The sequence below is a fragment of the Allobosea sp. NPDC055594 genome (assembly GCF_053618995.1).
Window position 1 is genome coordinate 54,423 of sequence record NZ_JBSHIO010000001.1, and the last position, 54,985, is coordinate 109,407.

Below are 54,985 nucleotides of genomic sequence, written 5' to 3' on the forward strand. Positions count from 1 at the left end.
ATAGGCCTCGGCCCAGCTATGGTCGAAGACGTATTCGCCCTGGCTGTGGCCCTTCACGAAGGAGGGCGCGGCGGCGATCAGTCGGCCGGCCCCGTCCTCGACCAGCAGATAGGCCGGCGACCAGCCGCTGTGCCCGCCGACGCAGCCGCTCTCTTCGAGCGCGCGCAGAAAAGCGTGGGAAATGAAGGGGTTGTGAGGGTCTTCCTGAGAAAACGAATCCGCCGCCTGAGAGGTTGATTCAAGCGTCGCGGCGGCGTCGGGATTGGCACAGGCATCCCAGGCCGCGGCCGGGACGCCTTTCAGCGAGGTCGTGACGCGGACCGTGAGGCCCCCGTGCAGACCGGTTTCGCTCAAGGGCGGAAGCCTTCGAAGACCATCTGGTCGGCATGCTCGGCGGCGCGGAGCCGATCTTCCGGCGTGCGCACGGTCCAGCTCATCAGCGGCAGGCCGAGCGCCTTGCGGCAGAGGAAGGGTGCGGCGGTCGGCAGGTCGGCAACTTTCCAGGAGACGAAGTCCGGCTGGCTCTCCCCGAAATGCAGGAGGTTGGCGAGAGCGTGCTTCTGGGCGGGCGTGAGATGGACATAGTCGCCATATTCATAGGCATTCATCGCGACGATGCCGCGGGCGAAGTCCGGTGCCAGCTCGCGCAACGCCGCGACGATCACCGGATCGAAGGATTTCAGCACGATCGGCCGGTCCTTGTGCCCGGCGACGATCTCGGCAGTGCGCTTCGCCAGGCGCAGATCGCCGTCGAAGCGGCTCTTGATCTCGATCACCAGCGGCGTCCTGCCGCTGATCGCATCGAGGAAGCCGGTGAGTGTCGGGATCCTGTCGTCCGAGCCCTTCAGTCTAATGCCGGAAAGCTCGGCCGCCTTGCGGGCATCGACACGCCCGGTCTCGCCGGTCAGCCGGTCCAGGGTGAAGTCGTGGAAGACCAGCGCTTCCTCGTCGGCGCTGAGCTGGACATCGCATTCAATGGCGAAGCCGCCCGCGATGGCGGCCTGCGCCGCCGACAGGGAGTTCTCGATCACGCCGCTCGCGAGATCGTGCAGTCCGCGATGGGCGATCGGACGGGCGGTCAGCCAGGGCTCTGCGCGCATCAGGCGATCTCGAACATCGCTTCGACCTCGACGGCGGCATCGGCCGGCAGGTTGGCGACGCCGACGGTCGAGCGGGCATGGCGACCGGCATCGCCGAGCACTTCGACCATCAGGTCGGAGGCGCCGTTCATGATCGCGGGCAGGGCGGAGAAATGCGGGGTGGCGTTGATGAAACCGCCGAGGCGGACGCAGCGCCTGATCTTTCCGAGATCGCCGCCGAGCGCGGCCTTGGCCTGGGCCAGGACGTTGATGGCGCAGAGCCTGGCCGCCTCGAGTCCGGCCTCGTTGAAGATCTCGGCGCCGAGCTTGCCCTTGTGCGCGTCGGAGAGCTTGCCGTCGAGCCCGAAGCAGAGCTGGCCGGAGATCACCAGCAGATTGCCGGTGATGACATAGGGCACATAGTTGGCGACCGGCGCGGCCGGCGCCGGCAGGGTGATGCCGAGGGCGGCGAGCTTGGTGTCGATGGCGTTCATCGCGGTTCTCTCGGGTTGGCCGGCAAAGGCAGGCTCTCCTTCATGGCCGATGGTCGCAAGCCGGGCAAGCGTGCCCGTCGCGTGCCGGGCCGAGCCTCGCGCCATGTTTGCGCCATCGCCGCAGTGCACCTAATTTGTAGTGATGGCGGCTCTGGCCGCTGCGGCGAGAATCGGGATCGAGGTTCGGCATGGAACGTTGCGGCTATGGGATCGCGGGCGCGGCGCTGGCCGTCATGCTGGCGCCTGCGGTGCAGGCGCAGGCTCCGGCCGAGCGTGTCGTGCTGGTGCCGCATCGCGCGATCTACGATCTTACCCTAGACAGCACCAAGCCCTCCCGCGACATCACCACGGCGCGTGGCCGCATCGCCTTCGACTTCTCCGGAGATGCCTGCGACGGTTATGCGCTTTCCTTCCGCCAGGTTACCGAGCTGACCAGCGAGATCGGTCCGCGCATCATCGATGCCCGCACCACGAGCTTCGAGGAGGGCGACGCCAAGAGCTACCGCTTCAAGACCGAGAGCTCGACAGCCGGCGCGCCGCCCGACGTGGTCGACGGCACCGCGAAGAAGGGCGATGCCGGCTATGAGGTGAGCCTGCGCGCGCCCAAGGCCGAGACGCACCGCGAAGCCGCGATGGCGATGTTCCCGAACGAGCAGATGAAGGCGGTGATCAAGGCGGCGCGGGCGGGCCAGACCACCTTCAATGTCCGCCTCTATGACGGTGCCAACAGCGGCAAGGACGTCTACGACACGCTGTCGGTGATCGGCCGCAAGATCGAGACGAAGCCCGGCGAGGCGCCGCTGCAGCGCCCGGAGTTCGAGAAGCTGGCACGCTGGCCGGTGACGATCTCCTATTTCAAGGTCGGCTCTGGCGAGACCACGCCGGCCTATACCGTCGCCTTCGAGCTCTACGAGAACGGCGTCACCGGCGCGATCCGGCTGGATTATGGGTCCTTCGCGCTGCGCGGCACGCTCACGCGTCTGGATCTTCTGCCGGGGAGCGACTGCTCGAAATAGTCTGGCCGGAAGCAGGCCTGCGCCGGTCGCGCAGCGACAGGCCCTTGCCGATCGCGGTATCGCCGAAGCGGGCGCGGACCGCATCGAGCGCGCTCTCGACGGCTTTCAGGCGCGGCGTCTGCGTGTCGGCGAGGTCGCCGCGGTCGGCATCGGCCGGATCGGAGAAGTCGCTCGCACCGATGCCGATCAGCCGGTAGTGCGGGCCGGTGCATTCACGCCTCAGGAGGTCGCGGCCGGCCGCGAACAGGCGGGCGGCGAGCTGCGTCGGCTCGGGCAGCCGCGAGGCGCGGGTGACGATGTGGAAATCCTGGGTCTTCAGCTTGAGCGTGATCGTGCGCCCGGCGAGACCCTGCGCCTTCAACCGCTTCGAGGTCTTCTCGCAGAGCCGCCAGAGGATCGGCTCCAGCTCCTCGAAGCTGGCGAGGTCGACATCGAGCGTCGTCTCGGTCGAGACCGTCTTGGCCTCGTGCTCGACCGTGACCTGGCGCGGATCGATGCCACGGGCGAGATTGCGCAGGCGCGGCCCGTCCTTGCCGATGGTGCGGTAGAGGGTTTCGACCTCGGCGGCGGCGAGGTCGCCGATACGACGGAAGCCGGCCTGCGCCAGCCGCGCCACGCCGGCCTGGCCGATGCCGGGAATCATCCCGACCGGTTTCGGAGCCAGGAAAGCCACAGCTTCCGCCCGGCCGATGATCGAGAAGCCGCGCGGCTTGTCGAGGTCGGAGGCGACCTTGGCGAGGAATTTGGCGTAGGACAGGCCGACCGAGACGGTGATGCCGATCTCGCCCTCGACACGGCGCTGGAAGCGGGCGAGCACCAGTGCCGGGCTGGCGTGGTGCAGGCGCTCGGTGCCGCCGAGATCGAGAAAGGCCTCGTCGATCGAGAGCGGTTCGACCAGCGGGGTCAGCTCCTGCATCAGCCGGCGTACCTGCCGGCCGACGCCGACATATTTCGCCATGTCCGGCTTGATGACCACGGCTTCCGGGCAGGCCTGCAGGGCCTTGAACATCGGCATGGCCGAGCGCACGCCGGACATGCGGGCGATGTAGCAGCAGGTCGAGACGACGCCGCGCTTGCCGCCGCCGACGATCACCGGCTTGTCGAGCAGGGACGGATCGTCGCGCTTTTCGATCGCAGCGTAGAAGGCGTCGCAATCGATATGGGCGAGATGGAGCTCGTCCCGCTCGGGATGCCGCAGCAGCCGGGGCGAGCCGCAGGCCGCGCAACGCCGCAGCGGTGCGGCGGGCGCCGCCTCGCCATGGTCGCGCAGGCAATCGCGGCAGAGTACGCGCGCCGCGCCGGTCGCGGCGGGCGCGCTGCTCACGGCTCGAAGACTTCGGGCGGGCCGGCGAGAATCTCGCGAGCCTGGCCGACAATGTCCGGATTCAGGCCTAAATTGGCGGCAAACTCGAGCAGCAGCGATTCGCTGGCACAGAGATGGTCGATGACGCCGAGGAGGAATCCAGGTTCTTGCGCTGCAGAGCGCAGGGTCGCCGGGCCGAGGCCGGTGGCTGCGAGAAATGGCTCCAGGCGCTCCGGTTCGCCGGCCAGGAAGGTGAGGGCGCGCAATGCGAGCGTCTCGGCTTCCGGCAATGTGATGGGGCGGGGCATGATGTTTTGCTCGGTGTGTCTGCTAATGGGTTTGCGTTTCGTCAACGGCTCGCGTGCTAGCTTCATCATCGAACGGGGCTGCCGACTTGGGAAGTCCGGAACATCGGATACCCGTGCTGCGGCGGACTGGGGGCGGAATGACAAAGACGGTACTGATCGTCGAGGACAATGAGCTCAACATGAAGCTCTTCAACGACCTGTTGGAGGCGCATGGCTATGCGACGCTCAAGACGGCCGACGGCATCGAGGCGATCGAACTCGCCCGGGCGCATCATCCCGACCTGATCCTGATGGACATCCAGCTGCCGGAGGTTTCGGGGCTGGAGGTGACGAAATGGATCAAGGAGGATGATACCCTGAAGAGCATCCCGGTTATCGCCGTCACGGCCTTCGCGATGAAGGGCGACGAGGAGCGGATTCGCGACGGCGGCTGCGAGGCCTACATCTCCAAGCCGATCTCGGTGGGCAAGTTCCTGGAGACCGTTCGCGCCTATCTCGGCGCGGCCTGAGCGGGAAGGCACTGCCGATGTCCGCCCGGGTCCTGGTCGTCGACGACGTCGCAGCCAATGTGAAGCTGCTCGACGCCAAGCTGTCGGCCGAGTATTTCGACGTGGTGACCGCGACGAACGGCATCGACGCTCTGGCGATCTGCGAGCGCGGCGAAGCCGACATCGTGCTGCTCGACGTGATGATGCCGGGCATGAACGGATTCGAGGTCTGCCGGCGCCTGAAGACCGGGCCGACCACCGCCCATATCCCGGTGGTGATGGTGACCGCGCTCGACCAGCCCAGCGATCGGCTCAAGGGGCTCGATGCCGGCGCCGACGACTTCCTGACCAAGCCGATCGACGACACCGCCCTGTTCGCGCGCGTGCGCAGCCTGGTCCGGCTGAAGTCGGTGACCGACGAGTTGCGGCAGCGCGCGCTGGCCTCGCGCCGGCTCGGCATCGCCGACCCGCTGGCCGCTGCGGCGGCGGAAACCGGGCTCAACGGCCGCATCCTCCTGATCGAGGATCGGCCGCTGATCGCCGAGCGGCTGACGCAGGCGCTTTCGACCTTTCATTCGATCGAGACCGAACCCGATGCGCACGCCGCCCTGGCGCGCGCGGCCGAAGGTGATTTCGAGATCGTTCTCGTCAGTCTCGACCTGCAATCCTATGACGGGCTGCGCCTGTGCAGCCAGTTGCGCTCGCTCGAGAGCACCCGCAATCTCTCGGTTCTGGTGCTCGGCGAGGCGGATGATCGGCGCCGCGTCCTGCGCGGCCTCGAGATCGGCGCCCATGATTTCCTGGTCAGGCCGATCGACCGGAACGAGTTGCTGGCCCGCGCGCGCACGCTGGTCCGCCGCAAGCGCTTCGCCGAGCGTTTGCGCGACAGCGTCCAGTCCTCGATGGAAATGGCGGTGATGGATCAGCTCACCGGCCTCTACAACCGGCGCTATCTCGACGGCCGGATCGCGGTTCTGTTCGACGAGTCCCTGCTGCGGGCGCGGTCGCTCTCGGTCCTCATGCTCGATGTCGACCGCTTCAAATCGATCAATGACAGCTGGGGGCACGACGCCGGCGACGAGGTTCTGCGCGAGTTCGCCGACCGGGTGCGCGCCTGCACGCGCGGTATCGATCTGGTGGCGCGGATGGGCGGAGAGGAGATCGTGGTCGTCCTGCCCGACACGACGCTCGAGGCGGCACGTGCCGTCGCCGAGCGTATCCGCGAGCGGGTCGAGGGCGAAGCCTTCGAAATCCAGGGCGGTGCGCGGAAAATCCCGGTCACCGTGTCGATCGGCGTCGCCTGCCGGCGCGCCGGAGACCCATCCGCCAATGAAATGGTGAAGCGAGCCGACGAGGCGGTCTATCTCGCCAAGGCCGCCGGCCGCAATCGCGTGATCGTCGCCGCGGCTGCCTGAAGCCGAGAGGCATGGGAAGCTCGGGGCCGGCATGAACCGCCGCTGCCCGGCGATGGTGATCATCGGTTCGACCGAAGTCGGCTTCATTGCGCCGCAGCCGTGCTGATCGGGCGGGCGCCTCATTGCCGGATGGATGGTCGACGACGAACCGATTGCGGACATCGCCAGTGCGACGGCTCCCAGCCTTCGGCAAGATTTCTTGCGGTTAAATCAGGTAAATCCATGAATGTATTGAGTATTTTGTATTTACTATAGTTTTTACAGTAAATATCGAGGGTTATCCGGTAAGGTTAAAAAACACTGAAGAATGGTGAATCAACCCTAAACGATTGATCCGCGGTCGCTTCGGCGTAGGGTCGTTTCCAGACAGGCGCCAGCCACAGGCTGTCGCCGCGAAATGCCCCCGGGACCTCGGGTTCCGCCGCATCTCCTGAGGAACCGGTGGGCTCGGCCGGTCGGTAGCGGGATATCTGGCCTCATCAGATCCGCCGCCGGCCGGCCACTATCGGCACCGCCATAGCATCGGACCGAAAAGTGGACTCCGTTCTTCGGAAAACTCCGATGCGATAACAATGAGATAGATCATCGGGATCGCGTCTGAACGGAGGCGCGGCGATCCAGCCAGCAGTCAGCGCAAGGCGCGCTCGAGCAGAGTCGGCAGCCAGTACCCGAGCAGGCCGAAGGCGGTCAGCAGTCCGATCAGCAGTAGCGCCGCCCGGATGCGGTGCAGCCGGGTGGGCGATTCATCGACCTCGACGATCAGGCGTAGGACGCGGCGCAGCGGCCCGATGGCCGGCTGGCGTGTCTTGGCGGGCGGGCCGTGCAAGGCTGGGCTCCAGGCGAGAGAGCAGGGCGATGGACGCTCCGCGACATTAGGAAAGATGCCGCGGATGCGCCAGAGGACATGTCACGCTTGCGAATAGCTGAGTTCTTTTCGCAGATGCGCCTGCCGTAAAAGCAAAAAGCCGCCTGGTTCGAGAGGGCTTGCAGGAGCAGGCAAGTCTAGTGTCTACCGCAGGGAATTGGAATCCAAGGATTCCTTTAGGGCATAGTCTGTGGTCAGCCGCTTTGGCGATGGATCACGGGGCGCAGCCATTCGGATGATGCGGACCTGCCGAGTTGCGTTCCAGCGTATCGTTTATGCATCGGATTCGTCCGGAAAAGTGGATTCCACCTTTTGGTCCGAGACGCCGCGGCTAGAGGCGCCGCGGCTAGAGACGCGGCGGATGGTTACGGGCGATGGCAGGGATCGTCACCATGCGCCCGGAACTTGCAGATTGCTCCGATGGTGAAGCCAATGCCGCCCTTGATGCCGGCGCCCATGACGTTGCCGATGGTCGGATCGTCTTCCCGATGGCGGCGGATCAATGGCTTCGGCTGTCCTCCGAAATAGATGCTGAGGCCTGCCAGAGCGGTCACGTCACCGCCCTGATGCAGAGCGGCCCGTGCAAAAAGGCTGGGCTGGGCCGAACTGGTGCTCGTGAGCGCCCATTCGACGCCAATACCTGCCACCACATGCCCACCCGAGACTGCTCCTGACGCCGTCAGCGCCAAGTTGTCGTCGGGATACCAGGTAAGGCTGGCGCCTGCCACGAAATGCGTGCTGAGATCATGGCGCAGCGCTGTGGCATAGGTCGCGCCACTGGCATCGGTGAGGCCGACCAGGCCTGCCAGCGTGATCGCGTTCCAGTAGCGCTCAGCCTCGATGCCGAGGGAATAAGTGTTGATCCCACCGCCCGCATCGAGGCGCGCATAGCCGGCTTCGACGCCAACCATTCCCGTCGACGGATCGCGCCAGAACAGATGCGCCCCCGTACCATAGAACGCCGATTTCCCCAGAGAGCCGTCCAGGCCGCCGGCCGCACCATCCAGCTGCAGGCCGAAACGCTGTCCGAGCGGCAGGGTTACAGCGCCTTCCAGGCCGGTCCAGTTGTCGCCGCCTGTGCCGCCATGGATGAACATCATCTTGCCGCTGGGCCCGTCCACCGCCGGCAGCGTCTGTTGAGCAGCGGCAGGCGAAGCGACCAGCAAGGCCATGGTCAGGAGGGCATGGAACGGCCGGGGACGAATGGTAACCTCCATCGCTAAGCGACGGAACATTGCCCGTCGGGATCCCGATCGTCTACAGGCGCGCGCCTGTCGCGGGCTCGTCCTGACGATGAAGCCGTCTCGTTCGCAGTGGTGAAAGACGCCACAAGCGCTTCCAGCGGTTTGACCTCGTTCGTAGGGGGCTTTGCGCGCTCCGAGGGGCCGCATGGCCGTGCGGAAGCACAGGTGAAAAATCCTTGCAGCCGTGGAGCTTGGAAATGAAGCGGCCTGAAAAAAGGAAGTCATAGCGCGGGGCGGGGAGCATTCCGGCGCGAGCCCTGACGATGCCCCCAAACGAAAAAACCGCCCCAAATCAGGGCGGTTTTTATCGCTAAGATCGATATGTCATGCCTAATGGCATCACTTGATCTTGGTTTCCTTGAACTCGACGTGCTTGCGCGCGACGGGGTCGTACTTCTTCTTCGACATCTTTTCGGTCATCGTGCGCGAGTTCTTCTTGGTCACATAGAAGAACCCGGTGTCGGCCGTCGAGACGAGCTTGATCTTGATGGTCACGGCCTTGGCCATGGCGAAGCCCTCGAACTGATGGGGCCGTCCTCGACCCGCGCATGAAAAAGAAAAGGGCCGGGCGAGCCCGGCAATCCGATGGCGCCGGAATGCCGTATCGGCGCCTGCAAGTCAAGGAATATCGGGCGTGTATCTGCTCGCCCGCGAAATGGCCGGCGTTTTCCGCTCCTGCGGCTCAGATTTGCTCGCGCACGAAGCTGCCGCGCTTCTCCCAATAGAACGGTACCGGCAGATGCGCGCCGAATCCCGCCTTCAGCCGCTCCTCGACCTCGGCGATGATCACCTTGGTGATGGTCGGCAGGTCGAGCTCGCGGGCCTCGTCGAAGGTCACAGAGACGAGGTCGACCAGCTCGGAATCGGGGCCGATGATGCCTTCGACCTTGCCGGCGACGGCGCTGGCGTCGACGGTGAAGAAGCGGGTGTCGAAACGCTTCGGCCGGCGCGGCGGCGTGATCGCCCGGGCGACGAATGTCACGGCGCCGAGATCGGGGAAGATGCCCTTCGCCGCGAATTCCGACCAGACGCCGGGCGGCGGGTTCTCGGGCGCGCCGTATTCGGCGCTGCCGAAGAGCAGCCCGGTCTCCTCGAAGGTCTCGCGGATCGCCGCCAGCGCCAGCGCCCGCCCGCGCTGGGCGCTCGGGCGCACGCAGCGCGCCGCGAGGCGCTGCTCGCAGGGGCCGGGAAGGGCGCCGGCCGCGATCATGCGGCGATCCTCGGGATCGATCCGCCCGCCGGGGAAGACATATTTCCCGGGCATGAACTTGTGGCTCGGATGGCGCTTGCCCATCAGCACGCGCGGCTTGCGCCCGGAATGATCGAGAATCAGCATGGTCGCGGCGTCGACCGGGCGCAGATTGGTTGCGGTGCGGGCGCGCTCGGCCTGGGTCAGGGTGACGGTGTGATCGCTCATCGGCGGCTCATCTCGTTCGATGCCGGTTGACGTTCGGGCTCCGGCGCGGCGCCGCCGAAGCCATGCATGCGTAGCGCCCATTGCAGGCCGACCACTGCGCCCTTCGTCGGCTGCATCAGACCGAGGCACAGCACCACCGTCAGCAGCGGCCAGACCCACATATGCATCTGCATCGACCAGTCGCCGAATTTCTCGACCAGAACGAGACCGCCGACGACGATATGGCCGACGATCGTGATCACGATATAGGGCGGCAGATCGTCGGCACGCTGGTGATGCAGTTCCTCGCCGCAGATTTCGCAGCTGGCGACCGGCTTCAGGAAGGCGCGGAACAGCCGGCCCTCGCCGCAACTCGGGCAGCGCCCCCTCAAGCCGCGTCCGATCGCCTGGCGCCAATTGCGCTCCGCGGGCGGGGCCGCCAGCTCGTGATAGTGGACGGACATGGCTCTCATCACCCCCGAGGCGCTGGCCTCAGCGCTTCCGGCCGGGCTTGGCTCGGCCGGGCCGGGCCATACTGCGCCTTGCAGCTAGGGGACGCGCGGCTTTTTTGAAAGAGCGGTTCGATGTCACAGTCCGCCCCTCGCTCAGCAATTCGAAGCGCAGGGCGCCGGCGACGGGGGCGGCCTCGACAAGGCGGACATGGACGCGGTCACCGAGGCGCCAGCTCTCGCCGCTGCGTTCGCCGATCAGCGCATGGGCCGCCTCGTCATAGCGGTAATAGTCGGCGCCCAGCGTCGAGGCGGGAACGAAGCCGTCCGCGCCGGTGCCGTCGAGCTTGACGAAGAGCCCGGCACGGTTGAGCCCGGCGATGCGGCCATCGAAGCTCGCGCCGATCTGGTCGGCGAGGAAATGCGCGATCAGCCGGTCGGTGGTCTCGCGTTCGGCCGCCATGGCGCGGCGTTCGGCCGCCGAGATCCGGGTCGCGACCTCGCGCAGTTCGGCCAGCGTCGTCGATTTAGGCAGTCCGTCGTCGCCACGCTTCATCGTCGCGATCAGGGCGCGATGGACGACGAGGTCGGCATAGCGCCGGATCGGCGAGGTGAAATGGGCGTAACGGCGCAGGTTGAGGCCGAAATGCCCGTAGTTCTCGGCGACATATTCGGCCTGGGCCTGGGTGCGCAGCACGACCTCGTTGATGAAGAGCTCGTTCTCCGAGCCTTTGATCATCTTGAGGATGCGGTTGAACAGCACCGGCCGCAGCGCGGCGTCCTTGGGCAGCTTGATGCCGATCGAGGCCAGGACCTCGCCGAGCGCGCGCATCTTCTCGAGCGAGGGCTCGTCATGGCAGCGATAGATCAGCAGGCTACCGGCCTTCTCCAGCGTCTCCGCCGCGGCGACGTTGGCGAGGATCATGAACTCCTCGATCAGCTTGTGGGTCGCCAGCCGGTCGGGGACGATGACGCGGTCGACCGAGCCGTCCGCCTTCAGGATCAGCTTGCGCTCGGGCAGATCGAGATCGAGCGGCTGGCGCGCGTCGCGCGCCCGTGCCGCGACGCCATAGGCGGCCCAGAGCGGCATCAGGATGCTCTCGCGGATCGCGGCGGTCGCCTCGTCCGGCTGGCCGTCGATCGCGGCTTGCGCCTGCTGGTAGGAGAGTTTTGCGGCCGAGCGCATCAGGATGCGGTGGAAGGAATGGCCCTTCTTCGAGCCGTCGGCCTTGAGCACGAGGCGGACGGCGAGCGCCGGCCGGTCCTCGCCGCCGCGCAGCGAGCAGAGGTCGTTCGAGATCCGCTCCGGCAGCATCGGCACGACGCGGTCGGGGAAATAGACCGAATTTCCGCGCTCCAGCGCCTCGCGGTCGAGCGCCGAGCCCGGCCGGACATAGGAAGCGACATCGGCGATGGCGACGGTGACGACATAACCGCCGGGATTGTCGGAGTCCTCGTCCGGCGCGGCGTGGACCGCATCGTCATGGTCCTTGGCGTCGGCCGGGTCGATGGTGATCAGCGGCAGGTCGCGCCAGTCCTCGCGACCGGCCAGCGTCGCCTTCGGCGCAGCCTCGGCCTCGGCGAGCGCTGCCGGCGAGAATTCGTTGGGGATGCCATGGGCGTGGATCGCGATCAGCGACACGGCCCGTTCCGACTTCAGCGAGCCGAGCCGCTCGCGCACCCGCGCCTCCGGCGGGCCGAAGCGACCCTCGCGCCGGAGCGAGACCGAAACGAGGTCGCCGTCCTGGGCGTCGCCGGTCTGGCCCTTCGGGATCAGCGCCTCGCGGCCCTGCGCCTTCTTGTCGACAGGGATGAGCCGGCCGGAGCCGTCGGGCAGGGCGCGGAAGATGCCGAGCACCTGCGCCTTGCCTTTGCCCATGATCTTCAGGACGCGGCCGGACCAGGAAATGCCGGTCGTGCCACGCAGGCGCGAGAGCTTGAGCAGGACCTGGTCGCCGATGCCGGGCGCGGCGACCGCGGGGCCGGCTCGGCGCGAGCGCGACGGGCGGCCGGTCTCGATCAGGATCTTCGGCGCCTCGCCCTGGTCGGTCTCGTTCCATTCGAGCGGCACCGCGACGAGGTCGCCCTCGCGGTCGCGGCTCTTGATCTCGCAGAGCAGCACGGCGGGCAGCGCGCTGTGCTTGCGCACCGGCGAGCCATCCTCCGCCGCATCGACATGCGCTTCGTCCTCGAGCTCGCGCAGCAGCCGCTTCAGCCAGATCTTGCCGCCGGCATCGAGGCCGAAAGCCTTGGCGATGTCGCGCCGGCCGGGCTCACGGCCGGCGGCCCGCTCCTCCTCGATGAAGGCGAGGATGGCCTGGCGGGGAAGGTCAGGGGCTGGCGCTGGCAAGCGGCGGCCTCATCAGGATATGGCGCTGCAATAAATCACGCCTCTCTCTGGCATGTCCTGCCGCGGCGCGCCAGAAGCGGCTGCGCAGGGCCGATCGCGCAAAAGAGAAGGGCCGCCCTTGCGGGCAGCCCTTCCATTGCCGAACCGCAGCCCCGGTAACCGGGCCTGACGTCGCGAAAACTCAAACGGAACCGAACCCCTCATGGGACGAGTCCAGGCCATGCAGTCCCCGCGACAGCGGTTGATGACAATGAGACACTGGATCACCTCCTTTCAGTTGTTACCGACAAGGTGAGGCTAGGGTGATTCCAGCGCGCCCGTAAACGACAAAGATTCAGCGCCGATTTTGCTGTCCACTGCCGAATTCGACGGCGCTTTTGTTGCGCTGCACAGGCGCTGCCCAAATATTCACCGGCCGATCTGCCCGCGCCTTATGCAGATGCGCTCGCATTGTCGCGCCGGGTCCACTGTTTCGGAGAAATCTGCCCGGAATGTCACCGGAACCGCGCAGTTTCCCGCATTTGCCGCGCTTGCGAACGCGACCGGGGCGGTTGGCACGTCGCTTGCGATCCCCCTGTCGCCAGCCAGCAAGGCTGCGCCGTGCCCGGCAGGGGCGCGGTCAACAGAATATCGGGGGACATCTCGATGAAGCTCACACGTCGCGTTGTATTGGGTGCCGCCTTCCTCAGTGCCACGGCTCTCTCCACGGTGATGCCCGCAGCCGCGCAGCAGGAGACCATCAAGATCGGCATCCTGCACTCGCTCTCGGGCACGATGGCGATCTCGGAGACGACGCTGAAGGACGTCATGCTCATGCTCATCGAGGAGCAGAACAAGAAGGGCGGCGTGCTCGGCAAGAAGCTCGAGGCCGTCGTCGTCGATCCCGCCTCGAACTGGCCGCTCTTCGCCGAGAAGGCGCGCGAGCTGATCGTCAAGGACAAGGTCGCGGCCGTGTTCGGCTGCTGGACCTCGGTCTCGCGCAAATCGGTGCTGCCGGTGTTCAAGGAGCTGAACTCGATCCTGTTCTACCCCGTGCAGTACGAGGGCGAGGAGAGCGAACGCAACGTCTTCTATACCGGGGCCGCGCCGAACCAGCAGGCGATCCCGGCCGTCGACTATCTCGCCAAGGAGGAGAAGGTCGAGCGCTGGGTGCTCGCCGGCACCGACTATGTCTACCCGCGCACCACCAACAAGATCCTGGAGGCCTACCTTCTCGCCAAGGGCGTGAAGAAGGAGGACATCCTGATCAACTACACGCCCTTCGGTCATTCCGACTGGCAGACCATCGTCTCCGACATCAAGAAGTTCGGCTCGGCCGGCAAGAAGACCGCCGTGGTCTCGACCATCAACGGCGACGCCAACGTGCCGTTCTACAAGGAGCTCGGCAACCAGGGCATCAAGGCGACTGACATCCCGGTCGTGGCCTTCTCGGTCGGCGAGGAGGAGCTCGCCGGCATCGACACCAAGCCGCTGGTCGGCCATCTCGCCGCCTGGAACTACTTCCAGTCGGTCAAGACGCCGGAGAACGAGGCCTTCATCAAGCAGTGGAAGGCCTTCAAGAAGAACGACAAGGCCGTCACCAACGACCCGATGGAAGCCCATGTCATCGGCTTCGCCATGTGGGTGAAGGCGGTCGAGAAGGCCGGCTCTACCGATCCCGACAAGGTGATCGACGCGCTGCCCGGCATCGAGGCGCCGAACCTGACCGGCGGGATCTCGAAGATGCTGCCGAACCACCACATCACCAAGCCGGTGCTGATCGGCGAGATCAAGGCCGATGGCCAGTTCGACGTCGTGTCGAAGACCGGTCTCGTCGCCGGCGACGCCTGGTCGAAGGAGCTCGACGGCTCGAAGGATCTGGTCGGCGACTGGGTTGATAAGAAGTGCGGCAACTTCAACGTCAAGACCGGCAAATGCGGCGGCGGCGCCTGAGCTGAAGAGGGGGAGGGGCGGCACGGTCGGAAAGCCCGGCCGCCCCTCGCAAATTTCAGCCAGAGCTGGTCAACCAGACGGATAAGCGCGGGGAACCCCTCTCCCGGATGGGAGAGGGGCAGGGGTGAGGGACTGCCGTTGCCGCTGTGGGCGAGCGCTGGCCGATGTCTCCGTGGTGAGTGGGACTGAGCCCTTTCGTTTTCGGGCGGGCCCTCACCCCTACCCCTCTCCCACACGGGAGAGAGGATCCCGCGCCTCACCGTGCCTCCCGAGCAGCCACACAGAAACGAGCCGATGCGCCTCCTTTCACCCTTCCTGCGAGCCCTGACGTTAGCCCTGGCGCTTCTCGCCGCGCCGGCCGTCGCCTTCGCGCAGACTGCCGAAGAAGCCTTCGCGCGCTTCAACGCCGACAGCTTCTCGGACACGGCGCGCGCCATCGATATCCTCGTCCAGAGCGCGCATCCGAATGCGGGCGTCATCATCGAGGCGCTGGCCGATGGGCGCTTGTTCGCCGGGAGCGGTGCCGTCGCGGTGAAGACCAAGGATGGCGGCCTCCTCGACGCACGCACCGGGCAGGCGCTTTCCGCCGAGCCGGCCGGTGTCAGCGCCGTCAGGCTGAACAACAATGTCCGGCGGGCGATCCAGGGCGCGCTCGGCAGCCTCGGCCTGATCAATCCCGACCCTGCCAAGCGCGTCGCCGCCGCCGAGGCGGTCTTCCGGGCGCGCGACGTCTCGGCGCTGCCGGTGCTCGAAGCCGCCATCGCCAAGGAAAGCAACGACAGGGCCCGCCGTGCCTTGCGCGAGGCGCAGGCCGCGATCCTGATCGTCAAGACCGATGCGCCGCCCTTCGACCGGATCGCCGCCGTCGACGTGCTGCGCGAGCGCGGCGACCAGGATGCGCTGGCGACGCTGCGCGCCCTGCCGGGCGATGCCTCGCCGGCGCTGAAGGAGGTGCAGGCCCGGGCTATCTCCGAGATCGAGGGCAAGCTCGCTCTGTGGCAGGCCGGGCAGAACCTCTGGTACGGGCTCTCGCTCGGCTCGGTGCTGCTGCTCGCCGCGATCGGCCTCGCCATCACCTTCGGCGTGATGGGCGTGATCAACATGGCCCATGGCGAGATGGTGATGCTCGGCGCCTACACCACCTTCGTGGTGCAGGAGCTGATCCGCACCAACGCGCCCTACCTGTTCGACTGGTCGCTGGCCTTCGCGCTGCCGGCCGCCTTCATCGTCGCCGGCGCCGTCGGCATCGCGATCGAGCGCGGCGTGATCCGCTTCCTCTATGGAAGGCCGCTGGAGACGCTGCTGGCGACCTGGGGTATCAGCCTGATCCTGCAGCAGGCGGTGCGGACCGCCTTCGGGCCGACCAATCGCGAGGTCGGCGCGCCCAGCTTCATGTCGGGAGCCTTCGAACTCGGCGGCCTCGCCATCACCTGGAACCGGCTCTGGATCATCGTCTTCGCGGCGCTGGTCTTTCTCGCTTTGCTCGCCATCCTGAAACTGACGCCGATGGGCCTGCAGATGCGTGCCGTGACGCAGAACCGGCGGATGGCTGCGGCGATGGGCATCCGTACCGGCCGGATCGACGCGCTGACCTTCGGGCTCGGCTCGGGCGTCGCCGGGCTTGCCGGCGTCGCGCTCTCGCAGATCGACAATGTCAGCCCCAATCTCGGCCAGAGCTACATCATCGACAGTTTCATGGTCGTGGTCTTCGGCGGGGTTGGCAATCTCTGGGGCACGCTGATCAGCGCCATGACGCTCGGCGTCGCCAACAAGCTGCTCGAGCCCTATGCCGGCGCCGTGCTCGGCAAGATCGCGCTGCTCGTCTTCATCATCCTGTTCATCCAGAAGCGCCCGCGCGGCCTGTTCGCGCTGAAGGGCAGGGCGGTGGAAGCATGATCAGCCGCTTCCTGCTCTCGAACATGGATGCGCGGGGCTATGTCTTCCTCGCGCTCGTCGCCGCCATCGGCCTGCTGGTGCCGCTGGCGAACCTGCTGGTGCCGGCCGGCTCGCCCTTCCATGTCTCGACCGCGACAATGTCGCTCTGGGGCAAGTATCTCTGCTACGCGCTGCTCGCGCTCTCGCTCGACCTGGTCTGGGGCTATTGCGGCATCCTCTCGCTCGGCCACGGCGCCTTCTTCGCGCTCGGCGGCTATGCGATGGGCATGTACCTGATGCGCCAGATCGGCTCGCGCGGCGTCTACGGCAATCCGGTGCTGCCCGACTTCATGGTGTTCCTGAACTGGCAGGAGCTGCCCTGGTACTGGTGGGGCTTCTCCTCCTTTCCCTTCGCCATGCTGATGGTGCTGGCCGTTCCCGGCCTGCTCGCCTTCGTCTTCGGCTGGTTCGCCTTCCGCAGCCGCGTCACCGGCGTCTATCTCTCGATCATCACCCAGGCTCTGACCTACGCGCTACTGCTCGCCTTCTTTCGCAACGACATGGGTTTTGGCGGCAATAACGGGCTGACCGATTTCAAGGACATTCTCGGCTTCAGCGTCCAGGCACAGACGACGCGCGCCGCGCTCTTTGCGATGACCTGCACGATGCTCGCCGCCGGCTTCCTGATCGCCCGCGGCATCGTCTCGTCGAAGCTCGGCAAGGTGGTGATCGCGATCCGCGATGCTGAATCCCGCACGCGCTTCCTCGGCTACCGGGTCGACCGCTTCAAGCTCTTCGTCTTCACGGTCTCGGCCTGCATGGCCGGCGTCGCGGGCGCGCTCTACGTGCCGCAGGTCGGCATCATCAATCCCGGCGAGTTCGCCCCGGCGAATTCGATCGAGACGGTGATCTGGGTCGCGGTCGGCGGGCGCGGCACGCTGGTCGGCGCGGCGCTCGGCGCCGTCGTCGTCAACTGGGCGAAGACGATGTTCACCTCCGGCTTCATGGCGCCGTACTGGCTGTTCGCGCTCGGCGCGCTCTTCGTCTTCGTCACCCTGTTCATGCCGAAGGGCATTCTCGGCACCGCTCAGGGCTGGTGGGAGAAGCGGCGAAGGCCCGCGGCCCTGCCGGCGGCCGAGCCGGCTCCGGCGGAGTAGCTGCGATGAACGCACCCGTGCCCGGCGCTCTCACCTCCTCGCTGCTCTATCTCGACGGCGTCAGCGTCTCCTTCGACGGCTTCAAGGCGATCCGCGGCCTGTCGCTGACCATCGCGCCCGGCGAGATGCGCGCCATCATCGGCCCGAACGGGGCCGGTAAGACGACGATGATGGACATCATCACCGGCAAGACCCGGCCCGACGAAGGCACGGTGATGTTCGGCGGCTCGGTCGACCTGACCCGGCTCGACGAGGCGGCGATCGCCAATCTCGGCATCGGCCGGAAATTCCAGAAACCGACCGTGTTCGACTTCCACACGATCGAGGACAACATCCTGCTGGCGCTGAAATCGCAGCGCACCGTGCTGAAGACGCTGTTCTGGCAGACGGGCGCCGCCCAGCAGAAGCGGATCGACGAGATCCTCGGCATCATCAAGCTCGCCGACAAGCGCGAGCGGCTCGCGGGCTCGCTCTCGCACGGCCAGAAGCAGTGGCTCGAGATCGGCATGCTGCTCGCCCAGGATCCAAAACTCCTGCTCGTCGACGAGCCGGCCGCCGGCATGACCGATGGCGAGACGGCGCAGACCGCGGAGCTGCTTAAGGAGATCGCCAGGGATCACTCGGTGATCGTGGTCGAGCACGACATGGGCTTCATCCGCGAGCTCGGCGTGAAGGTGACGGTGCTGCACGAGGGCTCGGTGCTGGCCGAGGGGCCGCTCGACCAGGTCAGCGCCAATGAGCGCGTCGTCGAAGTCTACTTGGGGCGGTGATGATCATGGTCGCGACTCTCTCCCTCCGTCATCCCGGACAAGCCGCGAAGCGGCGCCGATCCGGGATCCATTCCGGAGCGCTGCCGATAGAGGTTCAGGAATGGATCCCGGGTCTGCGCTTCGCTCCGCCCGGTATGACCCGTGGTGTTTCCCGCAACACCGTGGCCGAGGCGATTAAATGCTGAGCGTCGAAGCCATCGACCTGCACTACGGTGCCGCCCGGGCGCTGCGCCGCGTCTCGCTCACCGCCGAGATCGGCAAGGTGACCTGCGTGATGGGCCGCAACGGCGTCGGCAAGACCTCGCTGATGCGCGCGATCGTTGGCCAGCAGCCGATCTCCGGCGGCCATGTCCGCCTCGACGGCCAGGATATCTCGAGCCTGCGCAGCGAGGCGAGGGCCCGCGCCGGCATCGCCTTCGTGCCGCAGGGCCGCGAGGTCTTTCCGCTCCTGACGGTGAAGGAGAACCTCGAAACCGGCTTTGCGCCCTTGCCTCGCAAGGAACGCTACATCCCGAACGAACTGTTCGACCTATTCCCCGTGCTGAAGTCGATGCTCGGCCGGCGCGGCGGAGACCTCTCGGGTGGCCAGCAGCAGCAGCTCGCGATTGCGCGGGCGCTGGTCACCCGACCCAGGCTGCTGGTGCTGGACGAGCCGACCGAGGGCATCCAGCCCTCGATCATCAAGGATATCGGCCGTGCCATCGACTATCTCCGCCAGAAGGGTGGCATGGCGATCGTTCTGGTCGAGCAGTATTTCGACTTCGCCCGCGACCTCGCCGACACGATGTTCGTGATGGACCGCGGCGAGATCGTGCTGGCCGGAGCGATGGCGGAGCTCGACGGAGCCCAGGTCCAGAGGTTGATTCAGGTGTGAGGCCCAAGGCGTTGAGGCGGAATCGCTTTCCGTCATGGTTGGGCTTGTCCCGGCCATCCACGTCTTGCCCGGCTGATAGAATGCCGTGTTCAAGACGTGGATGCTCGCCACAAGGGCGAGCATGACGGAGACCTGCCCCGCTGATTCAGAGTCAGCTGCTCGGCAGTGCGCCCCCCTCAAAATTCCAGCGGCGCGTTGTCGACCACTTCCTTCATCACGAAGAAGGTGCGGGTTTGGCGCACGCCGGGCAGCGCCAGCAGCGTCTTCGCGTGCAGCTTGTTGAAGTCGGCGAGGTCGCGCACGCGGATCTTGAGGAAATAGTCGAAATCGCCGGCGACGATGTGGCAGTCGAGCACGACGGGGAGCTGCTTCACCGCCTCCTCGAACAGGCCGAAGCTTTCCGGCGTCGAGCGGTCGAGCACCACGCCGACGATGGCGAGCGTGCCCTTCTCGACCTTGTGCGGATCGATCTGCGCGCGCACGCCGGTGACGTATCCTTCCGCGAACAGGCGCTGGATGCGGCGATGGCAGGTGGCTGCGCTGGTGTTCACGCGCTTGGCGATCTCGGCATTGCCCATGCGCCCGTCGGCCTGCAGCAGGCGCAGGATTCTGAGGTCGGTTTTGTCGAGTTCGGCCTCCATGAACGATTCTTCCGTTTTTTCGGCTGCTAATAGCGTTCGAGACTATCAAATTGCCGAAACTATGAAAGCAGCAGAAGAATCAGGCGCGAAGTTCGGGAGCACCTTTCAAGGGCGTTTTGCTAGCGTTTGCGGGCCATTTCAGAAGGGAAACCCGCCATGCTCGCCAAATTCGAACGCTATCCCCTGACCTTCGGGCCGTCGCCGATCGAGAAGCTGTCGCGGCTCTCCGCGCATCTCGGCGGCGGGGTCGAGCTCTATGCCAAGCGCGAGGACTGCAATTCCGGCCTCGCCTTCGGCGGTAACAAATTGCGCAAGCTCGAATACATCGTCCCCGATGCGATCGCGTCCGGCGCCGACACGCTGGTCTCGATCGGCGGCGTGCAGTCGAACCACACCCGCATGGTCGCGGCGACCGCCGCTAAGATCGGCATGAAGTGCCGGCTGGTGCAGGAGAGCTGGGTGCCGCATGAGGATGCGGTCTATGACCGGGTTGGCAACATCCTGATGTCGCGGGTGATGGGCGCCCATGTCGAGCTGGTCGACGAAGGCTTCGACATCGGCATCCGGGCGAGCTGGGAAAACGCGCTCGAGGATGTGAAGGCCAAGGGCGGCAAGCCCTATGCGATCCCGGCCGGCGCCTCCGTGCACAAGCTCGGCGGGCTCGGCTATGTCGGCTTCGCCGAGGAGGTGAGGGCGCAGGAGGCCGAATTCGGCTTCAAGTTCGACTATATCGTCGTCTGCACCGTCACCGGCTCGACCCATGCCGGCATGGTCGTCGGTTTCGCGAGGGATGGCCGCCAGCGCAAGGTCGTCGGCATCGACGCATCGGCGACACCGGCGCAGACCAGGGCGCAGGTGCTCGACATCGCACAGAAGACCTCCGAGCTCGTCGGCGGCAAGCAGATCACGGCCGACGATATCGTGCTGAACGAGGACTACGCCTATCCGGTCTATGGCGTACCCTCGCAGGAGACGCTTCAAGCGATCCGCCTCTCGGCCCGGCTCGAAGGCATGATGACCGACCCCGTCTATGAGGGGAAATCGATGCAGGGCATGATCGATCTCGTGAAGAAGGGCTTCTTCCCGGCGGGATCGAAGGTGCTCTACGCCCATCTCGGCGGCGTGCCGGCGATCAACGGCTACAGCTACACCTTCCGCAATGGTTGAGCGTCATGGAGGCGCTCGTCCTCTGTGAGATTGCGGCAGGCCGCGACGACCTGCGCGAGGCGCTGCTGGCGCGCATCGGTCGGCTCGGGCTCCGCGAGCGGGCGAAGCTCAGCTTCGTCGCCCGCGACCGCGTGTCACCCGCCAGCGTCGTGCTGGCGGTCGGCTTCCCCGATGCGGGCGAGGCGGAACGTTTTGCCGCCGAGGCTGCTGGCGAAGGGGGCGCTTCGACGGCCATCAGGCTGCTTGCGCTCGACGCGACCTGGCAGACCGAGCCGCTGCCACTGATGTTTCCGTGACCGGGGCGGTGCCGGGTCCTGTGATCCGGTGCCGGTTCAGAGTTTGATTCAGGCTTGGCGGCCAAGGCGTTGAGGTGGAATCAACTTTTGCTCGGTGAAGGTCGCCGTCATGGTCGGGCTTGTCCCGACCATCCACGTCTGCCTTCGGCCCGCACGGTGTTCAAGACGTGGATGCTCGCCACAAGGGCGAGCATGACGGTGTGATCCGCTGATCAAGAATCAGCTGCCCGGTATCCCCCTTCAAGCCCCAAGGCCGCATTGCTGGAGGCCTTCCTCCCTTACGGCGACGGCGGCCGCGCGGCGGCGATGCCGGCGATGGCCACGTCCGGCAGGTCGCCGATGACCGTGCCGACCGTCTTCGGCTTGGTCAGCGGGGTGGGCACCGGCTGGTTGCCGTGGAGCAGGTCCTGGCCGGCATGGATGTCGCTCGCGACCTGGAGGTCGAGCCGCTCGGCGTCGCGGCGGCGGACATCCTCTACGATCTCGACGACCTCGTCCTCCGGCACGCCGAGCGCACGCAACACCTCGCCGCCGAAGACCATGGCGGATTCGAAGGTCTCGCGGATCTGGTACTCCACCCCGGCGCGGATCAGGTCCATGGAATGGCCGCGGTCGAAGGAGCGGACGAAGAGCTTCGCATGCGGGAACTCGGCCTGCGCCACCCGCACGATCGCGTTGGCCGTGTCGCGGTTCTCGACGCAGACCAGGATCGCCTCGGCATGATGGGCGCCCGAGGCGTGCAGGATGTCGGCGCGCCGGCCGTCGCCGTAATAGACCTTGAAGCCGAAGCTCGCCGCGGCCTGGATCATCTCGACATCGGTCTCGATCAGCGAGACGCTGAAGCCGCGTGCGAGCAGGCCCTGGCTCGCCACCTGTCCGAAGCGGCCGAAGCCGACGACGAGCACGCGCCCTTCCAGCCCCTCGGCGTGGTCGATGCCGTCGAGCGATTCCCGCTCGGCCGGCATGAAACGGTCGATCAGCAGCACGACAAGCGGGGTGAGCGCCATGGACAGGATCACGACGGCGCTGGTGATGGCGTTGACCTTCGCATCGAAGATGCCCGCTGCGGTCGCGGCGCTGTAGAGCACGAAGGCGAACTCGCCGCCCTGCGAGAACAAGGCGACGCGGGTGATCGCATCGCGCGTGCGGGTGCGGAACAGCTTGGCGACGATGAAGATGCCGGCCGCCTTGACCAGCATGAAGGAGGCGACGCCGAGCGCGACGACCCGCCATTCCTGGGCGATCAGCTTGAGATCGAGCGACATGCCGACCGCCAGGAAGAACATGCCGAGCAGCAGGCCACGGAACGGCTCGATATCGGCCTCGAGCTGGTGGCGGAAGGTCGATTCCGAGAGCAGCACGCCGGCGAGGAAGGCGCCCATCGCCATGGACAGCCCGCCGAGCTGCATGGCGAGCGCCGAGCCGAGCACGACAAGCAGCGCCGCGCCGGTCATGACCTCGCGGGCCTGGGCATTGGCGAGCAGGCGGAACATCGGGTTGAGCAGGTATTTGCCGGCGAGGACGAGGCCGACGAGCGAGCCGGCGCCGATCAGAAGAGGCATCAGCCCGCCGCTGCCGGCCGCCTTGGCCGGCGCCAGCACCGCGACGATGGCGAGCAGCGGCACGATGGCGAGGTCCTCGAGCAGCAGGATCGAGACGGCCTGCTGGCCATGCGGCGTCGAGGCTTCGCCGCGCTCGTTCAGCATCTGCATCACGACGGCGGTGGAGGAGAGCACGAAGCCCATGCCGGCGATGAAGGCCGCCACCGGCGCAAGGCCGGCGAGAATTCCGACGCCGGTCAGCAGCGCGCCGCAGAGCCCGACCTGCGCGACACCGAGGCCGAAGATCTCGCCGCGCAGATTCCAGAGCCGCGCCGGCTGCATCTCCAGCCCGATGATGAAGAGGAACATCACGACACCGAACTCGGCGAGATGCAGCACGCTTTCCGGATGCGGGAACAGCCCGATCCCGGAGGGGCCGATCAGGACGCCGCCGGCGAAATAGCCGAGGACCGAACCGAGCCTGAGCCGTCGGAAGATCGGGACCGCGATGACGCCCGCGCCGAGAAGCCCGACGGCCTGGACCAGCTCCGGAGAAAAGCCCTGCGCTGCCATGAAGCTCCTGCTGTCGCTGCCGACGCGGAGGTGCGCCTGCTCGAAAATGCAGGCGCCTTGGGTGTTTAGGCAAGCGCGCGATGGCGTGTCGGATCGCTCAAAAGCTGGTGAACGCATGTCGTCGCGCCGCCGGGGCGGCGTCTTGCGGCGTCATTGGCCGGCGTCGCAGCGATCTCGCCCGGCTTGCCCGCAGCCCTGCATCGGGGCATGAAGCGTCCCCAAGCCGGCTCGTTCCGGCAGCAGGAGCGCTTGCGATGCAGCTTGGAGTGGTCGGCCTCGGCCGGATGGGAGCCAATATCGTCCGGCGGCTGCACCGCGCCGGGCATGATTGCGTCGTCTATGACCGCGATCCGAAGCCGGGCGCGGCGCTTGCCAAGGACGGCGCCGTCAATGTCGGCGATCTCAGGGAGATGGTGGGCAAGCTTCAGGCGCCGCGGGCGATCTGGGTGATGCTGCCGGCCGGCGAGATCACCGAGGGCACGCTCGCCGAGCTCGCCGGCATGCTGGAGCCGGGTGATACGCTGATCGACGGCGGCAACGCCTTCTGGAAGGACGATGTCCGGCGCGGGCGCGAGCTCGCGGCCAAGGGGCTGCACTATCTCGACATCGGTACCTCCGGCGGCGTGCACGGGCTCGAGCGCGGCTACTGCCTGATGATCGGCGGCGACAAGGGCATCTTCGACCGGCTGGAGCCGATCTTCCAGGCGCTGGCGCCGGGCAAGGGCGAGATCGAGCCGACCCGCCATCGCGAAGGCCGCAATCCGACGGCCGAGCAGGGCTATCTGCATTGCGGCCCGGCCGGGGCCGGGCATTTCGTCAAGATGGTCCATAACGGCATCGAGTACGGGATGATGCAGGCCTTCGCCGAGGGGTTCGACCTCATGCGCAACGCCTCCGCCAAGGAGGGCCTGCCCGAGGAATACGGCTTCGATTTCGATGTCGCGGAGATCGCCGAGGTCTGGCGGCGCGGTTCGGTGGTGACCTCCTGGCTGCTCGACCTGACCGCCGAGGCGCTGGCGGCGGATGAAGAGCTCGGTGCCTATTCCGGCCATGTCTCGGATTCCGGCGAGGGGCGCTGGACGGTGCAGGCGGCGGTCGAGACCGCGACCCCGGCCGAGGTGCTGACCTCCTCGCTCTACACCCGCTTCCGCTCGCGCAAGGACCATACCTTCGCCGAGAAGATCCTCTCCGCCATGCGGGCCGGCTTCGGCGGCCATGTCGAGCCGAAGAAGCAGGGCTGAGCGAATGAGCGTCTCGGACAGCGCCGGCAAGCCTGCCGTCATCGTCGTCATGGGTGTCGCGAGCTCCGGCAAGACCTCGCTCGGCGAGCGCCTGGCGGAGCGGCTCGGCTGGTCCTTCCGCGACGCCGACTCGTTCCATCCGCCTGAGAACGTCGCCAAGATGTCGAGCGGAACGCCGCTGACCGACGAGGACCGCAAGCCCTGGCTGGCGGCGATCGCGGCCTGGATCGACGATCTGCGGACCAACGGCGGCAACGGCATCGTCACCTGCTCGGCGCTGAAGAGAGCCTATCGCGAGGTGATCGTCGGCGACCGGCCCGACGTCACGCTGGTCTATCTCAGGGGCTCGCGCGAGCTGATCGGCCAGCGCATGGCGGCGCGGCAGCACCATTTCATGCCGCCGGCCCTGCTCGACAGCCAGTTCGCGACGCTGGAGGAGCCGGGCGCGGACGAGAAGCCGCTCGTGGTCCAGGTCGAGGCCAGCAAGGAGGCGATCGTCGCGCAGGTGGTGCGGGAGTTGAGGCTCGGGTGACGCTTGCCCCGGGACCCGGCTAGCCACCCGGCGGTGCGCTGTCCAGCGCGGTCAGCGCCGCTATGTCCCTGGCGCGGTGGCGCGGCCTGAGCGAGGCGGCGAGCAGCGCGAGCCTGTGCCGGAGATAGGCCAGGATCAGCGCCAGCAGCGGCGCCGGCGAACGATCGATGCTGTGCACGGAAGCCTCCGCCACCATCGGACGGGCATATCCCGCCCGAAGGGCAGCTTGCGCTCGTCCGGCGCGCGCTGCAAGGCGGCTCCTAGTTTCAACCGATTGAAAACTGACGCCTTCGGCGCGATGCTTGGGCAAGATAAAAAAGCCGCCAGCCCAAGGTCCAGAGATCATGCTCGACAAAGCCATTCCGCCGCGCACGCTCAAGCTCAACGCCGCCGACAATGTCGCGGTCGCCGTCGATCCGATCGATGCGGGCGTCAGCGCCGCCGGGGTCACGGCGCTGAAACGCATCCCGCGCGGCCACAAGATCGCGCTGGTGCCGATCGCCAAGGACGAGCCGATCCGCAAGTTCGGCCAGATCATCGGCTTCGCCACCCTCGACATTCCGCCGGGCGAATGGGTGCACGAGCACAATACCGGCTTCCACGCCTTCGAGCGCGACTATGCCTATGCCGCCGAGGCGAAGAAGGAATTCGTGCTGCCGGTCGAGCAGCAGGCGACCTTCCAGGGCTTCCGTCGCAAGGATGGGCGCGCCGGCACGCGCAATTATGTCGGCATCCTCACTTCGGTGAACTGCTCGGCTTCGGCCGCGCGCTTCATGGCCGAGGAGGTCAAGCGCTCCGGCATCCTCGCCGACTATCCGAATGTCGACGGCGTGATCGCGCTGACCCACGGCACCGGCTGCGGCATCGACTATAACGGCGAGAGCTTCGAGGTCTTGAAGCGCACCACCTGGGGCTACGCCTGCAACCCGAACATGGCGGCAGTTCTGGTCGTCGGCCTCGGCTGCGAGGGCTTCCAGATCAAGCGCATGAAGGAGGCCTATGGCGTCGAAGAAAGCGACATCTTCCGCACCATGACGATCCAGGAGACCGGGGGCACGAAGAAGTCGGTCGCCGCCGGCGTCGAGGCGCTGAAGACCATGCTGCCGATCGCCAACCAGGCGGTGCGCGAGACCGTCCCGGCTTCCGAGCTGATGCTGGCCCTGCAATGCGGCGGCTCTGACGGCTATTCCGGCATCACCGCCAATCCGGCGCTGGGCGCCGCCGTCGACATCCTGGTCGAGCATGGCGGTACCGCGATCCTCTCCGAGACGCCGGAGATCTATGGCGCCGAGCATCTGCTCACCCGCCGCGCCGCCACTCGCGAGGTCGGCGAGAAGCTCGTCGGCATCATCAAATGGTGGGAGGACTACACCGAGCGCGCCCGGATGAGCATGAACAACAACCCCTCGCCGGGGAACAAGGCGGGCGGGTTGACCACCATCCTGGAGAAGTCGCTGGGCGCCGCGGCCAAGGGCGGCACCAAGACGCTCTCGGCGGTCTACCACTATGCCGAGCCGGTCCGGACCAAGGGCTTTGTCTACATGGACACGCCCGGCTACGACCCGGTGGCGGCGACCGGGCAGGTCGCCGGCGGTGCCAACATCCTCGCCTTCACCACCGGCCGCGGTTCGGCCTATGGCTGCAAGCCGACGCCTTCGGTGAAGCTCGCCACCAACACGCCGATCTACGAGAAGATGATCGACGACATGGACATCAATTGCGGCGACGTGCTCGACGGCGTGACGCTCGAGGAAAAGGGCCGCGAGATTTTCGACAGGCTGCTGAAGATCGCCTCGGGCGAGCGCTCCAAATCCGAGCAGCTCGGCTATGGCGACGCCGAATTCGTGCCCTGGCAGATCGGCGCGACGATGTGAGCGGGCGGCCCTCGGCCGCGGCTGACACCTCGCTCGTCATGGTCGGGCTTGTCCCGACCATCTACGTCTTCGCTGGTCGAAGGCTCTGTTCAAGACGTGGATGCTCGCCACAAGGGCGAGCATGACGGTTCAGGCTAAACCCACCAGCCTGAGCCGCGTCCCCCAGGGATCGGTACTCTCGAAGCCGCGATCGATATTCGACGGCGTGAAGCCGGCGCTGGCCATGCGCTCGCGCTGCGCTGCGAGCAGAGCAGGATCGGCGACCTCCAGCGAGAACCAGTCGAGGCCGGTCGTCGCCCGGTCGCGGCTACCGGCGCCGGCGCTGTTCCAGGTGTTGAGCGCGACATGGTGGTGATAGCGCCCTGAGGAGAGGAAGCTCGCCGTGTCGCGCCGCGATGTCGAATCGAGGCCGATGGCGTCGCGGTAGAAGCTCTCGGACTGCTGGATGTCGCCGACGCGCAGATGCATATGGCCGATGCGCAGCCCGGCGGGCGCTGCCTCATAGTCGCTGCGGCTGGTCTCGGTCAGGCTGAGGATGCCGTCGACGTCGAGCCGGTGCGTGCCCATGACGACGCGCTCGCCCTCCCAGCGCCAGAGGCGCGGATCGCGATCGGCATAGACCTCGATGCCGTTGCCTTCGGGATCGTCGAGATAGACGGCTTCGCTGACGCTGTGGTCGGCGAAACCGGTAAGAGGCGTCTGGTTGCGGGCGACATGCACGAGCCAGCGCGCGAGATCGCGGCGCGACGGCATCAGGAAGGCGGTGTGGAACAGGCCGGCGGCGTTGCGCGACTCATACTGCGCCTGCGGCCGCGCCTCCATCGAGACGAGGGGGACGCCGCCCGCCCCGAGCGTGACGCCATCCGCACTGGCCGAGATGACGGCGAGGCCGAGCACGGACTGGTAGTAGCGGCTCATGCGGTCGAGATCGCGTACGCGCAGGCCGATGGCGCCGCAGCGGATCGGCGTGCTGCCGGCAAAGCCCGGGGCGGTGGCCGCGATCGTGCCCGTGCCGGCTGCCGGCGTAGCTTCCGCCCGTGCCGCCGCGACGGCGGCCATGGCGAGCGAGGCCGTTCCGGCCAGTCGCAACAATTTCCGCCGGGTCAGTTCAATCGTCATCGTCATCCATTCCGCTCGCGGCGCATCGCCGCTGCGGCCGTGCAGAGCATTCTTCGCGGCGGAATGCATGTCACAAGCACGAGAGAGGGGCAAAATCCGCTCAGGCGGTCGCAATGCAGCCGGGCCGGCATTGGTCCGGCGCATCACAACGGACACAGACCCCCGACAATGCGCAATTTTCTGATGGTCACTCTGCCCCGGACCGCCCTTGGCCTGCTCTTCCTGGTCAGCGCCGCCGACGGCTTCTGGTATCTGGCGACCGGCAACCACCTGATCCATCCGCCGGTGACGGAAATCGGCCTCGCCTGGGAACGCTCGCTGGAGCAGGCGAAATTCTTCCTGCCGCTGCTGAAGAGCGTGAATCTGGTCGGCGGGCTCCTGCTGCTGCTCAACATCGCGCCGGCGCTCGGGCTGGCGCTGATCGCGCCGGTGATGACGGTGATCGTGCTGTTCCATGCCGAGCTCAACCCGCAGGGCATGCCGGTCGCGGCGATCGTCGCCATCTGCGGCGCGCTGCTCGTCTTCGCCTATCGCGGGCGCTATGCGGCGCTGCTGCGCTGACGACGTCCGAGGCTTTGCCTCCGGTCAGAGATCGGAGGCGGAGCCCCATTCCGGGACATGGGTCGCGAGCTTGTCGAGCAGCTTGCCGAGCTGCGCCCGTTCGCCGGGATCGAGGCAGGCGAGCATTGCCGCCTCCCGCGCCTGCAGCATCGGGATGTAGCGCTCGTAGAGCGCCCGGCCCTCGGGCGTGAGATAGAGCAGCTGGCGGCGGTTGTCGGCCGGATCGGGCTCCCGGCGGATCAGCTTCTTCTTGTCGAGCAGGATCACGGCGCGGCTGACGCTCGCCTTGAGATGGCCGGAGAACTCGCAGAACTCGCTCGCGCTCGCGCCGTCGCGCACGGTCAGGAAGATCAGGATGACGATCTCCGGCCGGGTCAGCCCGAACTCCGTCTCGATCATGCGGAAGGAGGGCTCGCGATAGAAGTTCAGGACGTAGCCGATCTTGTAGGCGGTCGGGATCGCGGTCCCGTCCAGGATGGCGCGCCGCTGCGCGGCGTCCAGCCCGATGGACTCGTCCTGTTGAATTAGTCTCACATTGGACTTTTTTGTTGCGCGCGCCATGAGCCGGTCCTAGCATCCTCGGCAACAGATGGCACGGCCTTGCCGCGCCGGGAGGAGGCGATGGACCAGGCTGGTGCCACAGGGCGGCAGGCGCTTTCGCGCGCGCTGCAACGGCAATGCTTCTATTCGGGTAGTGATGCCCATCCGATCTATGTCGACCGGCTCGGTGCGGCCGGGGCCGGGCGCCTGCCCATCGTGCTCGTCCATGGCGGCGGCCATACCGGCGCCTGTTACCTTACGACCCCCGATGGTCGGCCCGGCTGGGCGCATGCCTTCGCGTCTTACGGCCGCGAGGTCTTCGTGCCGGATTGGCCGGGCCATGGTCGCTCGCCGATGCGGCCGGACTTCGCCACCCTGTCGAGCGTCGAGATCGCGACCAGCCTGCAGCGCCTGCTGGAGGAGATCGGCCCCGCGGTGCTGCTGGTGCATTCGGCGAGCGGGCCGATGGCCTGGTGGATCGCCGAGAAGGCGCCGGGGGCGGTCGCGGGAATCGTCGGCGTCGCGCCGGGCGGGCCTGCAAATCTCCTGCCGGAGCTACCCGATGATGCCGAGGCGGTGGCGAAGCTCAGGGACGATGAGAGTCTGGGCTGCCCGGTCCGCGTCGAGGAGGACAAGCCGCTCTTCATCCCACCCGAATTCATGCGGGCCTATTGGGCGAATTCCGAACGTTTCCCGAAACAGGCCTTCGAGGCCTATCGGCGTTCGATCGTGCCCGAGAGCGCCCGACTGATGAACGAGCGCTTCAATATCGGTGGTAAGGGCTTGCGGATCGGGAATCCCGCGGCACTTTCGGCCCATCCGATCCTGATCGTCACCGGCGATACGGACCCGCGCCATCCGCGCGCGGTCGACGAAGCGACGGCCCGCTATCTCGGCGCCGAATTCGTCTGGCTGCCGGAGCGCGGCATCACCGGCAACGGCCATATGCCGATGTGCGAGGACAACAGCGACGAGATCGCGGCCCTGATCGTCGCCTGGCTGGAGGCCAAGGGTCTTTGACGCGAAGAGCGCCGGCGCACGTCGCAGCCGGCCGGACAACGAGATCGGGAGGAATGTGATGCGGTCGCTACTGTTGGGCGGCGCCATGCTGGCGCTTGCCACTCTGCCGGCGCTGGCGCAGGTCAGCGACGATGTCGTGAAGATCGGCGTGCTGACGGATATGGGCGGTGTGACCGCCGACATCGGCGGCAAGGGCTCGGTGATCGCGGCCGAGCTGGCGCTGAAGGAATTCGGCGCGACCGTGCTCGGCAAGCCGATCCAGATCGTCGCCGCCGACCATCAGCACAAGGCCGATGTCGGCACCTCGATCGCCCGGCAATGGTTCGACGTCGACAAGGTCGACGCCGTCGTCGACGTTCCCAATTCGGCGGTGGCGCTGGCGCTGCAGTCGCTTGCCCGCGAGAAGAAGCGGATCGTGATGTATTCCGGCGCCGGCACGACGGCGCTGACCAATGAGCAGTGCTCGCCCTATGGCTTCCACTGGACCTACGACACCTATGGCGTGGCGCGCGGCACCGCCTCGGCCGTGGTCAAGGCGGGCGGCACCTCCTGGTTCATGCTGGCCTCCGACTATGCCTTCGGCCATCAGCTGCAGAAGGACGCGACCGATGTCGTCGAGGCCAATGGCGGCAAGGTCGTCGGCTCGGTGCGGCACCCGCTGAACAATGCCGATTTCTCCTCCTTCCTGCTGCGGGCGCAGTCCTCCGGCGCCAAGGTCGTCGGTATCGCCAATGCCGGTAACGACACCGTCAACGCGATCAAGCAGGCCGGCGAGTTCGGCCTGGTAGAGCAGGGCCAGAACCTCGCGGCGCTGATCTTCTTCCTGCAGGACGTCCACAGCCTCGGCCTCAAGGCGACGCAGGGGACCTATCTGACGACGGCCTCCTACTGGGATCTCGACGAGCCCTCGCGCGCCTGGTCGAAGCAATTCATGGAGAAAGCGGGCATGATGCCGTCCATGCTGCATGCCGGCGTCTACGGCTCGGTGCTGCATTATCTCAAGGCGGTGAAACAGGCCGGCACCGACGATCCCGACAAGGTCGCCGCCGCGATGCGGGCGATGCCGATCAACGACGCTTTCACCAGGGACGCGACGATCCGCGCCGACGGCCGTGTGTTGCGCGAGATGTATCTCGCCCGGGTCAAGAAGCCGGCGGATTCGAAGGGGCCGTGGGACTATTTCGAGATCGTGCGCAAGATCGAGCCCTCCGAGACGGTCTGGCCGCTGTCGGAAAGCCGCTGCCCGGCAGTGAAGGGCTGAGCCCTCAGAGCGGGGCGAGGTCCTTGAGCCAGCGTGTGCGTTCGGCGGTGACCTGCATCAGGCAGCTCTGATCGGTGAGCGCGGCCATGGTGCCGCGGTCGCCGAGCCGGGACATGAAGGAACAGCTCGAATCGCGATAGCCGAGCCAGGCGCGCTGGGCGTCGCGCAGCAGGTGGCGCTGCGCCGGTTCGAGCCCGTTCGTCGCCGCGCGATAGGCGGCGTTGAGGGCCGCGTCGAGCCTGACGTATTCGGCGTTGCCGCAGTCGAGCATGGCGACGGTGACGCCGCCGGATTTGTCCATGCAGGCCTTGTAGGCTGGCGAGGAGCTGCCTTGGGACGCGCCATCCTGGGCGCCGGCTGCAGCGGGGGCGCAGAGCAGGGCGGCGGCGAGCAGATGCCCGGCTCCTCGGTTCTTCCACGCCATCAAGGATCTCCCCGTCGTCAGAGCGAAAAGCCCTGCAGCCTGTCGCCGAGCTCGCCGAGCCGGTCGGCTCCGACATTGGCGATGGCGATGCGCAGATGTCGCTCCTGTCCGGGGCCGAAATAAGGGCCGGGCAAAGCGAGCACGCCGCGCTCCTGCACCAGACGGCGGACGACCTCGGCTGCGGGAACACCTTCGAAGGGATGGGCGAGATAGGCGAAATAGGCACCGGCTGCGAGGACATTCCAGCCGTTGAGCGGCGCCATCGCCCGGCGGAACAGCCCGGCCCGTGCGTTGATCTCGCTGCGGTTGGCCTCGCGCCAGGCACGGATGCCGTCGATGCCCCAGGCGATGGCGCCCTGACCGGCCCGGACGGGGCTGATCTGGATGCAGTCGAGCACCTTGCCGATCTGCGCCAGCACATCGGTGCCGGCGGTGATCGCGCCGAGCCGCCAGCCGGGAACCGCATAGGCCTTGGAAAAGCTGTAGAGGCCGATCAGCGAATCACGCCAGTCGCTTGCGGCGAAGAGTTCATGCGAGCGGCCAGCCCCGTCCGGCAGGAAATCGCGATAGGTCTCGTCGAGTACGAGCCAGATATTGCGCCGGCGGCAGAGCGCGGCGAAGGCGGCGATGGTGGCAGGCGGATAAACCGCGCCGGTCGGGTTGTTCGGGGTCACTAGCACGATGGCGCGGGTGCGCTCGTCGATCAGGCTCTCGGCGGTCGCGATATCGGGCACGAAGGCCTGCGCGGGATCGCAGGGCAGCGGGCGCGGCTCGACGCCGAGCATGTTCAGCGTCATCTCATGATTGAAGTACCAGGGCGTCGGCAGCAGGACATTGTCGCCGGCCCGGGCCACCGCCATCATCGTTACGACATAGGCCTGGTTGCAGCCGGCCGTGATCGCGATCTCCTCCGGCGAGATCGGCGCGCCATAGAAGGTGCTGGTCTCGGCGGCATAGGCCTCGCGCAAGGCAAGGTCGCCGGTGATGGCGCCGTAGCGGGTCTGGTCGGGCCGGCCGGCCGCCTCGGCGAGGCGCTCCAGCAGCGCCGCGGGCGGTGGCGAGCCCGGCACGGCCTGCGACAGGTCGATCAGCGGGCCGCTGCGGCCGTCATAGGCTCGTGCCCAGCCCTGCGCCTCGGGAATCGGCGGGGTCGCGGTGTCGATGAGATCGGGGTTCAGCGGGGTGGGGGACGGCGAAGGCATGGCCGAGCTTTGCGGCGGCGACGGCCTGCCGTCAACGCCCACGATCCGGTGGTCTTGGAGCGCGGGACGCACACCGCCATATTCGCCGGAAAGCAATGACGATCCGGAGCCCGGCGGCATGGATGAAGAGACACAGGATGCGATCGCGGAACTGCATGCGATGCTCGACCGCGCCCGGGTGATCGTCCCCTTCACCGGCGCCGGCATCTCGACCGAATCGGGCGTGCCCGATTTCCGTTCGCCGGGCTCGCCCTGGATGATCAACAAGCCGATCCCGTTCGATGTGTTCGTCCACAGCCGCGAGGCCAGGGTCGAGGCCTGGCGGCGCAAGTTCGTGATGGACGATCATTGCCCGGACGCCAGGCCCAATCGCGGCCATCGCGCGCTGGCGACGCTGGTCGCGGAAGGCCGCTCGCCCGGCGTGATCACCCAGAACATCGACGGGCTGCACCAGGCCTCGGGCATCGCCGAGGAGGCGGTGATCGAGCTGCACGGCAACGGCACCTATGCGACCTGCCTCAGCTGCGGCTGGCGCCATGAGCTGGCGGCGATCCGCCAGGTATTCGAGGCCTCGGGCGAGCCGCCGGACTGCCTGATCTGCGGCGGCGTGGTGAAGGCCGCGACGATCTCCTTCGGCCAGCAGATGCCGCAGCGGCAGATGCTACGCGCCCAGGATATGACGCTTTCGGCCGATCTCTATCTCGTCGCCGGCTCGTCGCTCGTCGTGTTCCCGGCGGCGAGCTTCCCGGTCGTCGCCAAGCGCAACGGCGCCAAGCTCGTCATCCTCAACCGCGAGCCCACCGAGCTCGACCCGATTGCCGATCTCGTGGTGCGGGCTGAGATCGGCGTGGCGCTGGCGCGGCTGGCGAACTGAACGGCCGCGGCCGGCACGCGGCGTCAGGCCGGCGCTCCTCGCCTCAGCTTGGACTGCGCGTCGCCGCATTCGGCCGATAGGCCGACGCATCCGTCGTGAAATGGGCATGCCCCCAGGCGGCGAGCTGCTTGCGGATGATCGCGACGAGACGCCGATCCACTGCAGCCGAGAGCATCGGGATGTTCATGGCGAGCTTGTAGGCCAGCATGCGGCTGCCTGCGACTGCCGTGGCGATGCCGTAGCAGGCCTTGTCCAGCGCGCCCGGAACCACGCCCATGCTCGCAGCCTTCGCCTTGTCCCCGCCCGCATAGTTCTTGACGAAGAACACCTTCGAGAAGCCTTTCTCTACGCGGTCGAAAATGCGCGACGGGAGGGACTCGTCCGCCGGGAGGTAGGCGCCGATCGTCGCGCGCAGCAGGTTGCCGCAGGTCTCGTCGTCGAAGCCCGAACGCAATGTCGCCAGGCTCGCGGCCATCAGCGTCACGATCTCCTTCGGCGTCGTTCCCAGCAGCGCCTCGGGCAGGCCGAGCAGATAGCAGCGATAGCGGCTGAGCTCGACGCGGGCGCGCTCCTCCGGCGTGAACTCGCTGCGGCCTTCGCGCAGAATGCCCGCAGACATCATGGTGACTCCGATGAGACCGGCCGGCATCTGATCGACCTGCGGGATCGGAATACCGTAGACCGAGACGTCCCAGCGGCCCTTGCGCATGGCGTTGAAGCGTACCATCGAGTGCATCAGGCGGACCATCGCCGCCGCACGGAAGCCCTCGCCATTGCGGGCGAGCGCTCCGGGCAGCACCGAGGTCGCGAAGAATGTCGCCGTCTCCTTGACGCGCCTTGCGGCGCTTTCGTTGGAGAGAGTCCCTGTCAGCGCCATCGGAAGCGCGGCGTAGCGGTTCATGAAGGTCGCGATGAAGGCGGCGCGGATGGCGATCGGGCTCATGATCGCCATGGGTGCGCGCTCGATACGCGCGCCTTCCTCGACCAGGGCCATGTCGAGCCAGTCGGGCACGGTCTCCATCGCCGCGATGAAGTCGCGCAGTTGCGGCGGGGCGTCAGGGACGGAAGCGATGCCGTGCCGGCAGGCCTGGTCGAGCATCTCGATCAGCCGCTTGAAGCCATGTTCCGGTATCAGCGCGGCATAGGGATCGGCCACGCGGTCGCCCATGAAGGTGTAGGCGCGGACCAGTGTCATCAGGCCGTCATCGGCCAGAAGCTGCGCGCGCTCGGCCTCGGTTGCGGTTCGCAGCTCGTTGGGATCGCTGGCCGCGCCGGCGAAGCGCTCAGGCAGGGCATCGAAGTCCACGGCTCCGTAGATCGAGGGCGTCACATCCGCCTGCGACCGCACCTGATCCCAAATCTGCTGCTTGTACATTCCGCTCATCCCGCTTGGAGCCGTTTCACAGCGGCCACCCGGAGCCACGTGGGCGCACCATAGGCAGCCGCGCTTAACCTGGGCTTACCCAACGTTTCTGGTCGTGACGGCCGGCGCGCAGCCTCGACGATGCGGGTGGTTGTCGGCCTGCGACCACGAGCCTGGCGCTGCGTCGCGCCGGCATTTCGCCTGTCGCGGCGGAGTCCGAGCGAGCCGTCGACCATAGGGGCGAAGGCCGGCCCGAGGGCGGCCATCCCAGTATATTTTCGGCCTCGATCATGTGGATGAAAGGGTTGGCGCTGTTTCGCGAGTCCGCTGCGGTGCTATCGTCGCAAGACGAATCAGATTTCGCATCGGAGATGAGCGGCACATGTCCGACGAGTACGGCGATGGTGGGAGGCCCCCACTCGGACCGATCCAATCGCTCAACCGGGTCGTGCGGCTCGACGGCCCCGAGGCTGGCTTCGTCGATGCAGGCGTCGAGCTGGCGGGCTACGTCAAATGGTTCGACGTCAGCAAGGGCTACGGCTTCGTCGTGCCGGAAGACGGCGGCAGCGACATCCTCGTCCATGTCACGATTCTGAAGCGCGACGGCTTCAACGCCATCGCCGAAGGCGCGCGCATCGTTCTCGAAGTGGTCGCCAAGGCGCGCGGTCGCCAAGCGATCCGGGTGCTCTCGATCGACACCTCCGCCGGGCGCCATCCGGCTGAAATGCCGATGCCGCGCACCAATGCCTCGGTGACACCGACCAGCGGGCTCGAGCGCATGGTGGTGAAATGGTTCAACCGGCTGCGCGGCTTCGGCTTCGTCTCGGCCGGCGAGGGCGCGCCCGACATCTTCGTCCATATGGAGACGCTGCGCCGCTACGGTATCGTCGAGCTGATTCCCGGCCAGACGGTTCTGGTTCGCTATGGGCCGGGGCCGAAAGGGCTGATGGCCGCCGAGATCAGGCTCGAGCAGGGCGGGCCACCCAGCTCGCATTGAGAAGAAAAATCTCCTGGAAGGGCGCCTTCGGGCGCCTTTTTTCGTTGCGCGCCGGACATCCACGGCAGCATGACTGAATAATTAACGTAAATCCCCGTGAAATACCTAAATTTCCGTTGAATTGTGCGCAATGCATATTATAGAGGCGGCCCGATACTGAAAGTGGGGGCTGCCTCGCGCGACCGGCTGGTCGGGAGGGCTGCTCCGGAGAGCCGGCCGTGAAGCTATTCCACCCTATCCTGGCTGGCGCGACATTGGCCGAGCGCACTGCGGCCTGCGCCGGCGTGTTTGCCGCGATCGCGCTCACCGCCGCGGCCGGCTTTGCCTTCCCCGTCCATGCACCGCTCGTCCTGGCGCCGATCGGTGCTTCGGCGGTCCTGGTCTTCGTGGTACCGGCGAGTCCGCTTGCGCAGCCCTGGCCGGTGATCGGTGGCAACGTGATCTCCGCCTTCGTGGGGCTCGCCGCCGGCTGGGCCGTGCCTGACCTGACGATCGCGGCTGCGCTGGCCGTTGCGCTCGCCATCGCGGCGATGTCGCTGACGCGCTCGCTGCACCCACCAGGTGGCGCAGTCGCGCTCACCGCCGTGCTCGGCGGGCCGGTCGTCATGGAGTGGGGGCTGTTGTTCCCCTTCGTGCCGGTCGGGCTGTGCTCGCTCTCGCTGGTCGCGCTCGGCGTTGCCTTCCACGGCCTCACGCGCCGCAGCTATCCACATCGTCACATGGCGGCCGGCCATGCGCCGCCTCAGGCGGAGCCGTCGGCGACGTTCAGCCCCTCCGACATCGATGAGGCCCTGGCGCAGATGGGCGATTCCTTCGACATCGCCCGCGAGGATCTCGACCTGCTGCTGCAATATGCCGAGGCGAGCGCGATGCGCAGACAGGCCCTGCGGTCATGAGGGATTTCGCTCGGCTCGGATTTTTCGAGGCGAAACGAAAAATTTGAACGATTCCGTTTCATCCGGTCTCAGGGAACCGGGGCTAAGGTGATCTCGTTGCAAGGATATGCCGATCACCGTGCTACTGATCACCGACCGCCCAGAACAATCTCACAAGCTCGACCGGCTGCTGTCGCTGTGGGGACCTTGCGCCGTGGTCGACCTGAACCGGCCGGTGGCTGTGCGGCCGGCGTCGCGGCATTTGCTGATCAGCGATGTCGACCTGTCCAACCGTGCCTCGGTCGAGGCGGTACGGCGCACACTCGCCAGCCATAGAAGTGCCGGAACTCCGTTCCTGTGCCTGCTGCGCGACCCCTCGCCACGGACGGCCGTGCAGGCCAATGCGATTGGCGCCAGTGCCGTGCTCTCGGCCGATGCGCCGGCCAAGGTCCTGCTCGGCGAGGTCGGACGGATGCTCAATGGCGGCGGGGATTCGCAGCCGGTGCAGCAGCAATTCGTCGCGGCCTCGGTCGTCGTAGCCGACATGCTGGAGCGGGCGGCGAGGGGCGATGCTCTGTCCCCCGCGGCGCTCGACGGCGGCATCGAGGCGATCAATCGCGCCGCCGACCAGCGCGATCTCGGCGCCTGGCTCGACATGGTCTGGAGCCATGACGATGCCACCTATCAGCATTGCCTGCTGGTCGCCGGCCTTGCCGCTGCCTTCGCCGAGCGGCTCAGCTTTCCCGAAACTGCGCGCCGGCTGGTGACCGGAGCGGCGCTTCTGCACGATGTCGGCAAAGCGCGCGTCCCGCTCGCCATCCTGCACAAGCCGGGCGCGCTGACGACGGAGGAGATGCGGATCGTGCGCGAGCATCCGCAGGTCGGCTACGAGATGCTGCGCAGGCAGGGCGGTTTCGAGCGCGAGGTCGTCGACGCCGCCTATAGCCATCACGAATATCTCGACGGCTCCGGCTACCCGCGCGGCCTGCGTGCCGACGAGATCTCCGATCTGGTGCGGATGATCACCATTTGCGACGTCTATGCGGCGCTGATCGAGCGGCGCTCCTACAAGGCGCCGATGGCGCCCGAGCAGGCCTACGGCACCCTGGCGGCGATGACCGGCAAGCTCGATCCCGATCTGTTGCGCGCCTTCCGGCAGGTCATTCTGCCGAACTGACCGGACTTTAGAGCGCGAAGGACGTGCCGCAACCGCAGGAGGCGGTGGCGTTCGGATTGGTGATCTTGAACGACTGGCCGACGAGGTCGTCGACGAAATCGATCGTGCAGCCTTCGAGCAGGTCGACCGAGGTCTCGTCGATGAGCACGGTCGCGCCGCTGCGCTCGATCACGATGTCGCCCGGCGCCTTCTCCTGGTCGATGTCGAAGACATATTGGAAACCCGAGCAGCCGCCGCCGGCGACGCTGACACGCAGCATCGAGCCCGGCGGCTCCTTGGCCATGACCGCGACGATGCGCCCCGCCGCCTTGTCGGTCAGCGAGATCGCGCGCGGATTGGCCTCGATTGCGGTCGTCATGCGCAGAACATCCTTGCTCCTGCCTCGCCCGCAAAGGTAATGGCCAGCCTGCGCCCGTTCAAGCCGCCTCCACCGGTGGGCAGCCAAGCAGCGAGCGAACATCGAGCGAGCGAACATGGCGCCAGCACAAGATCCGCTTCATCCGCCGCGCGAGCCGGGCGATCGCTGGCGCGCCGTCTATGCCTGCCGGACCGCCACGAGCCGTGGCCGGCTGGTCGAGGAGCCGGGTTCCGCGACGCGCAACCCCTTCCAGCGCGATCGCGACCGCATCATCCATTCCACCGCCTTCCGTCGGCTGAAGCACAAGACCCAGGTCTTCGTCTCGCATGAGGGCGATCATTTCCGCACCCGGCTGACCCATTCGATCGAGGTGGCTCAGATCGCCCGCGCGCTCGCCCGGGCGCTCGGCCTCGACGAGGACCTCGCCGAGGCGCTGGCGCTGGCGCACGACCTCGGCCACACGCCCTTCGGCCATACCGGCGAGGATGCGCTCGACGAATGCATGAAGGATTTCGGCGGCTTCGATCACAATGCCCAGACCCTGCGGATCGTGACGCGGCTGGAGCGGCGCTATGCCGGCTTCGACGGGCTGAACCTGACCTGGGAGACGCTCGAGGGGCTGGTCAAGCACAACGGCCCGCTGGTCGAAGCCGATGGCCGGCCGGTGCCGCGCTATGCCGCGACGGGCATCCCGGCGGCGATCGTCGAATATCAGGCCAAGCAGGATCTCTGGCTCGCCACGCACGCCTCGGCCGAGGCGCAGGCGGCGGCGCTCGCCGACGACATCGCCTACAACGCCCATGACATCGATGACGGGCTGCGCGCCGGCATGTTCGAGCTCGCGGAACTGCGCGCGGTGCCCTTCCTCGCCGGATTGCTCGACGAGATCGAGAGGCTGCATCCGGGGCTCGAAAAGCCGCGCGCGACCAACGAGCTGGTGCGCCGTGTCATCACCCGCTTCGTCGAGGACGTGATCGGCCATTCCGAGGCTCTGATCGCGGCGCTCGCTCCGGCCGATGTCGATGCGATCCGCCGGGCCGGGGCGCCGGTCGTCGCCTTCTCTGAGCGGATCGCGGCGGCCGACAAGGCGATCAAGGGCTTCCTCTATCCGAACATGTATCGCCACCCGCGCATCAAGGTGATCCGCCAGCAGGCGGCCGATGTGGTGCGCGACCTGTTCGACCGGTTCAACGCCACGCCGGAGGCGATGCCGGGCGAATGGTCGGCGGACTGCGCGACGCTGGACGAGGCCCGCCGGGCCCGCCGGATCGCCGACTATATCGCCGGGATGACCGACTCCTACGCGCTCGGCGAGCATCGCCGGCTGTTTGACGCCACTCCGTCGCTGCGATAGGGCCGGGCCGGTCAATCCTTCGAAATCCATCAATCTCCGTCGAAAATCGCTGGTCGCCATGAATATTTTCGAGACTTTCTCCGCGCGCCTCGCCGCCATCCTCTCCGGAATGGCGGAGGCCGGCCGCATCCCCGCCGGGCTTTCGCTGGCGCGGGTCGTGGTCGAGCCGACGAAGGATCCGGCCCATGGCGATCTTGCGATCAACGCCGCCATGGTGCTCGCCAAGGAGGCCGGCATGGCGCCGCGCGCGCTCGCCGAGCTGATCGTCGCCGAACTCGCCAAGGACGCCGATGTCCTCAAGGCCGAGATCGCCGGGCCGGGCTTCATCAACATTACGCTGCAGCCCGCCGTGTTCACCGCGGTTCTGAAATCGGCGGTGCTCGCCGGAGCCGAGCATGGCCGCGGCCGGCCGAAGCCTGAGCCGAAGATCAATGTCGAATATGTCTCGGCGAATCCGACCGGGCCGATGCATGTCGGCCATGGCCGCGGCGCGGTCTTCGGCGATGCCCTGTCGGCATTGCTCGCTTTCGCCGGTCACGATGTCACCCGCGAATACTACATCAACGACGCCGGCGCGCAGGTCGACGTTCTCGCCCGCTCGGCCTTCCTGCGCTATCGCGAGGCGCTGGGCGAGGAGATCGGTGCGATCCCCGAAGGGCTCTATCCCGGCGATTATCTCGTCGCGGTCGGCGAGGCGCTGGCGCGCGAGCACGGGCCGGCGCTGCTCGGCAAGGCCGAATGGGACTGGCTGCCGACCGTGCGCCAGGCGGCGATCGACGGCATGATGGCGATGATCCGCGACGATCTCGCCGCGCTCGGCGTCGTTCACGAGGTCTTCTTCTCGGAGCGCTCGCTGCAGGGTCGGGACGGCAATGCCGATGCCGTGCACCAGACGATCGAGGATCTGCGGGCCCGAGACCTGATCTATGAGGGCCGCCTGCCGCCGCCGAAAGGCCAGAAGGACGAGGACTGGGAGGATCGCGAGCAGACCCTGTTCCGCGCCACCAAATTCGGCGACGATGTCGACCGGCCGCTGCTGAAGTCGGATGGCAGCTACACCTATTTCGCCAACGACATCGCCTATCACCGCTCGAAGTTCACGCGCGGCTTCGCCGAGATGATCGACGTCTGGGGCGCCGACCATGGCGGCTATGTCAAGCGCATGCAGGCGGCGGTGAAGGCGGTGACGAGCGGGGAGGGCGCGCTCGACGTCAAGCTCTGCCAGCTCGTGCGGCTGCTGCGCAATGGCGAGCAGGTCCGCATGTCGAAGCGCTCCGGCGACTTCGTCACCCTGCGCGAGGTCATCGACGAGGTCGGCCGCGACGCGGTGCGCTTCATGATGATCTTCCGCAAGAACGACGCGACGCTCGACTTCGACCTCGCCAAGGTCGTCGAGCAGTCGAAGGACAACCCGGTATTCTACGTCCAGTATGCCCATGCGCGCTGCGCCTCGATCTTCCGTCAGGCGAAGGAAGCCTTCCCGGACCTCGATCTCTCGCCGCAGGGGCTGGCGCAGGCCGATCTCGGGCTGCTCACCGACGAGTCGGAGATCGGCATCGTCAAGATGATCGCCGCCTATCCGAGGATGATCGATGCCGCGGCTTCGTCACACGAGCCTCATCGTGTCGCCTTCTTCGTCCACGAACTGGCGAGCGCCTTCCACTCGCTCTGGAACAAGGGCAAAGACTCGCCGCAATTACGGTTCGTTAATCAAACTGATCGAAAGTCGACCGCAGCAAGATTGGCGTTCGTGCATGCGGTGCGCAGCGTCCTTGCTTCCGGTCTGGCGGTCGTCGGTGTGGCGGCGCCGGAAGAGATGCGCTGACGGGTCTGCCCCCGTCGCCTCGGGCGCCCTGCGGATCAGAAGATCCGGCCAGCGTCTGCCGGGATCGATGCGGGAGCGGGATTGGTTGGGCGTGCCGGAAGGCAGGCTGGCCGGGCTTTCGTCAGATTGACCGCGCGCTGCCGCCGTTCTTTGATGGCGCTGGCAGCGCGCTGGAATGGATCACGTCATGAGCGAGCCAGCTAGAAACCGTTTCGCCCTCGATCTGGATGACCTCGAGCGCCAGCTCCGCGGCGCGGCCCAGCCGCAGAAGCCGGGTTCGGCGAACGATCCGCTGATGGAGTTGACCAGGCTCGTCGGCCAGGACGATCCGCTCAAGGAATTGTTCAGCGGCCGCCCGGCTGCGCCTGTTGCCGCGCCAGTCTCGGCTCCGGCGGCGGCTCCCGTCCGGCCCGTGGCCGAGGCTCCGGCGCACTGGCCGGCGACGGCCCGCGTCGAGCCTTCCTTCCACCCGGCACCCGCAAGCCAGGCTCCGGCCGAGGCCGCGCAGCCTCCGGCCGAGTTGATGGGCGCCCTGGACGAGTTCGAGGCTCTGCTGCGCCGGACTGAGCCTGGAAGGGCTCCCGCGGCCCCGATGGCACCCGTGCCGGCGCAGTTTCATGAGCAGGCGCACCGCCAGGAAACCGCGTATCCTGAAGCCGGCTATGCCGAATATGACCAGCCGGCCGCCTCGCAGCATGGCTATGCGGCGCCGGCCTATGTGCCGCAGGTGGAGGCCGGCGCGCACGCCTATGTGCCTGAGGAGCCCCGCGATCTCGACGAGGCGGTGCAGCAGGGCTACCCGGTCGGTTACGACCGGGCGTTGCCCGAGGATTATGCCCAGCCGCAGCAGGCCGAGGAAGATGCGCGCCAATATGCCCAGCCGCGTTCGCGCAAGGGGTTGTGGGCGGCTGCTGCCGTGATCGCCGTCACCGTTGCCGGCGTCGGCCTCGCCATGACCTTCCGCGGCTCGCGCCCGACGGTCGGAGCCGATGGCCAGCCGCCGGTGATCAGCGCCGACGCCGCGCCGACGAAGGTCGCTCCGGTCAATCCCGGCGGCGCCGAGATTCCCAACCAGAACAAGCAGATCTATGAGCGCTCCGGCGAGACCCCCGCGGCCGAGACCAAGGTGGTCAGCCGTGAGGAGCAGCCGGTCGATGTCCAGCAGGCGGCGCGCTCCATGCCTTCTCGCCCGGGTTCGTCCGACACGACCAGCGCGGCGCTCGCCTCCGGCGAGCCGGGGCTGATCGCGGTTCCGCCCGTGCCGGGCCTGGGCGAGCCGCGCAAAGTCCGTACCGTCGCGATCCGCCCGGATGGCACCCCGGTTCCGCCGGCGGGCAATGGTGCGGCGGCGCCCGCGCCGCAGCCGATGGTGACGGGCTCCGCGCCGGTCAGCCGTCCGGCGGCGACGCCGACGGTCGACGCCGCCAAGGTGCAGGATCGTGCCGCCGCGCCGACGACGTCGCCGGCCGCCGTCACGCCGCCGCCGCGGACCCGCACGGCTGCGCTCGACCCGGTTGCGCCGACCAGTGCCGCGCCGGCCGCGCCCCGCGCCGACGCCAATGGCGGATTCGCCGTGCAGCTGGCGGCGCCGGGCAGCGAGGCCGAGGCGCGCGCGACTTTCGCGGCCCTGCAGCGCAAATACCCGACCCAGCTCAGCGGCCAGAGCCCGATCGTGCGCAAGACCGAGCTCGCAGGCGGCAAGACCGTCTATCGCCTGCGCGTCGGTCCCTATTCGCGCGAGGATGCCGCGACGATGTGCACCGCGCTCCAGGCCGCCGGCGGGCAGTGCTTCATCGCCAAGAACTGAGCCCGCCATAGCGGATATCGCCGTTATTCGATCAGCGCCGGCCGCGACATTCGCGGCCGGCGTTTCCATTTCCCGCCATGCATGACGGGCCGGGCGAGGGGCGCCCCCGGCGTGCTTGCCTCCGGCGTTCGCCGTGGGCAGGCTGGGGCCTCGTCCTTCCAGCTCCGCGGTCTTCCGTCATGTCTCTCGATCCGATCTCCCGGCCCGCCGATGGTGCCGTTTTCCTCGGTGGCGAGGCCGTCCATTACGATGCAGTCTCGCCCGGCTCTGTCGCGGTGATCGGCATCCCCGGGGCGACGCCCTACCGATCAGGCTCGCTTCATAGTGCGGCGGCACCAAGCGCGATTCGGGCCGCGAGCGCGCCCCAGGCGGCGCGGCGCGGGCACTATGATTTCGATCTGGGCGGCCCGCTGCTCCGGGAGCGGGACAGGCTGGTCGATTGCGGCGACATCGCTTTCGACCCGGCCGATCTCGCCGGGAACCGGGCGCGGATCGAGGCCGTCTATACGAGCCTGTTGGCACGAGGGACTGCACGCCTGCTGCTGGGCGGCGACGACAGTGTGCAGATTCCCGCGCTGCGCGCCTTCGCCGCCCGCGACGAGATCAGCGTCCTGCAGGTCGATGCGCATATCGACTGGCGCGAGGAGGTCGAGGGCGAGCGCTTCGGGCTGTCGAGCACGATGCGGCGGGCCTCCGAGCTTTCCGGCGTCAAGGCGATCGTCCAGGTCGGCGCGCATGGTATCGGCAGCGCCCGCGAGGCCGAGGTCATCGATGCGCGGGCTGCCGGCGCGCAATTGATCGATATGCGCATGCTCAGGGCCAAGGGCATCGCTCATGCCGCGCAGTGCGTGCCGGCCGGTCGCCCCGTCGTGGTCTGCTTCGATGTCGACGGCTTCGATCCCTCGGTGGTGCCGGGCGTGCTCGGCCGCGCGCCGGGCGGGCTCGGATTCGGCGATGTCGTCGATCTGCTGAACGGGGTCGCCGAGCGCGCGCCGATCATCGGCTTCAACATCGTCGAGTTCGTGCCGCAGCAGGATGTCGGCGGGCTCGGCACGCGCGCGGTCTGCCGCCTCGCCATGCTGGCGGCAGGGCTGCTTGCCAGGAGCGTCGAGCGCTGAACCCGAATCGATTCAGCTGGTTGGATGGCATCCTTCACCATCGGGTATCGGAGCCCGTAACCGTCTCCGTCGCTCGCCGGCGGCCATGCATGCCGGCGCTTGCGCACCGCTTCGGCCATTCGGCAGATCGCTTGAACGCCGTATGCGTCGCGCCATCCGGCGCACGCTTCTTCGAAATTTTCCCGTGGATCGTGCGGTTTCAGGCGCAACCGATCCCGCTTTCCGCCCCGTCTAGGGCGCATGCGGCCCTTCCGGCCGTGCCGTTTTGCCGCTAGGGCGGTAGCGGTAGCGTCGCGCTACCCTGGCGAGCAGTGCCGCCCGAGAGGCGCGAAAGCTCGCAAGCAAGAGGAAAGCCATGGACCGCCGCAAATTCATCAAGTCGGCTGGCGCGGGTGCCGCCGCCAGCGCCGCCATCGCCGCTCCGGCAGTGGCCCAGTCGATGCCGAAGGTCAGCTGGCGTCTGACCTCGAGCTATCCGAAGAGCCTCGACACGCTGTTCGGCATCTCGACCCAGGTCGCCAAGCGCGTCGCCGAGGCGACCGACGGCCAGTTCCAGATCCAGACCTTCGCCGCCGGCGAGATCGTGCCGGCGCTCCAGGCGCTCGACGCGGTGCAGAACGGCACGGTCGAATGCAGCCACACCCTGGCGAGCTTCTATATCGGCAAGGACACCGCCTTCGCCTTCGAGACCTCGCTGCCTTTCGGCATGAACACCCGCCAGCAGAACGCCTGGCTCTATGCCGGCGGCGGGCTCGAGCTCTGCCGCGACTTCATGAAGAAGTTCAACATCCACACCATCCCCTCCGGCAATACCGGGGCGCAGATGGGCGGCTGGTTCCGCAAGGAGATCAAATCGGTCGCCGATCTCCAGGGCCTGAAGTTCCGCATCGCCGGTCTCGGCGGCCGGATCATGTCGAAGCTCGGCGTGGTGCCGCAGACCCTCGGCGGCGGCGACATCTACCCGGCGCTGGAGCGTGGCACGCTCGATGCGGCCGAGTTCTCCGGTCCCTATGACGACGAGAAGCTCGGCTTCCAGAAGGTGGCGAAGTACTACTACTACCCGGGCTTCTGGGAAGGCTGCGCCAATGTCAGCTTTATCGCCAACATGGAAAAGTGGAACGCGCTGCCGGCGCATTACCGCGCTATCGTCGAGGCCGCCTGCGCCGAGGCCAATGCGCTGTGCATGGCCAAGTACGACCATGGCAACCCGGATGCGCTGATCCGCCTGGTCGGCACCGGCGCCGAGCTGCGCCCGTTCCCGCAGGACGTGATGCAGGCGGCCTTCAAGGAGGCTTTCGCACTCTACGCCGAGCTTGCCGCCAGCAACCCGAACTTCAAGACGTTCTGGGATTCCTTCCTGCCCTACTGGAAGAAGGAACAGCTCTGGTTCCGCGTCGCCGAACTGCCCTTCGACGCCTTCAACGCCCAGGCGGCGGCGCAGCTGCGCTGAGCGGCGGACCCGATACAGTCATCCCGGCTGGGCGCGGCCCGGCCGGGATGACGAAGTGGTTCCCAACGAATGCCGCCCGCGTTCCGGGCGCGTTGATCCGGCTGTTCGGTCAATGGCTTGCGGCCGGATCCAGCCAATCTGATTCAAGCCGGTCGCAGCTGGCGCCTGCTCAGTCGAGATAGCGTACCCGGCTGCTCGCCAGCAATTCGATGACGAAACCCGGGGCGTCGAGCCCGGCGGTAACCTCGGAGAGCAGCCCGCCCTCATTGGTCCGCACCACTTTCAGCCGCTCGACGATCTCGGCGGCGCGGCGACGCGGCACCACGACGACGCCGTCGGGGTCGCCGATCAGGATGTCGCCCGATTCGATCGCGATGCCGCCGCAGACGATGGGCAATCCGACCGTGCCGGGGCCCGAGCGGTGCACGGAGGAAGGCGTCGCGCCCTTTGAGAACACCGGCAGGCCGATGCGGCGCAGATCGGCGATGTCGCGTACCACGCCGTCGGTGACGAAGGCGGCGACCTCGCGGTTCTTCATCATGCCGGCCAGGAGATCGCCGATGATGCCGGCCTGGGTGAAGCCGTGGGTCGCGGCGACGATCACGTCGCCTGGCTCGGCCAAAGCGACGGCCGCGCAGACCGCGAGATTGTCGCCGGGACCGCAATCGCAGGTGAGGGCGGTGCCGATGAAGAATTCCGGCAGGCCGGGCGGCGCCTTAATCGCGAAATCCATCGCGCCGCCGGCATGCATGGCGTCGGATATCTGGGCCGTCGGGGCGCCCTTCAAGGCTGCGATCAGGCTGGCCTGCGGGCGCTCGAAGGTCTTGCGGATGGTCAGCAGCGGGGCTTCGTCGATCATGGCTATGCGGTCTCGCGTCACGGGGCTGACGAAAGTCTAGGCCGGGAGGCGGCCGCCGCAAGCGGCAACCCACAATTCGACGATGCCACCCGCTTGACCGGCAAGGCCGGCATTCCTACGCCTGTCGCATGACCTCGCGCGCCTTCATCGCCGGCTGCCTCGGCACGAGCCTCACTCCCGACGAGCGCGCCTTCTTCCGCGACGCCCGGCCCTGGGGCTTCATCCTGTTCAAGCGCAACACCCAGGACCCGGCGCAGGTCGCGGCGCTGACGGCCTCGATGCGCGAATGCGTCGGCTGGCAGGCGCCGATCCTGATCGACCAGGAGGGCGGGCGGGTACAGCGCATGGGGCCGCCGCACTGGCCGCCCTATCCGCCGGCGCTGGCCTTCCTCGCCATCAACGATCCCGTGCAGCAGCGCGAGATCGTCAGGCTCTCGGCGCGGCTGATGGCGCATGACCTCAAAAGCGTCGGCATCGATGTCGATTGCCTGCCGGTACTCGACGTGCCGGTCGCCGGCAGCCATGACGTGATCGGCAACCGCTCCTATGCGCGCGATCCCGTGATGGTGGCCAAGCTCGGCCGGGCGGCGGCCGAGGGCCTGCTCGCCGGCGGCGTGCTGCCGGTGATCAAGCACATGCCCGGCCATGGCCGGGCCAAGGCCGACAGCCATCACGACCTGCCGGTGGTCGAGGCGAGCCTCGACGCGCTGCGCGCCCACGATTTTACGCCCTTCCGCCATCTCGCCGACATGCCGCTGGCGATGACGGCGCATGTCGTCTTCACCGCCCTCGACGCGCGCAGGCCGGCGACGACCTCGCGGCGGATCGTCCGCGAGGTGATGCGCGGCGAGCTCGGCTTCGACGGGCTGATCATGACCGACGACATCTCGATGAAGGCGCTTTCCGGCAGCTTCGCCGAGAAGTCGAAGGCGGCGATCCGGGCCGGTGTCGACGTCGTGCTGCATTGCCATGGCATCATGGACGAGATGGTCGCCGTCGCCGGGGCGGTCCCGGCGATGACGGGACAGCGGGCGCGGCGGGCGGCGATGGCGCTGGCGCGCATCCGCCATGAGCCGGAGCCGATCGACGTCGACGCGGCACGCGCCCAGCTCGCCAGCGCCCTTGCCTTGGGCGGAAGTTAGGCCGAACCTGCATGCGTTGGGGCTGAGACGCTGGGGTCACTCATAGTCCCCATCCTGAGGAGCGAGCGCACTCGCGTTTCGAAGGATGTTTCCAGAGGGCGCTGGAACCTCCTTCGAGGCGCCGCGGAGTTATCCTTGGGCCGGCCAAAGGCCGGACCCGAGGGCGGCTTCTCAGGATGAGGGCTGTGAACCCACAAGCGTTACTGTATCGGGGATGGGCCGACGATGGCCGCTGAACTGCCATTCGAGGAGAGCGCCGCGCCCGAGCGCGCGGTGGAGGAGCCGGCGTTCCTGATCGATGTCGACGGCTATGAAGGGCCGCTCGATCTCCTGCTCGATCTCGCCCGGCGCCAGAAGGTCGATCTGGCGCGGATCTCGATCCTGGCGCTGGCGGAGCAGTATCTGTCCTTCGTCGAGCGGGCGCGGGAACTGCGCCTCGAGCTCGCTGCCGACTATCTCGTGATGGCGGCCTGGCTCGCCTATCTGAAATCGCGCCTGCTCCTGCCGGAGCCTCCCAAGGGCGAGGAGCCGAGTGCGGCCGAGCTTGCGACCGCGCTCGCCTTGCGGCTGAAGCGGCTGGAAGCGATCCGGGCGGCGGCGCAGCGCCTGGCGGTGCGCGAGCGGCTCGGCCGTGATGTCTTCGCGCGCGGGGCGCCGGAGGCGGTGGTCGCCGGGGTGCGCCCGGTCTGGGAGGCCGAGCTCTACGACCTGCTCGCCGCCTATGCGCAGCAGCGCCAGCGCCATGTGCGCACGCCGATGAGCGTCGGCCATCGGCAGGTGCTCTCGCTGGTCGAGGCGCGCGAAGCGCTGGCGCGGCTGGTCGGCGAGGCCGGTGAGTGGACGGCGATCGACGGCTATCTCGCACAGTACATGCAGAGCCATGGCATGCCGGCCGAGACGATGACGGCGACGGTGAAGGCCTCCTCGCTCTCGGCCATGCTCGAAATGGTGCGGGAAGGTGTGCTCGACCTGCGCCAGGACGGCGCCTTCGCGCCGCTCTATGTCCGTCGGCGCTCGTCCCGGCCACCGTCTCTGGGATTGTGAGGACCTGATCCGCATGGCCCCGGCCGAAGCCCAGAGGGACGAGGACGACGAGCGCTGGGACGGCGCCGAAGCGCTGGCTCGCGCCTGCCGCATCGCGGAGGCGCTGCTCTTCGCTTCGACCGCGCCGCTTTCGGCCGAGGAGCTCGCCAAGTCGGTGCCGGCCAATGTGCCGATCGAAAAGGTGCTGGTGGCGCTGGAGCAAAGCTATGCGATGCGCGGCGTGACGCTGAAGCGCGTCGCCGGCGGCTTCGCCTTCCGCACCGCGCCCGATCTTGCCTATCTGCTGGCGCCGGAGGCCGAGGCGCCGCGCAGGCTCTCGCGCGCCGCGCTCGAGATCCTGTCGATCATCGCCTACCACCAGCCGGTGACGCGGGCCGAGATCGAGGAGATCCGCGGGGTCGCCACGGCCAAGGGCACGCTCGACATCCTGCTCGAGGCCGGCTGGGTGCGGCTGCGCGGCCGGCGGCGCTCGCCGGGCCGGCCGGTGACCTTCGGTACCACGAAGGGCTTCCTCGACCATTTCGGGCTCGACCGCATCGACGACCTGCCCGGGCTCGACGAATTGAAGGGCGCCGGCTTCATCGAAGGCCGGCTCTCCAAGGACCTCTCGGTACCGGTTCCGGACGACGATCCGGACCTGCGCGCCGACGAGGATCCGCTCGGCGACCTGTTCAGCCCGCTTGACGAAGGCGGCTAGCCGCCGCACAGCGCGGGCGAGTAGGGTATGTCGACCCCACGCCCGCCCCGTCATCCTGGACAAGCCGCTTCAGCGGCGTAGTTCGGGATCCATCGTAGGTCTCCGCTCTTTGCGATGGATCCCGGGACTTCGCTGCGCGAAGCCCAGGATGACGAGGATTTCATCAATTTTGGAGAACGCATTGGCTCGTAGCGAAAGCATGATGCGCCGGCTGGGCTGGGGACGGCGCGGCACCGCCGGCGCCGCCATCCCGGTCTCGCTCGGCTTCGACGAGGTCACGCAGCGATTCGGCGGCGTGACCGCGCTGGACGCCGTCTCGCTGACGGTCGCGCCGGGCGAGGTCATTGCGCTGCTCGGTCATTCCGGCTGCGGCAAGACGACGCTGCTGCGGCTCGCAGCCGGCGTCGAGCGGCCGAGCGCTGGCCGGGTTCTGCTCGAGGGGAGGGATGTCGCCTCGGCCGACGCCTTCGTCGAGCCGGAGGAGCGCGGCGTCGGGCTGGTCTTCCAGGACTACGCGTTGTTCCCGCATCTCAGCGTGCGCGAGAATGTCCGCTTCGGCCTGCGTGGCTATGGCGATGCGCAGGCGGATGCCACGGCCCTGCGGGCGATCGCGCGCGTCGGCCTCGCCGATCTCGCCGAGGCTTATCCACACATGCTTTCGGGCGGCGAGCAGCAGCGCGTCGCGCTGGCGCGGGCGGTGGCGCCGCGGCCCGGCGTGCTCCTGATGGACGAGCCCTTCTCCAATCTCGACCGGCGCCTGCGCGACACGGTGCGCGACGAGACCATGGCGCTGCTCGATGAAATCGGCGCCACCTCGATCATCGTCACCCATGATCCCGAGGATGCGATGCGGATCGCCGATCGGATCGTGCTGATGCGCCAGGGTCGGATCGTCCAGATCGGTACGGGCGAGGAGCTCTATCGCAAGCCCATCAGCCTCTTTGCCGCCCGATTTTTCTGCGATCTTACTGAAATCGACGGGACGGTCGTGCGCGGCGCCGTCGATACGCCGATCGGCCGCTTTCCCGCGAATGGACTGGCCGAAGGCGCGGCCGCGGTGGTCTGCGTACGCCCGCAAGGCGTCCGGCTCGTGCCCAGGGGCTTCTGCCTGCCCGGCAGGGTGGTGATGCGGCGGTTCCTTGGCGAGGTGGACGAGCTCCAGATCGCGGTCGACGGGCTCGACAAGCCGCTCACGGCGCGCTTCGCGCAACCGGGGTCGGTTCGCGAGGGCGAGGATGTCGGTCTCGACATCTCGACCGACGAAGTCCTTGTGTTCCCTGCTGGGGACACCTAGTTTCCGGCACAAGCGACTGGCCCGGCTGGGAGGTCGGAGGCTGGGTTCAATTCGGAGGAATTTGCGATGGGTGGCGTCAGTATCTGGCACTGGGTCGTCGTCGGTGTCATCGTCATGCTGCTCTTCGGCCGCGGCAAGGTCTCGGAGCTGATGGGCGACGTCGCGAAGGGCATCAAGTCGTTCAAGAAGGGCATGGCGGAGGATGATCCGCCGGAGACCACCGCGCAGCCGGCCGATCCCAAGGTGATCGACCACAACGCGCAGACGGCCAATCCCGCCCCTGCCAAGGCCGAAACCAAGGCCTGATGGCGCGCCGCCAGCGTGCGTCCCGATCGGTCGCGCGCGGCCGGACGCAGAGGAATGCGCTGGATCGATATCTCGAGCAGGCCGGCCCGCAAAAGTGGTTTCCACTTGCGGCCGCGCATGCTCTAGAGCGGCGTGGGTGGCGAGAGGACTAGCCGTCGATGTTCGACATCGCCTGGAGCGAATTATTGCTGGTCGGGGGCGTCGCGCTCATCGTGATCGGCCCCAAGGAATTGCCGGGCGCGCTGCGCACTGCCGGACAGATGGTCGGCAAGGTCAGGCGCATGGCCGCGGAATTCCAGGGGCAGTTCAACGATGCGATGCGCGAGGCGGAGCTTCACGACCTGAAGAAGCAGGTCGAGGACATCGGCACCTCGGTGCAGGCCTCGACCAATTTCGACCCGATCGAGCCGATGAAGGATTTCGGCACGCCGGCCGCGCCGAAGCCCGACGAGGCGGCGGTCAAGGAGGCGGAAGCCAAGCTCGCGGCGATTCCCGGGCCGGAGCCCTTGCCCGAAATCGTGATCGATCCGGCACCGGTCGCGGCCGCGGAGGCGCCGGCCAAGCCGAAGCGCCGGCGCAAGACGGTCGCCACCGAGGAGCCCGTGATCCCGGAGGCCGAAGCCGCGTCGCCGGAGCCGGTCGCCAAGCCGGCCCGCAAGCGCAAGCCCAAGGCCGCCCAGAATGAAGACGGGAGCCCGGCATGAGCCTCGCCGAGGTGAAGACGCCTTCGGATCGCGAGGGCGAAGATGAGATCGAGGCCTCGCGCGCTCCGCTGATCGACCATCTGATCGAGCTGCGCGCGCGGCTTATCAAGTCGCTGGTCGCCTTCCTGATCATGTTCTTCGTCTGCTTCGCCTTCGCGACGCAGATCTACAATCTCCTGGTCCAGCCCTATGTCTGGGCGGCGGGGCCGGGCGCCAATGTCCAGCTGATCTACACGGCGCCTCTGGAATATCTCTTCACGCAGATCAAGATCGCGGCGTTCGGCGCGGGCTTCTTCGCCTTCCCGGTGATCGCGACGCAGATCTACAAATTCGTCGCGCCGGGGCTCTACAAGAACGAGCGTCAGGCCTTCGCGCCCTATCTCGCGGCGACGCCGATCTTCTTCGTGCTCGGCGCGGCCATGGTCTATTTCTTCGCCATGCCGGTGCTGATGAAGTTCTCGATCGGCATGCAGCAGGCGGCGACCGAGGGGCAGGCCGGCATCCAGCTCCTGCCCAAGGTCAGCGAATATCTCTCGTTGATCATGACGCTGATCTTCGCCTTCGGCGTCTCCTTCCAGCTGCCGGTGATCCTGACCCTGCTCGGTCAGGCCGGGATCGTCTCCTCGCAGTTCCTGAAGGAGAAGCGCCGCTACGCCATCGTCTTCGTCTTCGTGGTCGCAGCCGTACTGACGCCGCCGGACGTGATCTCGCAGCTGATGCTCGCCGTGCCGATGCTGTTGCTCTACGAGCTCTCGGTGTTCGCGGTCCGCCATGTCGAGAAGAAGCGCGACGATAAGAAGGCGGCGGAAGAGGCGGCAGAGAAGGCCGGCGAGTAAGTCGTTATCCCCGCCTGTCCGCCTCGTGGCGGGCAGGCGCGTTCGAGCGCAGCCCTTACGACCGAAGCCGTGGATGGTCGGGACAAGCCCGACCATGACGGCAGAAGCGTCTATTGCAGCGATGCAGGCAGTTCCCTCGCGCGCCGTCCCGGTCTACAGCATCACGCTCTTTCGATTAATGGCGTGACTGGCGATGTACGACATCAAATGGATTCGCGAGAATGCGGAAGCGTTCGACCGGGGGCTGAAGCGGCGCGGGCTGGAGCCCCTGTCCTCCTCGCTGCTCGCGCTCGACGACACCCGCCGTGCGGCCATCGCCAAGGCGCAGGCCGCGCAGGAGCGCCGCAACGCCCTCTCCAAGGAGATCGGCAAGGCGATGGGCGCGAAGGACCTCGCCCTCGCCGAGAAGCTCAAGGCCGAGGTCGCGGCGCTGAAGGATGCCGGTCCTGCGCTCGAGGCGGAGGAGCGGGCCGCGGTCGAGGCGCTCAGCGAGCAGCTCGCGGCGATCCCGAACCAGCCGCATGAGGATGTGCCGGAAGGCGCCGACGAGCACGGCAATGTCGAGCACAGCTGCCATGGCGAGAAGCCGGAGCAGGGCGGCAAGCGCCTGACCGGTGTCAACCAGCCGAAGGAGCATTACGAGCTCGGCGAGGCGCTCGGCCAGATGGATTTCGAGAAGGCGGCCAAGCTCTCGGGCTCGCGCTTCGTCGTGCTCGACCGGCAGATCGCCAGGCTGAACCGCGCCATCGGGCAGTTCATGCTCGACACCCATGTCGAGGAGCACGGCTACACCGAGGTCAATCCGCCGCTGATGGTGCGGGACGACGCGATGTTCGGCACGGCGCAGCTGCCGAAGTTCCGCGACGACCAGTTTCGCGCCGGCGAGGATCATTGGCTCATCCCCACCGCCGAGGTGCCGCTGACCAATCTGGTGCGCGAATCGATCCTCTCTGAGGAGGAGCTGCCGCGCCGCTTCACCGCGCTGACGCCCTGCTTCCGGGCCGAGGCCGGCTCGGCCGGTCGCGACACCCGCGGCATGCTGCGCCAGCACCAGTTCGAGAAGGTCGAGCTGGTCTCGATCACCGCGCCCGAGAAGTCGCGCGAGGAGCATGAGCGCATGCTGGCCTGCGCCGAGGCCGTGCTGAAGAAGCTCGACCTGCATTATCGCGTGATGACTTTGTGCACCGGCGACATGGGCTTCGCCTCGCAGAAGACCTACGACATCGAGGTCTGGCTGCCGGGCCAGAAGACCTATCGCGAGATCTCGTCCTGCTCGGTCTGCGGCGATTTCCAGGCGCGGCGGATGAACGCCCGTTACAGGACCAAGGACGGCAAGGGCCCGTTCTTCGTCCACACCCTCAACGGCTCGGGCACGGCGGTCGGCCGCGCGCTGATCGCGGTGATGGAGAACTACCAGAACGCCGACGGCTCGATCACCGTGCCGGAGGCGCTGGTTCCCTATATGCGCGGGGCGACCCGCATCGAGAAGGCGGTCTGATCCCATGCGCATCCTAGTGACCAATGACGACGGCATCCATGCCGAGGGGCTGGCCGTGCTGGAGCGCATCGCCGCTCAGCTCTCCGATGATGTCTGGGTCGTCGCGCCCGAGACCGACCAGTCGGGCGTCGCGCATTCGCTGTCGCTGTCGAACCCGCTGCGCCTGCGCCAGATCGAGGAGAAGCGCTTCGCCGTGCAGGGGACGCCGACCGATTGCGTGATCATGGCGGTGCGCTCGATCCTCGCCGACGCCAAGCCCGACCTCGTGCTCTCCGGTGTCAATCGCGGCCAGAACGTCGCCGAGGACGTGACCTATTCCGGCACCATCGCCGCAGCGATGGAGGGCACCCTGCTCGGCATCCCCTCGATCGCGGTGAGCCAGGCCTACACGCCGGGCGAC

The 54,985-nt window shown here is 67.4% G+C and carries 55 protein-coding genes (2 of these 55 only partly in view); 34 read left to right on the forward strand and 21 right to left on the reverse strand.

All coding sequences use genetic code 11. The features are described 5' to 3' along the window. The 3 genes in view from ACWGRX_RS00295 to ACWGRX_RS00305 are tightly spaced (each overlapping or abutting the next) and all read right to left on the reverse strand, a layout consistent with a single transcriptional unit that may run on beyond the window. On the reverse strand, window positions 1–354 hold the 5' portion of the coding sequence (locus ACWGRX_RS00295; protein WP_452115949.1) for a GNAT family N-acetyltransferase. 888 nt of this gene lie to the left of the window's left edge; only the first 354 of its 1,242 coding nucleotides appear in the window; it begins with the start codon at window positions 352–354; the stop codon falls past the left edge of the window. Beyond that, entirely contained in the window at window positions 351–1,100 is a 750-nt protein-coding gene (locus ACWGRX_RS00300) for a glycerophosphodiester phosphodiesterase family protein (RefSeq protein WP_452115950.1), read from the reverse strand. The genes ACWGRX_RS00295 and ACWGRX_RS00300 overlap by 4 nt, the downstream gene beginning before the upstream one ends. Next, window positions 1,100–1,573 (reverse strand): RidA family protein, encoded by a 474-nt coding sequence (locus ACWGRX_RS00305; RefSeq protein ID WP_291639322.1) that lies wholly within the window; start codon window positions 1,571–1,573, stop codon window positions 1,100–1,102. The genes ACWGRX_RS00300 and ACWGRX_RS00305 overlap by 1 nt, the downstream gene beginning before the upstream one ends. 188 nt (window positions 1,574–1,761) lie before the next feature. On the opposite strand from ACWGRX_RS00305, the gene ACWGRX_RS00310 reads away from it, so the two are divergent. Continuing rightward, the gene (locus ACWGRX_RS00310) at window positions 1,762–2,589 is read left to right on the forward strand and encodes a cell envelope integrity EipB family protein (protein ID WP_452115951.1); all 828 of its coding nucleotides are present in this window, start codon (window positions 1,762–1,764) and stop codon (window positions 2,587–2,589) included. Here the strand turns inward: ACWGRX_RS00310 and ACWGRX_RS00315 are convergent. Beyond that, the gene (locus ACWGRX_RS00315; RefSeq protein WP_452115952.1) at window positions 2,546–3,913 is read right to left on the reverse strand and encodes a DNA polymerase IV; all 1,368 of its coding nucleotides are present in this window, start codon (window positions 3,911–3,913) and stop codon (window positions 2,546–2,548) included. The two genes, ACWGRX_RS00310 and ACWGRX_RS00315, sit on opposite strands and share 44 nt — an antisense overlap. Continuing rightward, window positions 3,910–4,269 carry a DUF3572 domain-containing protein gene (locus ACWGRX_RS00320; protein WP_291648880.1) on the reverse strand — a complete coding sequence of 120 codons (360 nt, stop codon included), beginning with the start codon at window positions 4,267–4,269 and terminating at the stop codon, window positions 3,910–3,912. Before ACWGRX_RS00320 ends, ACWGRX_RS00315 begins: the two co-directional genes overlap by 4 nt. A gap of 68 nt (window positions 4,270–4,337) precedes the next feature. On the opposite strand from ACWGRX_RS00320, the gene ACWGRX_RS00325 reads away from it, so the two are divergent. Both ACWGRX_RS00325 and ACWGRX_RS00330 read left to right on the forward strand, forming a co-directional pair. Further along, entirely contained in the window at window positions 4,338–4,709 is a 372-nt protein-coding gene (locus ACWGRX_RS00325; protein WP_291648881.1) for a response regulator, read from the forward strand. A gap of 17 nt (window positions 4,710–4,726) precedes the next feature. Continuing rightward, window positions 4,727–6,103, forward strand: coding sequence for a PleD family two-component system response regulator (locus ACWGRX_RS00330; RefSeq protein WP_291639335.1), 1,377 nt, complete (start codon window positions 4,727–4,729; stop codon window positions 6,101–6,103). 628 nt (window positions 6,104–6,731) lie between these two features. Here the strand turns inward: ACWGRX_RS00330 and ACWGRX_RS00335 are convergent. From ACWGRX_RS00335 to rnr, 6 genes are all read right to left on the reverse strand, one after another. Beyond that, window positions 6,732–6,929, reverse strand: coding sequence for a hypothetical protein (locus tag ACWGRX_RS00335; protein WP_452115953.1), 198 nt, complete (start codon window positions 6,927–6,929; stop codon window positions 6,732–6,734). 404 nt (window positions 6,930–7,333) lie between these two features. Beyond that, window positions 7,334–8,140, reverse strand: coding sequence for a hypothetical protein (locus ACWGRX_RS00340; protein ID WP_452115954.1), 807 nt, complete (start codon window positions 8,138–8,140; stop codon window positions 7,334–7,336). 411 nt (window positions 8,141–8,551) lie between these two features. Next, a complete protein-coding gene (gene rpmG, locus ACWGRX_RS00345; RefSeq protein WP_291639343.1) occupies window positions 8,552–8,719 on the reverse strand; it encodes a 50S ribosomal protein L33 in 168 nt (55 codons plus the stop codon). Between the two features lie 175 nt (window positions 8,720–8,894). Then, window positions 8,895–9,629 carry an NUDIX hydrolase gene (locus tag ACWGRX_RS00350; RefSeq protein WP_452115955.1) on the reverse strand — a complete coding sequence of 245 codons (735 nt, stop codon included), beginning with the start codon at window positions 9,627–9,629 and terminating at the stop codon, window positions 8,895–8,897. Beyond that, a complete protein-coding gene (locus ACWGRX_RS00355; protein WP_452115956.1) occupies window positions 9,626–10,072 on the reverse strand; it encodes a DUF983 domain-containing protein in 447 nt (148 codons plus the stop codon). Before ACWGRX_RS00355 ends, ACWGRX_RS00350 begins: the two co-directional genes overlap by 4 nt. A 28-nt stretch (window positions 10,073–10,100) precedes the next feature. Beyond that, window positions 10,101–12,407: a ribonuclease R gene (rnr, locus tag ACWGRX_RS00360; RefSeq protein ID WP_452115957.1), complete on the reverse strand. Its 2,307-nt coding sequence runs from the start codon at window positions 12,405–12,407 to the stop codon at window positions 10,101–10,103. A gap of 645 nt (window positions 12,408–13,052) precedes the next feature. Between rnr and urtA the strand changes: the two genes are divergently transcribed. The 5 genes from urtA (at window position 13,053) to urtE (ending at window position 19,015) form a co-directional block, all read left to right on the forward strand. Continuing rightward, the gene (urtA, locus tag ACWGRX_RS00365) at window positions 13,053–14,339 is read left to right on the forward strand and encodes an urea ABC transporter substrate-binding protein (RefSeq protein ID WP_452115958.1); all 1,287 of its coding nucleotides are present in this window, start codon (window positions 13,053–13,055) and stop codon (window positions 14,337–14,339) included. 294 nt (window positions 14,340–14,633) lie between these two features. Continuing rightward, window positions 14,634–16,235 (forward strand): urea ABC transporter permease subunit UrtB, encoded by a 1,602-nt coding sequence (gene urtB / locus ACWGRX_RS00370; protein WP_452115959.1) that lies wholly within the window; start codon window positions 14,634–14,636, stop codon window positions 16,233–16,235. Continuing rightward, window positions 16,232–17,371, forward strand: a complete 1,140-nt coding sequence (gene urtC, locus ACWGRX_RS00375; protein ID WP_452115960.1) for an urea ABC transporter permease subunit UrtC — start codon at window positions 16,232–16,234, stop codon at window positions 17,369–17,371. Before urtB ends, urtC begins: the two co-directional genes overlap by 4 nt. Window positions 17,372–17,376: 5 nt before the next feature. Beyond that, window positions 17,377–18,141, forward strand: coding sequence for an urea ABC transporter ATP-binding protein UrtD (urtD, locus tag ACWGRX_RS00380; RefSeq protein ID WP_452115961.1), 765 nt, complete (start codon window positions 17,377–17,379; stop codon window positions 18,139–18,141). A gap of 178 nt (window positions 18,142–18,319) precedes the next feature. Continuing rightward, entirely contained in the window at window positions 18,320–19,015 is a 696-nt protein-coding gene (gene urtE, locus ACWGRX_RS00385) for an urea ABC transporter ATP-binding subunit UrtE (RefSeq protein ID WP_452115962.1), read from the forward strand. Between the two features lie 176 nt (window positions 19,016–19,191). Here urtE and ACWGRX_RS00390 read toward each other — a convergent pair whose 3' ends face one another. Beyond that, window positions 19,192–19,656, reverse strand: coding sequence for an Lrp/AsnC family transcriptional regulator (locus ACWGRX_RS00390; RefSeq protein ID WP_291639360.1), 465 nt, complete (start codon window positions 19,654–19,656; stop codon window positions 19,192–19,194). Between the two features lie 156 nt (window positions 19,657–19,812). Here ACWGRX_RS00390 and ACWGRX_RS00395 point away from each other — a divergent pair, with 156 nt between their 5' ends. Both ACWGRX_RS00395 and ACWGRX_RS00400 read left to right on the forward strand, forming a co-directional pair. Further along, window positions 19,813–20,823, forward strand: a complete 1,011-nt coding sequence (locus tag ACWGRX_RS00395) for a 1-aminocyclopropane-1-carboxylate deaminase (protein ID WP_452115963.1) — start codon at window positions 19,813–19,815, stop codon at window positions 20,821–20,823. Window positions 20,824–20,828: 5 nt separating this feature from the next. After that, window positions 20,829–21,119, forward strand: coding sequence for a hypothetical protein (locus ACWGRX_RS00400; protein WP_452115964.1), 291 nt, complete (start codon window positions 20,829–20,831; stop codon window positions 21,117–21,119). 278 nt (window positions 21,120–21,397) lie between these two features. Here ACWGRX_RS00400 and ACWGRX_RS00405 read toward each other — a convergent pair whose 3' ends face one another. Beyond that, the gene (locus ACWGRX_RS00405) at window positions 21,398–23,233 is read right to left on the reverse strand and encodes a monovalent cation:proton antiporter-2 (CPA2) family protein (protein ID WP_452115965.1); all 1,836 of its coding nucleotides are present in this window, start codon (window positions 23,231–23,233) and stop codon (window positions 21,398–21,400) included. Between the two features lie 254 nt (window positions 23,234–23,487). On the opposite strand from ACWGRX_RS00405, the gene gnd reads away from it, so the two are divergent. Both gnd and ACWGRX_RS00415 read left to right on the forward strand, forming a co-directional pair. After that, window positions 23,488–24,474 carry a phosphogluconate dehydrogenase (NAD(+)-dependent, decarboxylating) gene (gene gnd / locus ACWGRX_RS00410; protein ID WP_291638691.1) on the forward strand — a complete coding sequence of 329 codons (987 nt, stop codon included), beginning with the start codon at window positions 23,488–23,490 and terminating at the stop codon, window positions 24,472–24,474. 4 nt (window positions 24,475–24,478) lie between these two features. Continuing rightward, complete coding sequence (locus tag ACWGRX_RS00415) at window positions 24,479–25,006, forward strand: gluconokinase (RefSeq protein ID WP_452115966.1); 528 nt, start codon at window positions 24,479–24,481, stop codon at window positions 25,004–25,006. 19 nt (window positions 25,007–25,025) lie between these two features. Here the strand turns inward: ACWGRX_RS00415 and ACWGRX_RS00420 are convergent, their stop codons facing one another. Continuing rightward, the gene (locus tag ACWGRX_RS00420; protein WP_291638693.1) at window positions 25,026–25,184 is read right to left on the reverse strand and encodes a hypothetical protein; all 159 of its coding nucleotides are present in this window, start codon (window positions 25,182–25,184) and stop codon (window positions 25,026–25,028) included. Window positions 25,185–25,350: 166 nt separating this feature from the next. On the opposite strand from ACWGRX_RS00420, the gene ACWGRX_RS00425 reads away from it, so the two are divergent. After that, a complete protein-coding gene (locus tag ACWGRX_RS00425) occupies window positions 25,351–26,880 on the forward strand; it encodes a UxaA family hydrolase (RefSeq protein WP_452115967.1) in 1,530 nt (509 codons plus the stop codon). 129 nt (window positions 26,881–27,009) lie between these two features. Here the strand turns inward: ACWGRX_RS00425 and ACWGRX_RS00430 are convergent, their stop codons facing one another. Continuing rightward, window positions 27,010–27,999, reverse strand: a complete 990-nt coding sequence (locus ACWGRX_RS00430) for a VOC family protein (protein ID WP_452115968.1) — start codon at window positions 27,997–27,999, stop codon at window positions 27,010–27,012. A gap of 183 nt (window positions 28,000–28,182) precedes the next feature. Here ACWGRX_RS00430 and ACWGRX_RS00435 point away from each other — a divergent pair, with 183 nt between their 5' ends. Further along, entirely contained in the window at window positions 28,183–28,560 is a 378-nt protein-coding gene (locus tag ACWGRX_RS00435) for a hypothetical protein (protein ID WP_452115969.1), read from the forward strand. Between the two features lie 24 nt (window positions 28,561–28,584). On the opposite strand, the gene ACWGRX_RS00440 is transcribed toward ACWGRX_RS00435, so the two are convergent. Then, on the reverse strand, window positions 28,585–29,094 hold the full coding sequence (locus ACWGRX_RS00440) for a MarR family winged helix-turn-helix transcriptional regulator (protein ID WP_452115970.1): 510 nt from the start codon (window positions 29,092–29,094) through the stop codon (window positions 28,585–28,587). 87 nt (window positions 29,095–29,181) lie between these two features. Between ACWGRX_RS00440 and ACWGRX_RS00445 the strand changes: the two genes are divergently transcribed. Both ACWGRX_RS00445 and ACWGRX_RS00450 read left to right on the forward strand, forming a co-directional pair. Beyond that, the gene (locus tag ACWGRX_RS00445; protein ID WP_452115971.1) at window positions 29,182–30,120 is read left to right on the forward strand and encodes an alpha/beta fold hydrolase; all 939 of its coding nucleotides are present in this window, start codon (window positions 29,182–29,184) and stop codon (window positions 30,118–30,120) included. A 58-nt stretch (window positions 30,121–30,178) separates the two neighbouring features. After that, window positions 30,179–31,381: an ABC transporter substrate-binding protein gene (locus ACWGRX_RS00450; protein ID WP_452115972.1), complete on the forward strand. Its 1,203-nt coding sequence runs from the start codon at window positions 30,179–30,181 to the stop codon at window positions 31,379–31,381. A 4-nt stretch (window positions 31,382–31,385) separates the two neighbouring features. Here the strand turns inward: ACWGRX_RS00450 and ACWGRX_RS00455 are convergent, their stop codons facing one another. Further along, window positions 31,386–31,805, reverse strand: coding sequence for a lysozyme inhibitor LprI family protein (locus ACWGRX_RS00455; protein ID WP_452115973.1), 420 nt, complete (start codon window positions 31,803–31,805; stop codon window positions 31,386–31,388). 17 nt (window positions 31,806–31,822) lie between these two features. Beyond that, window positions 31,823–33,007, reverse strand: a complete 1,185-nt coding sequence (locus ACWGRX_RS00460) for an aminotransferase (RefSeq protein ID WP_452115974.1) — start codon at window positions 33,005–33,007, stop codon at window positions 31,823–31,825. A 118-nt stretch (window positions 33,008–33,125) separates the two neighbouring features. On the opposite strand from ACWGRX_RS00460, the gene ACWGRX_RS00465 reads away from it, so the two are divergent. Further along, the gene (locus ACWGRX_RS00465; protein ID WP_452115975.1) at window positions 33,126–33,881 is read left to right on the forward strand and encodes an SIR2 family NAD-dependent protein deacylase; all 756 of its coding nucleotides are present in this window, start codon (window positions 33,126–33,128) and stop codon (window positions 33,879–33,881) included. A gap of 43 nt (window positions 33,882–33,924) precedes the next feature. Here the strand turns inward: ACWGRX_RS00465 and ACWGRX_RS00470 are convergent, their stop codons facing one another. Further along, window positions 33,925–35,256, reverse strand: a complete 1,332-nt coding sequence (locus ACWGRX_RS00470; protein ID WP_452115976.1) for an oxygenase MpaB family protein — start codon at window positions 35,254–35,256, stop codon at window positions 33,925–33,927. A 370-nt stretch (window positions 35,257–35,626) separates the two neighbouring features. Here ACWGRX_RS00470 and ACWGRX_RS00475 point away from each other — a divergent pair, with 370 nt between their 5' ends. The 3 genes from ACWGRX_RS00475 (at window position 35,627) to ACWGRX_RS00485 (ending at window position 38,293) form a co-directional block, all read left to right on the forward strand. Then, window positions 35,627–36,241 carry a cold-shock protein gene (locus ACWGRX_RS00475; protein WP_452115977.1) on the forward strand — a complete coding sequence of 205 codons (615 nt, stop codon included), beginning with the start codon at window positions 35,627–35,629 and terminating at the stop codon, window positions 36,239–36,241. A 218-nt stretch (window positions 36,242–36,459) separates the two neighbouring features. Beyond that, complete coding sequence (locus tag ACWGRX_RS00480; protein ID WP_452115978.1) at window positions 36,460–37,137, forward strand: HPP family protein; 678 nt, start codon at window positions 36,460–36,462, stop codon at window positions 37,135–37,137. 118 nt (window positions 37,138–37,255) lie between these two features. Next, window positions 37,256–38,293 carry an HD-GYP domain-containing protein gene (locus tag ACWGRX_RS00485; protein WP_452115979.1) on the forward strand — a complete coding sequence of 346 codons (1,038 nt, stop codon included), beginning with the start codon at window positions 37,256–37,258 and terminating at the stop codon, window positions 38,291–38,293. A gap of 7 nt (window positions 38,294–38,300) precedes the next feature. Here the strand turns inward: ACWGRX_RS00485 and ACWGRX_RS00490 are convergent, their stop codons facing one another. Beyond that, window positions 38,301–38,651, reverse strand: coding sequence for a HesB/IscA family protein (locus tag ACWGRX_RS00490; RefSeq protein ID WP_291638707.1), 351 nt, complete (start codon window positions 38,649–38,651; stop codon window positions 38,301–38,303). Between the two features lie 115 nt (window positions 38,652–38,766). Between ACWGRX_RS00490 and ACWGRX_RS00495 the strand changes: the two genes are divergently transcribed. The 5 genes from ACWGRX_RS00495 to ACWGRX_RS00515 all read left to right on the forward strand — a co-directional run bounded on the left by ACWGRX_RS00495 (window position 38,767) and on the right by ACWGRX_RS00515 (window position 46,205). Continuing rightward, entirely contained in the window at window positions 38,767–40,005 is a 1,239-nt protein-coding gene (locus ACWGRX_RS00495; RefSeq protein WP_291648926.1) for a deoxyguanosinetriphosphate triphosphohydrolase, read from the forward strand. Window positions 40,006–40,063: 58 nt separating this feature from the next. Continuing rightward, window positions 40,064–41,830, forward strand: coding sequence for an arginine--tRNA ligase (argS, locus tag ACWGRX_RS00500; protein ID WP_452115980.1), 1,767 nt, complete (start codon window positions 40,064–40,066; stop codon window positions 41,828–41,830). Window positions 41,831–42,017: 187 nt separating this feature from the next. Beyond that, window positions 42,018–43,637: an SPOR domain-containing protein gene (locus tag ACWGRX_RS00505; protein ID WP_452115981.1), complete on the forward strand. Its 1,620-nt coding sequence runs from the start codon at window positions 42,018–42,020 to the stop codon at window positions 43,635–43,637. 179 nt (window positions 43,638–43,816) lie between these two features. Next, complete coding sequence (locus ACWGRX_RS00510; protein ID WP_452115982.1) at window positions 43,817–44,755, forward strand: arginase family protein; 939 nt, start codon at window positions 43,817–43,819, stop codon at window positions 44,753–44,755. A gap of 355 nt (window positions 44,756–45,110) precedes the next feature. Then, a complete protein-coding gene (locus tag ACWGRX_RS00515; RefSeq protein WP_291638712.1) occupies window positions 45,111–46,205 on the forward strand; it encodes a TRAP transporter substrate-binding protein in 1,095 nt (364 codons plus the stop codon). A 169-nt stretch (window positions 46,206–46,374) separates the two neighbouring features. On the opposite strand, the gene ACWGRX_RS00520 is transcribed toward ACWGRX_RS00515, so the two are convergent. Then, on the reverse strand, window positions 46,375–47,064 hold the full coding sequence (locus ACWGRX_RS00520) for an RraA family protein (protein WP_291638713.1): 690 nt from the start codon (window positions 47,062–47,064) through the stop codon (window positions 46,375–46,377). Window positions 47,065–47,192: 128 nt separating this feature from the next. On the opposite strand from ACWGRX_RS00520, the gene nagZ reads away from it, so the two are divergent. The 9 genes from nagZ to surE all read left to right on the forward strand — a co-directional run. Further along, complete coding sequence (gene nagZ, locus ACWGRX_RS00525) at window positions 47,193–48,206, forward strand: beta-N-acetylhexosaminidase (RefSeq protein WP_452115983.1); 1,014 nt, start codon at window positions 47,193–47,195, stop codon at window positions 48,204–48,206. 225 nt (window positions 48,207–48,431) lie between these two features. Next, window positions 48,432–49,250 (forward strand): segregation and condensation protein A, encoded by an 819-nt coding sequence (locus ACWGRX_RS00530; protein ID WP_452115984.1) that lies wholly within the window; start codon window positions 48,432–48,434, stop codon window positions 49,248–49,250. A gap of 13 nt (window positions 49,251–49,263) precedes the next feature. Next, window positions 49,264–49,947, forward strand: coding sequence for an SMC-Scp complex subunit ScpB (gene scpB / locus ACWGRX_RS00535; protein ID WP_452115985.1), 684 nt, complete (start codon window positions 49,264–49,266; stop codon window positions 49,945–49,947). A 181-nt stretch (window positions 49,948–50,128) separates the two neighbouring features. Beyond that, window positions 50,129–51,241: an ABC transporter ATP-binding protein gene (locus ACWGRX_RS00540; protein WP_291648940.1), complete on the forward strand. Its 1,113-nt coding sequence runs from the start codon at window positions 50,129–50,131 to the stop codon at window positions 51,239–51,241. 66 nt (window positions 51,242–51,307) lie between these two features. Next, a complete protein-coding gene (locus ACWGRX_RS00545) occupies window positions 51,308–51,547 on the forward strand; it encodes a twin-arginine translocase TatA/TatE family subunit (RefSeq protein ID WP_452115986.1) in 240 nt (79 codons plus the stop codon). A 158-nt stretch (window positions 51,548–51,705) separates the two neighbouring features. Further along, entirely contained in the window at window positions 51,706–52,251 is a 546-nt protein-coding gene (gene tatB, locus ACWGRX_RS00550; RefSeq protein WP_452115987.1) for a Sec-independent protein translocase protein TatB, read from the forward strand. Next, window positions 52,248–53,087, forward strand: coding sequence for a twin-arginine translocase subunit TatC (gene tatC, locus ACWGRX_RS00555; RefSeq protein WP_452115988.1), 840 nt, complete (start codon window positions 52,248–52,250; stop codon window positions 53,085–53,087). Before tatB ends, tatC begins: the two co-directional genes overlap by 4 nt. Before the next feature lie 193 nt (window positions 53,088–53,280). After that, window positions 53,281–54,585 (forward strand): serine--tRNA ligase, encoded by a 1,305-nt coding sequence (gene serS / locus ACWGRX_RS00560; protein ID WP_452115989.1) that lies wholly within the window; start codon window positions 53,281–53,283, stop codon window positions 54,583–54,585. A 4-nt stretch (window positions 54,586–54,589) separates the two neighbouring features. Then, a protein-coding gene (surE, locus tag ACWGRX_RS00565) for a 5'/3'-nucleotidase SurE (RefSeq protein WP_452115990.1) crosses the window boundary here: on the forward strand, window positions 54,590–54,985 show its 5' portion. 366 nt of this gene lie beyond the right edge of the window; only the first 396 of its 762 coding nucleotides appear in the window; it begins with the start codon at window positions 54,590–54,592; its stop codon lies off the right edge, out of view.

Bases quoted from the DNA above. Each gene is read 5' to 3' on its own strand.
- ACWGRX_RS00300 (WP_452115950.1), bottom strand. From the start codon at position 1,100: ATGCGCGCAGAGCCCTGGCTGACCGCCCGTCCGATCGCCCATCGCGGA.
- ACWGRX_RS00305 (WP_291639322.1), bottom strand. From the start codon at position 1,573: ATGAACGCCATCGACACCAAGCTCGCCGCCCTCGGCATCACCCTGCCG.
- ACWGRX_RS00310 (WP_452115951.1), top strand. From the start codon at position 1,762: ATGGAACGTTGCGGCTATGGGATCGCGGGCGCGGCGCTGGCCGTCATG.
- ACWGRX_RS00320 (WP_291648880.1), bottom strand. From the start codon at position 4,269: ATGATGAAGCTAGCACGCGAGCCGTTGACGAAACGCAAACCCATTAGC.
- ACWGRX_RS00325 (WP_291648881.1), top strand. From the start codon at position 4,338: ATGACAAAGACGGTACTGATCGTCGAGGACAATGAGCTCAACATGAAG.
- ACWGRX_RS00330 (WP_291639335.1), top strand. From the start codon at position 4,727: ATGTCCGCCCGGGTCCTGGTCGTCGACGACGTCGCAGCCAATGTGAAG.
- ACWGRX_RS00340 (WP_452115954.1), bottom strand. From the start codon at position 8,140: ATGGCCTTGCTGGTCGCTTCGCCTGCCGCTGCTCAACAGACGCTGCCG.
- rpmG (WP_291639343.1), bottom strand. From the start codon at position 8,719: ATGGCCAAGGCCGTGACCATCAAGATCAAGCTCGTCTCGACGGCCGAC.
- ACWGRX_RS00350 (WP_452115955.1), bottom strand. From the start codon at position 9,629: ATGAGCGATCACACCGTCACCCTGACCCAGGCCGAGCGCGCCCGCACC.
- ACWGRX_RS00355 (WP_452115956.1), bottom strand. From the start codon at position 10,072: ATGTCCGTCCACTATCACGAGCTGGCGGCCCCGCCCGCGGAGCGCAAT.
- urtA (WP_452115958.1), top strand. From the start codon at position 13,053: ATGAAGCTCACACGTCGCGTTGTATTGGGTGCCGCCTTCCTCAGTGCC.
- urtB (WP_452115959.1), top strand. From the start codon at position 14,634: ATGCGCCTCCTTTCACCCTTCCTGCGAGCCCTGACGTTAGCCCTGGCG.
- urtC (WP_452115960.1), top strand. From the start codon at position 16,232: ATGATCAGCCGCTTCCTGCTCTCGAACATGGATGCGCGGGGCTATGTC.
- urtD (WP_452115961.1), top strand. From the start codon at position 17,377: ATGAACGCACCCGTGCCCGGCGCTCTCACCTCCTCGCTGCTCTATCTC.
- urtE (WP_452115962.1), top strand. From the start codon at position 18,320: ATGCTGAGCGTCGAAGCCATCGACCTGCACTACGGTGCCGCCCGGGCG.
- ACWGRX_RS00390 (WP_291639360.1), bottom strand. From the start codon at position 19,656: ATGGAGGCCGAACTCGACAAAACCGACCTCAGAATCCTGCGCCTGCTG.
- ACWGRX_RS00395 (WP_452115963.1), top strand. From the start codon at position 19,813: ATGCTCGCCAAATTCGAACGCTATCCCCTGACCTTCGGGCCGTCGCCG.
- ACWGRX_RS00400 (WP_452115964.1), top strand. From the start codon at position 20,829: ATGGAGGCGCTCGTCCTCTGTGAGATTGCGGCAGGCCGCGACGACCTG.
- ACWGRX_RS00405 (WP_452115965.1), bottom strand. From the start codon at position 23,233: ATGGCAGCGCAGGGCTTTTCTCCGGAGCTGGTCCAGGCCGTCGGGCTT.
- gnd (WP_291638691.1), top strand. From the start codon at position 23,488: ATGCAGCTTGGAGTGGTCGGCCTCGGCCGGATGGGAGCCAATATCGTC.
- ACWGRX_RS00415 (WP_452115966.1), top strand. From the start codon at position 24,479: ATGAGCGTCTCGGACAGCGCCGGCAAGCCTGCCGTCATCGTCGTCATG.
- ACWGRX_RS00425 (WP_452115967.1), top strand. From the start codon at position 25,351: ATGCTCGACAAAGCCATTCCGCCGCGCACGCTCAAGCTCAACGCCGCC.
- ACWGRX_RS00430 (WP_452115968.1), bottom strand. From the start codon at position 27,999: ATGACGATTGAACTGACCCGGCGGAAATTGTTGCGACTGGCCGGAACG.
- ACWGRX_RS00435 (WP_452115969.1), top strand. From the start codon at position 28,183: ATGGTCACTCTGCCCCGGACCGCCCTTGGCCTGCTCTTCCTGGTCAGC.
- ACWGRX_RS00445 (WP_452115971.1), top strand. From the start codon at position 29,182: ATGGACCAGGCTGGTGCCACAGGGCGGCAGGCGCTTTCGCGCGCGCTG.
- ACWGRX_RS00450 (WP_452115972.1), top strand. From the start codon at position 30,179: ATGCGGTCGCTACTGTTGGGCGGCGCCATGCTGGCGCTTGCCACTCTG.
- ACWGRX_RS00455 (WP_452115973.1), bottom strand. From the start codon at position 31,805: ATGGCGTGGAAGAACCGAGGAGCCGGGCATCTGCTCGCCGCCGCCCTG.
- ACWGRX_RS00460 (WP_452115974.1), bottom strand. From the start codon at position 33,007: ATGCCTTCGCCGTCCCCCACCCCGCTGAACCCCGATCTCATCGACACC.
- ACWGRX_RS00465 (WP_452115975.1), top strand. From the start codon at position 33,126: ATGGATGAAGAGACACAGGATGCGATCGCGGAACTGCATGCGATGCTC.
- ACWGRX_RS00470 (WP_452115976.1), bottom strand. From the start codon at position 35,256: ATGTACAAGCAGCAGATTTGGGATCAGGTGCGGTCGCAGGCGGATGTG.
- ACWGRX_RS00475 (WP_452115977.1), top strand. From the start codon at position 35,627: ATGTCCGACGAGTACGGCGATGGTGGGAGGCCCCCACTCGGACCGATC.
- ACWGRX_RS00490 (WP_291638707.1), bottom strand. From the start codon at position 38,651: ATGACGACCGCAATCGAGGCCAATCCGCGCGCGATCTCGCTGACCGAC.
- ACWGRX_RS00495 (WP_291648926.1), top strand. From the start codon at position 38,767: ATGGCGCCAGCACAAGATCCGCTTCATCCGCCGCGCGAGCCGGGCGAT.
- argS (WP_452115980.1), top strand. From the start codon at position 40,064: ATGAATATTTTCGAGACTTTCTCCGCGCGCCTCGCCGCCATCCTCTCC.
- ACWGRX_RS00505 (WP_452115981.1), top strand. From the start codon at position 42,018: ATGAGCGAGCCAGCTAGAAACCGTTTCGCCCTCGATCTGGATGACCTC.
- ACWGRX_RS00510 (WP_452115982.1), top strand. From the start codon at position 43,817: ATGTCTCTCGATCCGATCTCCCGGCCCGCCGATGGTGCCGTTTTCCTC.
- ACWGRX_RS00515 (WP_291638712.1), top strand. From the start codon at position 45,111: ATGGACCGCCGCAAATTCATCAAGTCGGCTGGCGCGGGTGCCGCCGCC.
- ACWGRX_RS00520 (WP_291638713.1), bottom strand. From the start codon at position 47,064: ATGATCGACGAAGCCCCGCTGCTGACCATCCGCAAGACCTTCGAGCGC.
- nagZ (WP_452115983.1), top strand. From the start codon at position 47,193: ATGACCTCGCGCGCCTTCATCGCCGGCTGCCTCGGCACGAGCCTCACT.
- ACWGRX_RS00530 (WP_452115984.1), top strand. From the start codon at position 48,432: ATGGCCGCTGAACTGCCATTCGAGGAGAGCGCCGCGCCCGAGCGCGCG.
- scpB (WP_452115985.1), top strand. From the start codon at position 49,264: ATGGCCCCGGCCGAAGCCCAGAGGGACGAGGACGACGAGCGCTGGGAC.
- ACWGRX_RS00545 (WP_452115986.1), top strand. From the start codon at position 51,308: ATGGGTGGCGTCAGTATCTGGCACTGGGTCGTCGTCGGTGTCATCGTC.
- tatB (WP_452115987.1), top strand. From the start codon at position 51,706: ATGTTCGACATCGCCTGGAGCGAATTATTGCTGGTCGGGGGCGTCGCG.
- tatC (WP_452115988.1), top strand. From the start codon at position 52,248: ATGAGCCTCGCCGAGGTGAAGACGCCTTCGGATCGCGAGGGCGAAGAT.
- serS (WP_452115989.1), top strand. From the start codon at position 53,281: ATGTACGACATCAAATGGATTCGCGAGAATGCGGAAGCGTTCGACCGG.